Raw genomic sequence first — 45,868 nt, 5'->3', positions numbered from 1 at the left:
ATCGTGCATTGGGCGCCAGACTCTGGGGGATGTGGCGGCATAGTCGGGGGATGAGCAGTCTGGCGGAGCAGTTCCGGCGGCATTTCGACCATCGCGAGCATCTGTATGGCGTGCTGCTGGCCGAGCTGGCCGACGACCTGGAGGCTGGCGGGCCGACGGCGCAGATCTGTCGGGACGCGTTGGGTGCGACGCGCGCGGACGCCGTGCACCTGCGCCTCCTCGCGGGGATCTTCCGCATCGTGCTGCGCGGGGACGCACCTCAGCTGCGCCCCTTCTATCCCTGCCTCGGCGGGACCGAGCCGGCCGAAAAGTGTTGGCCCGTGCTGCGATCCGTGCTTCCGGAGTATGCCGAGGAGTTGCGCGAGTCCCTGACCCTCCCGCCGCAAACCAATGAGGTGGGTCGCTCGGCCGCGCTCGCGGTCGGGCTCTTCGAGGCGATCCGCCACCACGGCATACACCGGGTGCGCTTGCTGGAGCCTGGGGCTTCGGCGGGTCTGAATCTCAATGTGGCGCGCTATCGCTTCACCGGACCCGGCTGGGCTGCCGGTCCTGCGGACTCCCAGCTGGCTCTCGAGACGGAAGCCGTCGGCATTCGGCCGCAGCCGTTCGAGGTTGTGTCGCGCCGCGGCTGCGACCTCGCGCCAGTGGACATCGCCACCGTCGAGGGGCGCGATTACCTCACGTCCTTCGTCTGGCCCTGGCAAGTGGATCGTCACGCCCGACTGAGTGCAGCCTTCGGCATCGCCGCCGAGCACCCCGTGCCGGTCGACCGCGCGCCGGCGTCGAGGTGGATCGCCGATCAGCTCAGCAGACCCGCGGAAACCGATGTGCTGACTGTCGTCTGGGAATCGATCACTCGCCAGTACTGGCCGAGCGAGGAATCGACTGCGGTGGACGCAGCCATAGCGCAAGCACGCGAGCGAATCCCCTTGGCGCACATCACCTTAGAGGGGCTTCCTCCGACGCAGGGCACCGATGGGTATGCCGTCGTCACCCACGGCCCGCAGCTGCTGGTCGACGGTCGCCTCGTCGCCCGAACCCACCACCATGGGATCCCCATCGTGCCGCTGTGACGGCTGCGAGAGCGGGGGTCTAACTGTGAGGCGAGAGACAGGTGAAGGTTCGGCTTCAATACCCCAGCGGGTATAGCCTGAAGGCGTGACAAGACTGGTCATTCTCGGGGCCGGCACCGCTGGAACGATGCTCGCCAGCAAACTCGCGAAGGCTAACCTGCCGGACCTGACGATCACCGTCGTCGATCAGAATGATGACCACCACTACCAACCGGGCTACCTCTTCATCCCCTTCGGCACCTATCGACCGGAGCAGGTCGTGCGCTCGCGCGCGGCCCAGCTGAGCAAGCAGGTCACCTTCCTGCGGCAAACCATCGAGCGGGTCGATCCCGATGGCCGACAGGTGCACCTCGCAGGCGAAAGTGCGCTGGCATACGACTGGCTTGTCATCGCCAGCGGCACCGCCCCTCGGCCGGACCAGACCCCCGGTCTGATGGATGAAAGAGTCTGGCGGCGTAGCGCTTTCGACTTCTACACCCTGGACGGCGCTGAGGCCCTGCACGCCGCTCTGGCGAACTTCGAGGGCGGCCGGCTGCTCGTTCACATCAGCGAGATGCCGATCAAATGCCCAGTCGCGCCGTTGGAGTTCGCCTTTCTCGCCGACGATTACTTCCGCGGTCGGCGGATGCGTCACAAGGTCGATATCACCTATGTGACCCCGCTCGACGGAGCCTTCACGAAGCCGGTGGCCTCAGCCAGGCTGGGGAATCTCTTGGAGGAGAAGAGCATTCGGCTCGCATCGGACTTCGCCGTCGCCGGTGTCGACCCGCAGGCTAGCACCCTGAACTCGTATGACGGGCGCCACCTCCCCTTCGATCTGCTCGTCACGGTGCCGGTCAATATGGGAGCGCAATTCGTCATCGACTCGGGCTTGGGTGATGACCTGGGGTTCGTGCCGGTGGACAAACACACCCTCCAGTCCGTGGCGCACGAGCGAATCTTCGCCATCGGTGACGCGACGAATGTGCCCACGTCGAAGGCCGGGGCGGTCGCGCACTTCGAGGTCGACCACCTCGTGCGCAATCTGACGGCTGCCATGGCCGGGCAGCCCCTCCCGAGCAGCTATGACGGACATGCCAACTGCTTCGTTGAAGCGGGCCGCGGTAAGGCCCTGCTGCTGGACTTCAATTACGACACCGAGCCGCTCACGGGTCTCTTCCCGGCACCGGTCGTCGGGCCCATGAAGCTCCTCGGCGCTTCGCGCATCAACCACCTCGGCAAGCTGGCCTTCGAGAAGATCTATTGGAACTTGCTGCTGCCGGGGAAGCCGCTGCCGGTGCCGAACGAGATGTCGATGTCCGGCAAGGTGCCGGCCACAGCCAAGAAGTGAGAAGTCATGCCCATCAACACTATTGACGGCCACACCTTCACGGTCAACGACGAGGGCTTCCTCACCGATCGGGCCGAGTGGAGTGAAGATCTGGCGGCGAGTCTGGCGGATCTGATCGGTATCGATGACCTGACCGAACAGCACTGGGCACCCCTTCGCTTCATGCGCACCGATTCCGCGACGACCGGGGTGACCCCGACCCTGCGGCGCATGCAGACCGTCGGCGGGTTCGACATCAAGGAGCTGTTCCTCCTCTTTCCCGGCAAACCAGCCAAGAAGATGGCCTACCTCGCCGGCCTCCCCAAACCCGTCGGCTGCGTCTGACGGCGACCACTCGATCGAAGGTCAACAATGCGAGCAATCCCCGACGGTTTCCTCATCCCTGACTTCGGTGGTGCCAGCCAGGCACCCGCTGCGGCCGCGTCCACGGATGGCGCGCCCACGGCATACGCCGGCCCCCGCAAGATGGCCCTGATCTGTTCCAAAGGCAATCTCGATATGGCCTATCCCGGTCTCATCCTCGGCAATGCCGCGGCCGGTGAGGGTATCGAGACGCACATCTTCTTCACCTTCTGGGGCCTGGACATCATCAACAAGAAGACCAACGACAAGCTGAAGTTCACGATGCTCGGGAACACCGCCATGCACATGGCGGAGCTCGGCTATCTGCGCCCGGGCTTGGAGCATGTCTCGATGCCGCAAGCGATGGGCCAGCTCCCCGGCATGACCGCGATCGCCACGCGGATGATGAAGAAGCAGATGGCGGACCTCGACATCCCCGACGTCCCCGAGTTCCTCGACCTGCTCCAGGCTGCCGGAGTTCATATGTATGCCTGCCGCCTCTCCTTCGACATGATGAAGCTGCTGGAAGCCGACCTGCACCCGGGGGTCGAGGGTGTGATCAGCGCGGCAGACTTCATCGAAATCAGTGCGGGCGCGCAAACGATCTTCATCTAGGAGAGATCGCTGGCGGACCATTTGGAGGACGCACGCCGGCGCAGGGACACTGGTGCCCGTGGATATCACGGCACTGCGCCCACCGGCCGAGGATGGCCCCTGGCCGCCGATGACCCATCTTCCGCCGCTGACATCGGCAGGCTTGCGGGGTGCGACAACCTGGACCGGGCTGACCTATGCACAGGTCCCGGGTTTCCGACCCATGGTGCTGGATTTGCATGTCCCGCAACAGGATCAACCGGCACCTGTGGTCATGTGGGTGCACGGCGGCGGGTGGGCCGAGGGGGACCGGCGGCTGACTCCCTTGCAGTGGGGGCAGCAGCGGATGTTCCAGGCGCTCATCGACGCCGGCATTGCCGTGGCGACACCAGACCACCGGCTCGTCGGAGAGGTCGCCCCGGATGACATGGTGCGCGATCTGATCGCTGCCGTTCGCTATCTGCGGCACTATGCCGACGAGCTCGCCCTCGACCCGGACCGCCTCGCCGTCTGGGGTGACTCCGCCGGCGCCCACCTTGCCGCGCTCGCGGGCTTGGCCGGCAGTGCGGCCCGCCCGGATCCGCACTTCCTCGGCCGACTCGGCGTGGGCTCGGGGCGCACCGATGTCGCGGCGATTGTCTGGTGGTATGGCGCGTCCGACCTCAGCGCTCTGCCCGATCTGACCGAATCTCTGTGGCGCGGAGTCGATCCCGACGCGCGGGGCTGGCTGGCGATGGCCTACTCGCCGGTCACTCACGTCAGCGCAGACTCGCCACCGATGCTGATCATGCACGGTGATGCCGACTCCATGTCACCACTAGACCAAGCCAAACGTTTGCACGCGGCCGCCCAGGACGTGGGCGCGGAGAGTCGCCTGGTCATCGTCCCGGGAGCCGAACACGTCTTCCTCGGCGCCGACATCGAGCAGCAATGGCAGGTCGTCACCGACTTCCTGCGCGAGGTCTTCGCCCTTTAGCCGACAGCGGATGGCCGGCAACACACCCGGCGACAGCGCCCGCTTGGGGGCGTGCCTACGATGACGGCGTGACACCACGCACGATCGTCATCACGGGGGCCAGCGATGGCATCGGCAAAGCCGCCGCGCAGCAACTCGCCGCGCAGGGTCACCGGGTGGTGTTGGTTGGCCGGTCTCCAGACAAGACCCGTGCAGCGGTTGAGCAGATCCGTGCTGGACTGCCGACGGCGCAGGTTCGAGGACTCACGACAGATTTCGCCGATCTTGCCCAGGTGCGTGATCTGGCCGCGACTCTGCTCCGTGAGGAGCAGCGGATCGATGTTCTCGCCCTCAATGCTGGCTCGGTTTTCGGCAAACACCTGCTGACCACGGAGGGTCACGAAGCCACCCTGGCGACCAACCACCTTGGCGGCTTCTTGTTGGCGGAGTTACTGCGGGACCGACTGATCGCCTCCGCGCCCAGCCGGATCGTCATCACCTCCTCCGGCGCGCATTATCGAGGCACGCTCGATTTCGAGAACCTGGAACTCGCCAAGGGCTATCAGCTGATGCGCGGTTATGCCCGCTCCAAGCTGGCGAATGTCGTCTATGCCAACTACCTCGCGCGTGACCTCGAGGGCACTGGCGTGACGGCCAACTCCTTCCATCCCGGCGTCGTCGCGACGAACATCTGGCGCGGCGCACCCGCCTGGCTGCGACCGATTCTGGGCGTGGTCAAGAAGGTGCGGATGATCAGCCCGGACGAGGGCGGCGCGCGACTGGCATACCTCGCCACGAGCCCGGAGGTTGCCGGGACCACGGGCACCTATTTCGACGAGAACAAACCCAAGGACCCGCTCCCCGCCGCGCTCGATCACGCCGTGCAAGATCAGCTGTATGCCGTGAGCCGCCGCCTGGTCGGCCTCACCTAATCCCCAGCTTGATCACCATGACGTGCGCGAGCACGCGCTGGAGTCGGGTGGCTCGACTTGAATGGTCGCGTGCTCGATGCCAAAGCGCTCACGCATCAGTGCCCCCGCGTCGGTGAGGATGCGGTGAGCGTCTGCGGGTCCCGGTGTGGTGACCAAGTGCGCGGTCGCGACACTCATCCCGGATGTCAAGGTCCACAGGTGCAAGTCGTGCACCTCCGAGACATCGGCCACATCTTCCAGCGCTCCCGCAACCTCGTGCGGATCGACATCCTTGGGCGCATGTTGGCCGAGCACGGCCAGCACCTCGCGACCCAACCAGATCGCGCGCAGCGCCACGAAAACGGCAATCGCGAGGGCGACGATCGTGTCCCACCATCGATCTCCCGTGGCCCGGACGAGGACACCCGCGGCGATGACACCAACCGAACCGATGGTGTCGGCGACTACCTCGAGATAGGCGCCTTTGAGGGTGAGCGACTCTTCGGAACCGTTGCGCAACAAGCCAATACAGATCACGTTGATGAGCAAGCCGAGTGTGCCGACGAGCATCATGGTCCCGGACGCGACCTCGGGCGCACCGCCGAACCGACGGATTGCCTCAATGACGATATAGACCGAGACGCCGAGCATCAGCAGCACGGCGATCCCGGAGGCGAAGACCTCAGCGCGATAGCTGCCGTAGGTGCGTCGGCCCGTGGCGTCGGGGCGCGTCGCAATACGGGTCGCCACCAAAGCGGCGCCCAGCGCGACCACATCGGCCGCCATATGCCCGGCATCACTGATCAGCGCGAGCGAGCGTGCCAGCAGCCCTGACGCGAGTTCGACGGTGAAGAAGGCCGCGACCAATCCAAAGGCAATCTGCAATCGCCAGCGGTGGGCCGTCGCCGCAGACCCGTGCCCGTGATCGTGTCCCATAACGCACCTCCCGTCCACAACGACCCTATCCACGCTCTGGCTATCTCAGTGGCCCCCGGGCCTCTGCCTCGGCAAAGATGGAACCCGTGACGAGCAGCGATCTGTGGGACGCCGAGGCAGCGGGGAGGTATGACGAGGAGCTGGGAGAGATGGCCTCTTCCAAGGTCATTGGGGAGACCGTCGGCTTCCTCGCTGGCCTCGCTGGGGCCGGACCTGCGCTGGAGTTCGCGATCGGAACGGGCCGGGTAGCCGTTCCGCTGCTGCGTGCCGGGGTGCCGGTAACGGGTATCGAACTCTCGCGGCCGATGATCGACCAATTGCGTTCCAAAGTCTCGGCTGAGCAGCTGCCGGTCACGATCGGCGACATGGCGACAACGCAGGTGCGAGGCGATTTCAGTCTGGTCTATCTCGTCTTCAACACGCTCGGGAATCTTCGAACCCAGGCGGAGCAGGTCGCCTGTTTCCGCAATGCTGCAGGCCACCTCGCACCGGGCGGACGCTTCGTCATCGAGTTGTGGGTCCCCCAGCTTAGGCGTTTCCCACCCGGAGCCGGCGGGGCGCCGTTCGACGTGAGCGAACGGCATACCGGCATCGATACCTACGACCTGAGCACTCAGCAGGGCACATCGCATCACTACACCCGCGAGCGTGATGGGTCGATCCGATATTCCTGCAGCAACTTTCGCTATGCCTGGGCGCCGGAGTGCGATCTGATGGCGCAACTGGCGGGCCTGGAGTTCGAGGCGAGGTACGCGGATTGGGACCGCAGCCCGTTCACCTCGGACAGCCCGAGCCACGTCTCTGTGTGGCGTAAGCCCTTGTGACGCAGGGCTAGTCCGTCGCCGGTGGCGGGGGAGACGGCTCACGCTGGGCGCGGGGATCAAAGAAGACCTCAATGCGTTCGTAGCCTTTGGTGCGCATAGTGCGAGCCTGCGCGGCGTACTGGCGCTTGTCGGCTTCCGTGAGATCGACGTGATCGGTGAAGGGGGTGAGCAGCGCTCGCGGATAGAGCTTCTTGGCGGAGACCGAATTAATTTCGGCGCCGATGATGAGGATCAGCGCGGCCAGATCGATGAAGGCCAACAACCCGAGGACGAAGCCGAAGACGCTATTGGTCGCCGAGGCATCGCGCACGACCCGGCCGACATAGACCACGCCATAACTTTGCAGGATTTGCAGGAGGATGGCCGCAACCATCGAGCCCACGACGAGGTGCCGGCGCTGTGCCGCGCCGACGCCGATCCGATAGACGAGATAGAGGATTCCGGTATTGAGCAGGACGGTCGCGAGCAGGACTAGCCAGTTGTTGGCCGCGCCCAGATCGTAGGTCGCCCCGATGGTCGCGATGGCCGTCGTCGCGACGACGAGCAGAAGTCCGACAGGGACGATCAACAGGCTACGACCCCGCGAGAGAACAGGATTCGGGCGCGAATTGCGCGGGATCGACCAAATGGTGTTCATCGCGTACTGCAGCGCATTGCCGACCCCGAGGGCGCCATAGATCGACGCCGCGCTTCCGACGATCACGCCAACTGGCCCGCCGGACAACGATTTCGGATCGCCAAGTTGGTCACCCACGACAGGAACCTGCCGAACGGCGGATTCGATGATCCGCTGCTGCAGGTCGGGATTGTTCACCAGGACGACCGACAGGATCGTCGAGATGAGGATCAGCAGCGGGAAGAGCGAGATGAAGCCGTAATAGGTCAAGAGCGCCGCCAGGTAGCCGCCGGAATCGTCGAAGAACTTCCAGGCCACCGCGAGCGGGAAACCGAGCACCGGGTGCCGTCGCTGGAAGCGATCCACCCGATCCACAACGCTCACACGACAAATCATCCCGTATGCCGTGCCATCCGCGCGCTGCCCCGGTGCGACCGGTTGGTGCCGGGCTAGCCTGCGGCCATGGCCAAGACGCTCCTGTTGATCCGGCACGCGAAATCCGACTGGGACATCGCGGCGAGCGACCGAGATCGACCCCTGGCAGCGCGGGGTCGCCGGCAAGCACCGGCGACGGGACGGTGGATCGCCGACCGCGACCTGATTCCCGAGCAGGCGTTGGTGTCACCCGCCGCGCGGGCGCGGCAGACGTGGGATCTGGTTGCAGGGGCGTGGGCAGAGAGCGAGACGGACGTCATCTCGGCGGAGGCGGCATACACCTTCGACGGCGCGGAACTGCTCGAATTAGTCCGGGGGACAGGGGATTCCGTGAATCGGCTGGCGATTACCGGCCACAATCCGGCGATCTCGGAACTGGTCGAGATGTTGACCGGGCGATACGAGCCGATGCCCACCTCGGCCCTGGCGGTCATCGAGCTGAGCGAGTGGGCGACCGCGGGGGACGGCACGGCGAGTTTGCTGTATGCAGGCCGACCCGCCGACGATTCCCGCCCAAAGTGACGAACTCGGCCTGAGGTCGTCACATTCGGCCGAGTTCGTCAGGTCAACCTGACGATCTGGGCTGAACCTGACGACCTCACCGGCTCGGGGCTCGGCGTCAAGCAGTGACCTGGGCCGCGCTCGGGTGCTCGTGGCGCATGCCCTCGTCATCGCGGCGCGGACCGAACCACAACATCGCGACCCCCACCAGCGACCAGGCGGCGAGAACCAGCCAGCCGTGCGTCATCGACGCATTGGGGAAGTAGGACTCCAGCCGCAGGAGCGTCCCGGAGGCGCCAGGGACGAAGAACTGGCCGATCTCGCCCCAGTGCCAAGGCAGGAACTCCTTGGGCAGCGACATTCCCGAGAGCGGGTTGCCGAGGAAGAGGGTGATGACGGCACCGATAGCGATGCCGGGCTGCCCGATGAGGCCGTGCAGGCCGACGATGAGCGCCGCGGTCGCGAAGAGGGCCGAGCCGATGATGGCGGCGGCGCCGAGGTATGAGCCGGTCAGCACGTGCAGCCAGGGGCCGAGGACGGCGGCGAGGGCCAGGCCCCCGACCACGGCATATGCCGCGACGGCGCCGAGCCGGCGTTTGTGGCCGGTCACCAGGAGTGAGACGAGGACACCCCCGAGCATCCCGCCCATGGCGAGGGGGAGTCCAGCCACGGCGAGATTGCTGCCCCGGGGGTCCTTCTCGCCGAAGGGGACGATGTCAGTGGTCGTGACGGCGGGTGCGGCCTGACCACTCGCCTTGGCCTGCTCGGCTGCCTGGGCGGCCAGCTTCTGCGAAACGCCCGTAAGTGCCTGTGCCGCAACGGGGCTCGCGGCACTTGCGGTGAGCACTTCGATTCCGGTTCGGCCCGTCACGATGGCGCCATAGGCCTCCCGCTTCTCGATCGCCGTCACGGCGGCGGCACGGTCGGTTCCGGCCGTGATCTCGAAGGCGCCGGTCGCGCTGAGGGCCTGGGTTAGTTGCGCCGTTGCGGCAGTCGGTCCGGCAACGACGATCGGTAGATCCTTGACCTTGCTGGTGTAGCTCGGCCACAGAAAGGCCAAGAGCACGATAAGGACCGCGACCGAGGCGAGCACGGCGGTGCGGATGGTCGCATGCCATGGGGTCACGGCGGGGGTTGTGATGGCGTTGGACACGCGGTCTCCTTAAAGCGAATGTTCGTTCGTTATCCAGAATGCACGCGTCATGGACATTTGTAAAACGAACGTTCTGTTTGTCACAATGAGGAGGTGCCAAAGATCTCAGACGCCCAGCGCGCGGCCGTACGCGGCCGGATCATCGACGCAACGATTGATGTCGCATCACGCAAGGGTCTGGTGGATCTGGCGATGTCCGACATCATCCGGGAATCTGGCATGTCTGCTGGCGCGATCTATGGGCATTTCGACGGCAAGGACGCGCTCCTCATCGAGGTCGCCGAGCGGGTGATGATCGGGCGCAGCGCGGAACTCATGGCGCTCGCCCACACCACGCCGCTCCCCACGCCCGCCCAACTGCTTCGGCGACTGATCGACGCAATGCCCCCAGAAATCGTTGATGGCGGGCTCGTGCTCCAGATCTGGGGTGCGGTCGGTGCGGGCGGGTCGATGCGGCCGGTCGCTATGTCGGCCGTGGAGAAGCTGATGAAGGGCTTCGAGGTGTATCTCACCGAATGGTTTGTCGCGCGCGGTGCCACGCGGCGAAGCGCTGGCGCGCGGGCTCGCAAGCAGGTCGCGGCCTTCCTGGGTCTGGCCCAGGGGTATCTCGTGCACCGTGCGGTGCTCGGTCCGGAGGCATCGGATCGCTACCTCGCGGCTGTGGACTCCCTCCTGGCTGACGTCTAACGCGCCCTGACTCATTGCTCGAAGCCCAGGGCCTACTCCCTGGCGAGCCCGCGGGCGAAGAGGAAGGCGCGGTCGCGCCATACGACCAAAGCCGTGACCACGAGCAGCACCCCCGTGGCGATGAGCTCGGTGTCGGGGTCCGTGGCCAGCACCTGAGTGATGAGGTTCGCGGCGAGGTGAAAGAGCACGGCGAGAGTGATATTCCGGTTGCCGCGGTAGTAGATCCAGTTCATCAGCAGCACGAACGGGATCATGCTCAGCGGGAAGTTCAGTGCATAGATCCAGCCCTCGGCCGCGGTCTCACTTTGCGAGGAGCCGGCGACAAAGGCCAGCGGCAGGTGCCAGATCGCCCAGATCGGGATGAAAACCAGCGACGCCCCGACGATCGAAAACCGGGTCCGTAGGGCGTCGGTGCCATACGAGTGCCACGCGAGCTCTTCGACAATCGGCGCGAGAACCAGCACGATCCAACCGGGCAGGATGCCGGCGGAGAAAGTGACTCCGCCGCGCAGGGCGAACTGGTCGGCGGAGTGGCCGAAAGCGAGCGAGATCAACGTCGCCGCAACGATTGCCGCCGGCATCATGCCGACCGCGGCGAGTAACCAAGCTGGCCGGACCCCACGGAAATCCCAGAGCCGGCGCAGCATGTCGCTGCGCATCAGGGGGTCTTGGCGGGTCATCCAGAAGGCCACGGCGAGCGGTGCGCACAGGCCGAGTATGCCGAGGGTCGCGACCAGGCCGCCCCAGCCGGTGCCGTCGTGGCTGGCATACGCGGCGGGAATCCACAGGGCCCACGGAATCGCCGTGGCGAGGAAGAAGAACCGCCATGGATGGGCGTAGCGGCGACGGATGGAAAGGCTGTCCTGAGAGGAGATGTGGAGGGGCTGGGCGGACATACTTCGACGCTATTGCTGTGCTCGGGGCGCCGCTGTGAGGGTCACCACCGAGGGCCACCCGGTCTGACCGAGATGGCCTCAGGGTGGGAGTGGTTAGTCCTCGGGGAGGGCAGGCTCGGCAACGCAGAGGACAGCGAGATTCCCCTGAGAATCGGCAAGGACGGTCAGGCCAGGTGATTCGCTGTCATCAACGATGGTGCCGCCCGCGGCCAGAGCAGCGGCAAGCCGTGCTGCGGCGACGGAGCGCGGCACATAGACCTCGAGGTGGAAGCGTTGGCCGCTGGCTTCTGGAGCATCACCGAACCACAGATTTGGGCTGCGGCCGGTGGCATCGCGGATTTCGTCGCCTGGGGTTCCGCGTCCTCGGGCATCGGCGTCGCCCGTCAGCAGCGCGGCCCAGAAGGGCGCGATCTGCGAGGAATCCGCTGTGTCCAAACCAAGTTCGATGACGCTGACGGCGTCTGGCTCGGCGGTGAGGCCGAGGTCGCCGGCGCAGGCTGTGATCGCCGCGGCCGTGTCGACATCCCGTTGGGTGACCCACTCCACGATGTGCTCCACGCCGTCGTCATCGCGATAGATGGCGTCGGCCGTGGACAATTTCAGGTCGACATAGCCGGGCCCCATCGACACTCTCGGGTAGTGGCCGTGGGCGTCACCCACGCTCCCGATGGCGGCCACGAAACGCGCGCCACCGGCGAAGTCCGGCACGGCATACCGCGCGTGCAGCCCCTGGGCCAGCTTGCGCCATTCACGCAGCCCCGCGCCGGCGATGGCATCCCCGCTCAGCATGTCCATTCGGAAACGCTACCGAACGGGCGCCGGCCTATGGCTTGGAAGCTTCGGCGGGCCGCGAGGGCCATCCAGGCGCTATCAGCTCGAGACGAGGCGCACGGCGAGCGTCGCGCCGAGCACTGAGAGCGATGCGCAGGTGAAGCCGCCGAGCGCGAGGCGCCACAGCCGCCAGCGCACTCCGGCCGCCCGGCAACGCTGCAGCCAGAGCAGCGTTGCGAGGGAGGCCCATGGGGTGACGAGCGGGCCGGCGTTGGTGCCGATGAGAACGGCCATCAGACGCAGCCGATCGCCCGCCGCGGCGGGTTCGAGGGCGAGATAGGCGGGCAGGTTGTTGATGGCATTCGAGGTGAGGGCCGAGGTGCCTGCGGCCCTGAGGAGGTCAGGCGCCGTGGTGCCGGTTCCCGCCAGATTGAGCAGTGGGGTGAGGAGTCCGGCGTCGTGCGCGGCGGCGACCCCGATCGTGAGCGCGGCGAAGGCGAGAGCCATCAGCCACGGCAGGTTGAGGTGTTTCAGGTGCTGCGGGGCCCGCCACGCGGTCGCCGCGGCCAGGACCAGCGCGGCGGCGGCAGCGACGGCCCACGGCGGCAAGCCTGCGGCGAAGGCGGGGCCGATGACCAGGCATGCGAGGGCCGCGCAGCGAAGCAAGAACCGGTCATGCGGATCGGCCGGTGGGTCCACGGCATAGCGCGTGCCCAGGTCGCGCCAGTGCAGGGCCGCGATGACCGCGAGGGTGATCGCGATGCTCGCGATCGCGGGCGCGAGGGCGAGGCGGACGTATGCCGTGTGATCCACCCCCAACGTCTCAAGGCGTTGCAAAGCAAGCAGATTCGTCAGATTGGAGACGGGCAGGAGAAGCGAGCCGGTGTTGGCGATCCACAGCGTGGTCAGGGCGAAGGGTCGCGGCGGGACGCCGATCTGATTGGCGACGGCGAGGGCGACCGGGGTGAGGAGGACGGCGGTGGTGTCGAGACTGAGGAAGATCGTGCATGTCACCGCGAAGCCCGAAAAGAGCAGCCAGAGCAGCCACATCCGGTGTCGTCCGTGCCGAGCGATCCAATGCCCGATGACATCGAAGACTCCGGCGCGATCACTGAGTTCTGCGACCGCGGTGATCGCCAGCAGGAAGGCCACGATCGGCAGCGCGCGCCCGAGCCCCTCGGTGACCACGTCTAACGACACGAGTGGTCATCTTGTCACTGGTCGTCAAAGGCTGATCTAGGTGGTTGAGGAACGGGCTGCGGCCTGCAGTAGGGCCCGACCGGACGGGTCGGCCAGGGTGAGGTGGCCGATCTCGTCAGCGGTGAACCACGCCAGGCCGTGAGCCCGCCCGTCGCGCACGAGGACGGCCACGGCGATCGCGATGGGCATGACGACAAGTGTGCCGTCCGGGTGCGGCCGCCCTGGGGAACTTCACTGTCGCCAGGGGAGCAGCAAACTTCCCCACGCAGACCGTCAGCTGACCCGCATACTGCGGTGGTGCGTGAGGAGCTATTGCGGGCGATGGGAGCACAGCGACCTGTGGGTTCACCTTCGTCGGCGAGCGTAAGCATGGCGGCCGGCCCCACGCGTTCTACGAACTCCGCAGATAAACCCTGCGCGCTCATGCCGCCTGTCGCGCGCCGTCCTTCACTCACGCCCAAGAACAGGGATGTTGCCGGTGGACCGTGGTCGGGTCACGATGTGGGCCAGCCCGACTAGGGCGCAGCTCGCGGCAATGTCGAGGACGTAGTGGTTCCCCGTCGTCAGTACGACGGCTGCCATTGCGACCGGCAACAACCATGGCCACCACCGCGATCCCGCCAGGTGAAGGCCGTACGCGACCCACAGGCACCAGGCGACGTGCATGCTCGGGAACGCCGAGTTCAGATTCCCGCCGACCGACTTGCTCGGATGCGACCCGAGCAGGTCATGTGCGGCGACGATGTCGATCGTGCCCGGTGTCGAGAACCGCGGCGGGGCTACGGGGAAGCGCCAGTAGACCAGCAAAGCTAGGGCGGCCACGACGAACCAAGCTCGAGTGACCCGGACGAAGATCTCACGGTGCCGCAACCACAAGTACAGGGTCGTCACGGCGACGGGCAGGTAGTAGAGCCGGTACAGATACACCTCCGACGTGACGAGCACGGCACGCCTCGCGAGCCAACGGTTCATGCCGAGCTCGATGTCCACCCCGAGTGTTCGTTCGAGCCCGATGAGCTGCCGGGCGTTGGCCAGCGCCACGGCGTCGTCACCTCCAAGGCGGCTGTGCATCCATGTGAAGGCGACCACGGCCGCCACGAACGTGAGGAGCGCCACCATCCCACCCCGGCGACGATGCATGCGCCCATGAAACCACCGAGTGACGACGGCGCGACAGGTGGGCGCGGTGTATATCGGGCGAGGGCCGGCGGCGACCTGTCCGATGGAGCGGTGGACATCTCCTGGGATCCGACAGCCCACTTGTAGGTTCTCGGGCGACCTGTCGGGCGCGCAGCCCACTGACCTGCGCAGCGACATCTTGGTGAGACTCCGGCTGTCTCAACAACTTGTCGGAATCTCGGCCCTGATCTGCAGACCAGGCTGGCTGGGGGTCGGCAGCATCGGTTCGTGGGCGGCTAGCGGGGGGCGCTCCCCGCATCTTCCTCGATCACCATCCCGAGTCGATAGAGAGCGTTGCGGCTCGCGAGCAGTTGCCCGAGCCGGATGATGGGGGTCGTAGCAGCCGCTGCGACCTGCCCCAGACCACGCTGCCGAGGACGAGGTCCACCTGAGTCCCGCCAGCGATCGGGGTGACGGTGACGCGAAACCACCGTCCCGGTCCGGAACGGGACGAGCGCAAGACTTCCCGACAGACTGCTATTTCTCCTGCCACAACACGTGGCCCGCGGTCTCATCGGCGGTCGGCTCCAGCGCGCGGAACCGGCGCACGTAAATGCCCTGCAGCCTGCCCTCAGTGCGGTTGCCCTTGCGCATCGTGCCGATAGCCCGGGCCCTCGTCGGGCTGCAGATGTGGTGTCCGGAACGCCGGTGACCGGCGAGCCTGTCCAACTCGGCTCAGCGGCCAACTGGTGAAGCACCGGTCGCCTACAACTGGCCATTGACACCTACCGTGTGCTTGCAGGTTGCCGCTGTACCTGCGGTGCCCCGGTTCTGGTTGCCCCGCCGAGGCGTGGTTCATCCGTCGCCCGGGGCCGCGGAGTCGCGGGGACCGGGTCGTTGCAGTCTTCGGAGAGGTATCGCATGTCCCGTGCTGAGCCAGCCGAGTTCGTGGTGGACCGGCAGGTCTGGACCAGCTATCGACCCTTCCTGGACCTCGGGTCCGTGGGGGTCGTGCTGGGTGGGTTGCTCGCTGCCGTCACAGGGCCTCTGGCGCTGCCCATGGGGTCATGGGCAGCTGCCTACCTCGTGCTAGTGGTCGGGGTCGGCCAGATCGTCCTTGCTGGCGGTCAGGCGTTCGTGGGCGGGTCGGACCTGGCGTCGTGGCGAGTCTGGTCCGAGGTCATGGCGTGGAACCTCGGTAGCGGCATCGTTCTTGTCGGTGGTAGGCCCGGGATCCCCGTGGTGGTCGCCGTTGGGGGGCTGGTGCTGCTGGCGGCCCTCGTACTCTTCGCGACCGCGGTGCGTGGCGGGGGAGCAGCCGTGGGCCTGTATCGCTTCTTCACGCTCTTCCTCGCGGCGAGCGTGGCCGTCGGGGTCGGACTCTCTGCCGTACGCCACGGATAAGCCGCCCCTGGCGTGATGGCCCCCACCTTGGATCAGGCGCCTGTGTGGGCCCCGGGTGATCCACGGCGAGGCAGCCGTCGCCGTGGTTGCCAGAAGAGCCCAACGGCGACGACGAGGGCGGCGGCGGGTACGACCCAGGGGCCGGTGTGGACGGCGAGGGTCTGCTCGGTGCGCACCGGCAGCTGCCCCAGCAGGGTCGCCTGGGTGTACGGGTCGCTGCGTTGGTGAACGACTCCGTCCGGGGTGATGAGTCCGGAGACACCGACGTTGCTGACGTGCGCGACGGAGCGGCCGTACTCGACCGCCCGGACCCGGGAGATGGCCAGATGCTGCACGGACTGGTCTCCCTCGCCGAACCAGGCGTTGCTCGTGGGGACCACGAGCAGCTGCGCGCCGCCGGTGACGAGGTCGCGCACTGCCCGGTCCACGACGATCTCGAAGCAGATGGCCAGGCCCAGGTCCACGGGCCGGCCGTCGGCAAGCGGCACCGGCACCACGCCGGGGCGGTCGCCGGCGCTGAGGTCGACGATCCGGTCCACCCACGGGCTGAGGTGCCTCAGGAGCGGGCGCAGCGGCATGACCTCACCGAAGGGCGCCAGATAGATCTTGCTGTACGTCTGGTCGAGCCCTAGCCCGGGCAGGTAGCTGAACACCATGTTGGCGGGTGGCCCGGCACCGCCCTGTCGGGACAGGCCACCGAGCACCAGCGGGGCGCCGACGGCTTCCACTGCCGCCATGATCTGGTCGGTGGCCGCCTGGCCGACCCGCGGGTCCAGCGGGTCCAGGTCGGTGGCGCCCTCGGGCCACACGACCAGGTCCGGAGCCGCAGTCTGGCCGGCGTCGACACGGGCCGCTAGCTCGTGGGTGCGGTCGGCATACCGGTTGAGCATCGTCCCCGGCTCGGCGGTCAGGGTCCGGGTGTACCCCTCGGGGATGTCTCCCTGGAGCGCGGCCACGCGCACCGGCTCTCCCCCGGTCGGGCGGGGAACCAGCACCGGCCCGACCACCAGGACAGCGGCAGCAACCAGCGCTCCGGTGGCCCTGCCCAGGTGCGTGCGCCCAGGTGCGAGGAACCGCTGCACGGCCACGGCGAGCAGACCACCGGTCAAGGCGAGGAGGAAGCCGAATCCCGGGACTGCCAGGAGGCTGACGGCGCCGAGCATCGGTGAGTCCGCCTGGCTGAAGCCCAGCCGTGCCCAGGGAAAGCCGCCGAACGGGGTGACCGAGCGTGCCCACTCCATCAGTACCCACGCCGCGGCACCGACGACGGGGCGGACCGCGCCCGTGCGCTGCAGCAGCGTCAGCAGCACGCCGAGGGCGGCCGGGTAGAAGGCGGAGGCCACGCTCATGGCAAGCCAGGCCGGAGCGCCGGCGTAGGTGCCGGCCCAGGTGAACATCGGCGTGAACCAGGCCAGTCCCAACAGCAACCCGGACAGCGCACCGACCCACCAAGACGCCCCGGCCGTGGCCAGCGCGAGCGCAGCGCACCCGACGATCGCCAGCCACCACACGTCGTTCCCCGGGAACGCCAGCCACAGGGCGGCACCGCCCAGCAGACCGAGCAGCATGCGTGCCGCGAGCACCAGCAGGAAGTATCCATGGCCCGTCCGGACCGGACGGGCCAGCCTATGCATGGGCGGCGTGCTCGCGTTCGGCGTGGTGCGGGGGTTCGAGCTGGATGGTGGAGTGCTCGATGCTGACGGTGAAGTGGGCGGCGACGCAGTCCTGGAGCTGGGCGAGCATCTCGGCGGCGTGGCCGTCGGTGAAGCACTCCTCGTCGAGGACGACGTGGGCGGTCAGCACGGGCAGTCCGGTGGCGATGGTGGAGGCGTGCAGGTCGTGCACGTCCTGAACGTGCGGGACGGCGAGCAGGTGGGCACGGACGTCGTCCAGGTCCAGACCCTTGGGGGTCGACTCCAGCAGGATGTGGCCGGCCTCGCGCAGGATGGCGATCGCCCGGGGCACGATGAGGGCGGCGATGACCATGCCGGCGATCGCGTCGATGCGGACCCACCCGGTGGTCGCGATGACGATGGCGCTGATGATGACGGCCACGGACCCGAGGGCGTCGTTGACGACCTCGAGGAACGCGGCGCGCATGTTCAGGTTCGCGGCCCTACCGGTGCTGAGGACCAGCATCGAGGCGATGTTGCCGGCCAGGCCGACGATGCCGAAGAGGAGCAGGCCGGTGGAGCTGACCTCGTGCGGTTCGTAGAGCCGCCGTACGCCCTCGACGAAGGCGTAGATCCCGACCCCGAGGAGCACGGTCGCCTGGGCGCCGGCGGCGAGGACCTCTGCACGGCGGAACCCCCAGGTCCGGGCCGGGGTGGGTGGGCGCAGCGCCAGCGACGCGGCGACCAGTGCCATGGCCAGCCCGGCGGCGTCGGTGAGCATGTGCCCCGCGTCGACCAGCAACGCCAGGGAGCCGGTCCACACGGCACCGATCACCTCGGCGACCAGGATGGTCGCGGTGATCGCGAACGCGACCGCCAGCCGGCCCCTGTGGCTGGTCCCGACGCCGTGGTCGTGACCGGCGCTCATGCAGTCGCTCCTTCCAGACGGGCGGGATCCGCCGGGGAGGCGGTCAGGGTGGGCAGCTGCCGGGTGCGTCCGGCGCGGACGCCGTTGGCGATGACCAGGACCTCGGCCAGCTCGTGGACCAGCACCACGGCTGCCAGGCCAAGCACACCGAACAGGGCCAACGGGATGAGGACCGCGATCAGGACCAGGGACAGCACGACGTTCTGCAGCATGATCGTCCGGGTGCGGCGAGCGTGGTCGAACGCCAACGGCAGCAGCCGCAGGTCATCGCCCATCAGGGCCACGTCGGCGGTCTCGATCGCCACGTCGGTGCCCATGGCGCCCATCGCCACGCCGACGTCCGCGGTCGCCAGCGCTGGTGCGTCGTTGACGCCGTCGCCGACCATCGCGGTCGCGCCGTGGGCGCGCAGCCCGGTGACGACCTTCGACTTGTCCTCCGGGCGCAGGTCGGCGTGCACCTGCTCGATCCCGGCCTGGGCGGCCAGCGCTGCGGCGGTGGCGTGGTTGTCGCCGGTGAGCATGGCCACGGTGTAGCGGCGGTCGCGGAAGCGGGCGATGACCTCGGCGGCCTCGGACCGCAGCTCGTCCCGGACGGCGATCGCGCCGACCGGTTGACCGTTGACCTCGACCACGACCGCGGTCGCCCCCGCCCGCTGCATACTGATGACGTCCCCGGACAGGGTGCCCGGGTCGACCCAGTCGGGCTTGCCCAGCCGGACCCGGGCACCGTCCACGGTCCCGACCAGCCCGGCGCCGACCACCGCGTCGACGTCCTGCGCGGCAGGCGCCCGGTCGGCGGCGGCCAGGATCGCTGCGGCGAGCGGGTGCTCGCTGCGGGCCTCCAGCGCGGCCGCCCAGGCCAGCACCTGCTCCCGGTCGGTCCCGGCGCTGGTGGCGACGTCGACCACGGCCGGCCGGTTGCGGGTCAGGGTGCCGGTCTTGTCCAGGGCGACGGTGCGCACCCTGCCCAAGGTCTCCATGGCGGCGCCACCCTTGACCAGGATCCCGCGGCGGCTGGCGGCCCCGATCGAGGCGACGCTGGTGACCGGCACCGAGATCGCCAGCGCGCAGGGAGAGGCGGCGACGACCATCACCAGGGCCCGGTGCACCCACACCGACGGGTCGCCCAGGAGCGCGCCGAGAAGGGCCGTCAGGCCTGCGGCGACCAGGATGCCCGGCACCAGCGGGCGGGCGATCCGGTCGGCCAGTCGCTGGGTGGCGCCGCGGCGGGACTGCTCGGCCTCCACGACGTGCACGATCCGGGCCAGCGAGTTGTCCTGCGCGGTGGAGGTGACCTCCACCTCCAGGGCGCCGGTGCCGTTGATCGACCCGGCGAAGACGTCCTTGCCCGGCCCGGTCTCCACCGGCATGGATTCACCCGTGATGGCCGAGGTGTCCAGGGCGCTTCGACCGGTCCGCACGGTCCCGTCGGTCGCCAGCCGCTCCCCGGGCCGCACCACCATCACGTCGCCGATGACCAGCTGTGCCGGGTCCACCACGAGCTCCCGGCCGTCGCGGAGCACGCTCGCCTCCTTGGGCACCAGGTCCAACAGCGCCCGCAGGCCGTGCCGGGTGCGGGCCAGGGAGTACTCCTCCAGGCCCTCGCTCAGGGAGAACAGGAACGCCAGCGCAGCAGCCTCCTCGACCTGCCCCAGCAGGGTCGCCCCGACCGCGCCGATCGTCATCAGCAGACCCACGCCGAGCTTGCCGCGCGCCAGACGGCGCAGCGCACCCGGCACGAACGTGGAGCCACCCACGAGCAGCGCCGCCGCGGCGAGCACAAGCTCGACGGTCTCCCATCCCCCGAGCCCGGCGAGGAACCCGGCCAGCAGCAGCGCACCGGAGGCCAGACCCAGCTGCACCTCCCGCACCTGCCACAGCCGGGTCGCCGGCTCCTCGACCTCTCCTGCTCGAGCTGGTGGGGCGACGGGAGCCTCGCATCCGCACGCGTCCACCGCCACCTCCCGCTGCGGCGTCTGCGGCCCGCTCACGCCCCCGCCTCCTGCCCGGCGTGGGGGCGCAGCTGCTCGGGGGCCGGGTTCCCCGCGGTCCCCGCGCCGTAGTTCGGGCACAGCGCGACCGCATACCCCGACGTCGCGAGCAGGCGCTCCGCCGCGTCCAGCACGTCCAGCAGCTCCGGAGCACTGGTCAGCGAGAACATCGAGGCCCGGCCCTCCGGGCGCGAGACCACCAGGCCGCAGTCTCGCAGGCAGGCCAGGTGCGCACTGACCGTGGACTGCGCCAGCCCCAGGTGCTCCGTGAGGTCGCGCACCTTGTGCTCCCCCAGCGTCAGGTGCTGCAGGATCGCCAACCGTGACCGGTCTGACAGACCGTGGAACAGCGCGGCCGCCACGTCGAGCCCTTCAGCTCGGGTGCCGTCGCCTGGCGCGGGTGCGCTCTGTGATGTCATCGTCATGCGCCGATCATAGCCGGATGCCGGCCGTCCCGGCGCCTGAGCCGCGGCAAGCGTCCTAGGCGAGGGTGATCCAGTAGTCCCAGAACCGGACGGCGATCAGAGCCGCGACCACCAGGCACCATGTCGTGACGATCGTGACGGCGTAGTCTCCGACCCACCGTGGAAGCGCCCCGGCGCGGGACCACCGGGCCAGTACCGCGACGAACGCGGCCACGGTGACGACCCAGACCACCATGCAGTACGGGCACAGCGCACCGATGCGGTGGACGCTCTGGAAGATGAGCCAGTGCACGAACACCGTGCCCAGCGCCGTACCCGCGGTCAGGCCGATCCAGTACCAGGACGGCAGCCGGGCGCCGCTGATGATCGTGACGGCGACGGTGACCAGGGCGGCGAAGCCGGCCACGCCCAGGATCGGGTTGGGGAACCCGAACAGCTCCGCCTGGGGGGTGCTCATCACCGACCCGCAGCTCAGCAGCGGGCTGATGCTGCAGCTGGGCACGTAGCTCGGGTCGGCGACCAGCCGGATCTTCTCCACCAGCAGCACGAACGCCGCCGACAGACCGACCCAGCCGCACACGAGCAGGACCCACCCCACGACCCTCCCGACCGGCGCGCCGGGCTCCTGGGAAGGAGCGGTGAGCGCGGCGGGCTCAGCGGTTGACGGCTGCATCGATCTGGGCGCGGAAGTCGCCCTCGGAGGTGGGCTGCAGCAGCTCACCGTCCAGGAAGAAGGTCGGGGTTCCCTGGACACCCAGTGCCATGCCGTCCTGCCGGTCCTGCTCCACGCGCTGCTGGATGGCGGGGTCGGCGACGGCGGCGTCGTAGGCGGCCATGTCCAGCCCGAGGTCCTGGGCGAACTGCCGGAACAGCGGCGCCTTGGAGTCCTGCTGCTCGCCCCATTCGCTCTGCGTCTGGTACATCCGCGTGTACATGTCCTCGAACCGGCCCTGCTGGGCCGCCGCCTCGACCGCCACCGCCGCGTTCATCGCGTTGGCGTGGCTGGGGATCGGGAAGTACCGGACCACGAACGTCAGCTCCCCGGCGTACTCCTCGCGGATCTGCTCCACCAGCGGGTAGGCCGCCAGGCACGCCTCGCACTCGAAGTCCAGGAACTCCACCAGCACCGGCGCGCCCTCACCGGCGTCGGAGAGCACGTGGCTGTCCTCCCTCACGACCGGCACGGCCGAGCTCGTTCGCGCCGAGTCCGCGACACCGGTGCCGGACGGCGGGCGGGTCACGCCAACGGCGACGGCCACCACCGCAACGAAGACGGCGATCAGCAGGAGGGACAGGATCACGTTGCGCCGCACGGGCACTCCTTCATCAGGCGACACGGACGATCGGCCAGTCTGGCCGAGGATGCGGGAAGTCCCGACGCGGATCGTAGAGCCAGACCCTGAGAAGACTCTGGCCCGGTGCGACAAACGCCATTCGGACAGGGCAGGGACCGATGCGCCCCTACCTACAGGCCGAAGGCGCCACCTTCGACGAGGATCGCCACGCCGAGTCCGATCAGGACCAGAGGGAACAGGACGTGCTCCCAGCGTTCCAGGACCTCTGCGATGGGCCTACGGGTGGCGACGAACTTGGCGAGCAGGACAAGCACCATGACGAGGACGAGGAAGACGACGCAGTAGGCCACGACCGCGCCGGCGCCGACGGTGACGAAGACGGGGACGTAGACGCCGATGTTGTCACCGCCGTTGGCGAAGGTGACACCGGCGACCGTCAGGGCGCTGATCGTCTTGTCCGCGACCCGGTCGTCATCGTCTCCGTCGCCGCGCCAGACCTTCCATGCGGTCAGCAGGCCGAGCAGCAACGGGATGAGCCCGAAGTAGGCGATCGCCGACTCGGGCAGGAAGGTCACCGCGCCCAGGGAGACCAGTACCGAGGCGACGAGTATGCCGCCGAAGCCCAGGTACTGACCCACGACGATCTTCCTGGTCGTGCCGCGCAAGCCGGCGCCCCGGGCGAAGAAGAGTGACAGCACGATGATGTCGTCGATGTTGGTGGCCATGAACAGCCCGAAGGCCTGCAGGACTGAGGTGAGCACAGGGTGATGCCTTCGGTCGTGTGTGGTGGGTCAGGCGGGCGACGTGGCCACGCGGTCAGCCACTGGTGTCGGTCCCGGCCGGCTGCCGTGGTGAGCGCAGCTCGAGCAGCGCCAGCAAGACGACCCCGGTGACGATCGCGGTGTCAGCCAGGTTGAACGTGGGCCACCACCCGCTGTGCAGATAGTCGGTCACCACACCGTCAAGGGAGCGATCGATCCAGTTGCCGCACCCACCACCAAGAATCGCCGTCACTGCGGCGAGCCGCCAACAGTCCCACGTCGGAGCGGCCCGCCAGGCCACGACGGCGATCGCGACGATGACCAGGCCGGTGAGCGCGACGACCAGTGCGGCCGGCGCGTCAGCGCCGAGGGAGAACGCCACCCCCGGGTTGTGACTCAGCACGAGGTCGACCGGACCCAGGGCCAGCCCCGCCTCCAGCGCGCTCTCAGCCCACGCCTTGACCAACAGGTCCGTCACCGCCACCGCCGCGGCACCGGCCACCAGGACGGCGCGACGCGGTGCCAGTTTCGTCACGGACGCTGCTGTCCATCCCACACGACGCCCACCAGGGGTCGTTGACACCCGCTGGCGGGGATCGGCCGGGGCAGAACCGGACACGCCTGCTGCTCGAGGGCCACGCGCCGCAAGGCGGTTGGAGCGCCTCTGGTTGCCCCCAGCTCCTGGCGGGTCAGGCTGGGACCCACCGGGCGGGGTTAGAATCGACATGCGGCGATGGTAGCGAGTGACGCTGCTGTCAGCAAAGGGTAGAGTCGCACGGGCGGCCGTGTGGCCGGCTCGTCACCACCGTGGCGACCCTCAACCATCGCGTTCGGCAGGCAGAGTGGTAGCGGATGGAAGGTAAGCGGCATGGGCACCATAGGGCGACCCCGGGTGGAGCGAGGCGGTGGACGAGCAGGACGCCCCGACCCCCTCGAGCCGGCCAGCGGTCGACGGCCTCGCCGACAGACGATCTCGGTCGTGCGCTCGCGAGGCATGCTCGCAAACGGGGCACACGGCGACTTCGACGGGCTGCTCCGGTGACCCGCAGGCACCTCCTGGCCCTGCTCGCGGCCGTAGCAGTGGTCCTGGCCGGCTGCGGTGGCGAGGGCTCGACGATCAACGACCAGATGCGTCAGGGCGACCAGAAGGGATACGTCGCCGGTGACGGCACCATCCAGGTGCTGGCGCCGGAGGAGCGCGAGACCGTCATCACCCTGGAGGGGACGACCCTGGAAGACGAGGCGTGGTCCTCGCAGGACCACCTGGGCGAGGTCGTGGTGGTCAACGTGTGGGGGTCGTGGTGCGGGCCGTGCGTGGAGGAGGCGCCGGACCTGGAGGAGGTGGCCACCGAGTTCGCCGAGGCGGGTGAGCCGGTGCAGTTCATCGGGGTCAACAGCCGTGACTCGGTACCCAGCGCCCTGGCCTTCCAGCAGAAGTACGACGTGTCCTACCCCTCGCTCCAGGACGACGGCGGGCGCACCCGCGCCCAGCTGCAGGGGCTGGCCGTCGCGACGCCGACCACGATGGTCCTCGACGGACAGGGGCGCCTCGCCGCCCGGGTCAGCGGACCCGTGGAGGCGTCGGCGCTGCGCGGCCTGGTCGAGGACGTGCTGAAGAGTGAGTCCGCCCGGTGAGCGAGGTCGTTCTCAGCGGGCCGCTGCTGCTGGCCGCCGCGATCGCCGCGCTGGCAGGTCTCGTCTCGTTCGCCTCGCCGTGCGTGCTACCGCTGGTCCCCGGCTATGTCGGTTACCTCTCGGGAATGGCGCCGCCCATGTCGGGCGCTCACGCGCCGGGGCGGTGGCGCCCGACGGTCGGGGCGCTGCTGTTCGTTATGGGTTTCTCGGCCGTCTTCATGGCGATGAGCGTGGTCATCTCCTCCCTGGGCATGGCCCTGGCGCAGCACCAGGGGCTGCTGCTGCGCCTGTCCGGCGCGGTCGTCCTCGGCCTCGGCCTGGTCATGCTGCTGCAGCCGACAGCATCAGTTTCGGTGCGATGGCGACCGGCCGCCGGGATCGCCGGGGCTCCGCTGCTCGGGGTCGCCTTTGGCCTGGGATTCAGCGCCTGCACCGGACCGGCGCTCGCCGCGATCCAGACGCTCGGCACCTCGATCCTCCCGGGGGACGACCAGGTGGGCCGCGCCCTGGTGCTGGGCACCGCATACAGCCTGGGACTGGGGGTGCCGTTCGTGCTCGCCGCCGCCGGGCTGGGCTGGGCCAGCCGCGCCTCGCGCTGGCTGCGCGACCACTACCTGCTCGTGCAGCGCGTCGGCGGCGGGCTGCTCGTCCTCCTCGGCCTGCTCATGATCGCCGGCATCTGGGCCGAGGCCATGGCGTGGGTCCAGACCCGACTGACCAACAACTTCACCACGGTGATCTGACATGGCCAGCACGCGAACACCGGAACGGATCGAGCCGTCCTATCCCAAAGACCGCACCACCTTGGGCGGCCCCCGCCTCGGACCAGCCGGCTGGGCACGTTGGGCCTGGCGGCAACTCACCAGCATGCGCACCGCCATCTACCTGCTTCTGCTGCTGGCGGCCGCGGCCTTCCCCGGCTCAATATTCCCGCAGCGCTCCGTAGACCCGGTCCAAGTGCGCACCTTCTTCGAGAACAACCCCGACCTGGGGCCCTGGCTGGACCGGGTTCTCCTCTTCGACGTGTTCTCCTCCCCATGGTTCGCCTCGATCTATCTGCTGCTGATGATCAGCCTGGTCGGTTGCATCATCCCGCGGATGCGCCAACACTGGCGTTCGATCCGAGCCCAGCCGCCGCCGGCACCACAGCGTCTGACCCGACTGCCCGCCCGCGCCGACGGAACCGTCGCCACCGACGGCCGCGAGGCCCTGGCCGCAGCCCGGGAGGCGCTGAAGGCGAAGGGCTACCGGCTGCGCGACGCCGAGGACGGCGATCTCTGGGTCACCGGAGAGAAGGGGTACCTGAAGGAGACCGGAAACCTGCTCTTCCATCTGGCTCTGCTGGGCGTGATCGTCGCCTTCGCCGCCGGTAACCTGTTCGGCTGGCGCGGGGAGATCATCATCCAGGAGGGGCAGTCGTGGACGGCCACTGCCGGCACCTTCGACACGCTCAACTTCAGCCCGTTGGCCGATGAGGGAGACATTCCCACGTTCACCGTGGAACTCAACAAACTCGACGTAGCCTTCGAAAGCCAGGCCGACGGCGCCCAGTTCGGCCAACCCCGCAGGTTCGACGGGTTGGCCACCGTCGAGGTCCCCGGCCAGGAACCCGAGCAACAGGAGTTCGCAGTCAACCACCCGATCTCCGTGGCCGGAGACTCCATCTTCCTGCTCGGCAACGGCTACGCCCCCATCGTGACCATCCGCGACCCCGACGGAGAAGTCCTCTACTCCGACGCGGTCACCTTCCTCCCACAGGACAACAACTACGCCAGCGAGGGCGCCATCAAGGTCACCGCGCGAGACCCCGGCCTCGGCCTGGTCGGCGGCTTCCTACCGACCCTGCGCATTGATCCCGAGCTGGGGATGACGTCCTCCTTCCCCGGCCTGGTCGACCCCGTGCTGGCACTGACGGCATTCGAGGGAAACCTGTTCCCCGACGGGCGCCCGCAGTCGGTCTTCAATATCGACACCGACCAGATGACCCAGCTCACCGACGAGGAGGGCAACCCCGTCGCGATGCTGATCCGCCCGGGCGAGTACTTCGAGCTACCCGACGGCACCACCGTGGAGTTCGACGGCATAATCCGCTGGGCCGGGCTGCTGGCGCGGCACGACCCGGGCCGGATGCCCGCCCTTGGCTTCGCGATCGCCACCACCGTCGGCCTGGCCCTGATGCTCGGTATCAAGCGACGCCGGATCTACGTACGGATCGAGCCGACCACCCCGACCACAGGGTCGGTGCAAGCTGTCGTGAGGGTCGCTGGCCAACCCAAGGGCAGCGATCCAGGACTCCAGACCATCGTCGACGACGTCCTACTCCGGATCACCAGGATCACGGGTGACCGGACCACTACTCCTGAAACCCACCATCGAGACAAGGACACGGTATGACCGACCCACAGCTGGCCCTGGCCAGCGACATTGCCATCTGGGCCAGCCTGGCCGTGCTCGCGCTGGCCCTCATCTCCTTCTCGGCGCACCTGGCCGTCACCGGGGCCGCCAGGGAACGCCACGATAAAGTCAAGGCCCGCGAGAAGGTCCGCGTGGGTGTTGGCGCCGACGGTGAGCAACCAGCAGACACAGTCGATGACGACCGTGCCACTGGACTGACGGACTCGACCACGCCGACCACCGCCGCAGTCGAGCCACCAACCGTCAGTCATCCCGCCGAGGTCACCCGCCGCTGGGGCGTCATCGGGCTCCAACTCACCTGGCTGGCGACCTTCGGAGTCGTCGGCGGCACGATCTTGCGTGGCCTGTCGGTACAGCGCTGGCCGCTGGGCAACATGTACGAGTTCGCGATCGTCGCCGCATCCTTCGCCCTCATCGTCTTCTCCACGTGGAGCCTGAAACGCGACCGGCTGTGGCTCGGTCCCTTCGTCGTGCTGCCAGTCATGGCCGTCCTTGGCGCGGGCAAGATCTGGTACACCGAGGCCTCCCAGCTCATGCCCGCCCTGGACAACACGATGTGGCTGTCCATCCACGTCACGCTCGCGACGCTGTCCGTGGCGCTGTTCATCATCGGTGCCGCCCTCGGCGTCGCCTTCCTGCTCCGCGACTCAGCCGAGAAGAGAAGCCGCATCCGGGGTTGGCTGGCCGGCCTGCCCGAGGGAGACAAACTGGAGACGATGACCTACGGGGTCCACATCTTCGCCTTCCCGCTCTGGACGTTCACCCTCATCACCGGCGCGATCTGGGCCGAGGTGGCCTGGGGCCGCTACTGGGGCTGGGACCCCAAGGAAATCTGGACCTTCATCATCTGGGTCGTCTACGCCGCCTACCTGCACTCCCGCGCCACCAGCGGCTGGACCAAGCGACACGCCACCTACGTGGCACTCCTCGGCATGCTCTGCATCATCCTGAACTACACCGTCGTCAACCTGCTCATCACCGGCCTGCACAGCTACTCGGGGGTGAGCACGTGACGCCTTCCGCTACACCGTGAATGCGGCTGATGAACGCCAGCAACCCCAAGAACGTCGACTCCGACCACTACCAGCAAGATCATGGCCGTCAAGTGACCGACGCCCGTGGCCAAGACGGACCGACCTGAAACGCCATCCCGCAATCGCTGGCCTCCAGCGACGTCATGTCCCTGGGGCACTCCCAGGGCCTAAAGCGTGGCTACCTGGAACTCAAGAAGTCGGACGCAGGCGTCCAATCCCGGGGACGAACCGCCCCACGCGGGCGGCATAGTCGGCATAGGCCCGCCCGTGCGTGGCCAGCAGGTGCGGCTCCTCAGACGGCGCGGACCTGCATCTGGATGCCCGCATAGACCAGGACCAGGCCCGCCAAGGCAACAAGGTTCGGGAGGCCAACGCGAGCCCGGTGAAGGTGATAAGAGCGGTGGTGAAGATCGGGTTGCGGACGAACGCGAAAGGCCCGGAGGTGACCAGCTCGGTGCGTTCTGTCGGGTCGACACCGATGCGCCAGGCGGTGCCCATGGCCAGCTGCGCAGCGTAGGTGCAGAAGATGCCTGACGCGGCCACCACGGCCGCTGCAGTGCGCAGGGCCGGCGAGCTCAGCGGTGACACCACCGGGTCGAGCCCGAGTAGGTCCCGCCGGACGGCACTTGCTCGTTCATCCAACGCGGACTCCAACAGGACGCTGAAGACCGTCACCTCCCGCTCGAGGCTGGACCTCTTCTTGCTCGACAGACTTGCCCAGGCGACGTTGCGCGGGAGGGGCAGCCCGTCGGGGTCCTGTTGGTGCCCGGACTCGGCGGGACTTGCAGTGTCGATCAGCTCTGCCACGGTCACCGTGCGATACCGTCCGTCGCCGTCGTTCAGCCTCACCGTTGCCGCGTCGACCTCGCACACCGACCACGCCTCCCCGTCGAACCAGAGCCGGCTGCCGACGCGGACCTCAAGAACAGCGCTGTTTGTCATGGACCCCTCTAATCATCCGGATCTCGGTGCTCATATCGATCGGCTGATCGAGCGCGACCTGCCACGTCTGCTTCCAGAGCAGCGTGATGAGCGCCGCCCGCAGGGTGGCACTGGAGTGGGGTGACCGAGCTGCCTCGGCCAGGGCTGCACCGAGAGTGCGACCAGGGCGACCTGCACGGGCCAGCGTGGCCATCGCGTCGGAATCAACGAACCGGCTGCGACGTCCCTGGGCGAGAAAGCGGACGTTGGTCAGTTCGATCGGATCCGCGCCCGACCAGATCGAGTATCGCCAGCCGCGTTCGGCCAGCAATCGTCCAGTCCAGTTGAGAACCACCGCGACATCGGGCTTGTCCAACATGTCGGCAGGCTTGACGTCGACGACCTCCACCGTTCCGTTGCGATGAAGCAGCAGGTAGTCAGGTACGTGTCGACGTAGCGCGTCACCGTCACGACCGGAGATGCCGAACGGCTGGCTCAAGATGGCCACCACGTCACGGTCGAAGTCGGCAAGCATCAGCCGATCGCGCTCCAGCAGGCTCTCGTAGCCCACGTGGTCGCCGACCGTGGCTGACCACCACCAACCTGGATAGTGCCCCATCCCGGCATAGGAGGGGAAGGACCGAACCGGTAGTCCCCGGGCCACCTCCGCCGGCGGAGCCGAGCCCAGCGTCGTGGTCACGTCCTCGCCGGTGTGGGACGTGTACCGGAACTCGACCATCCGCTGGCGCGGCTTCGTGGCCACGGGACCAGCGTCCCCCCACGCGACAAGTTAGCGAGACAGCGACACGCCTGCGACAAGAAAGTGAGACAACGACAAGTAGATCGAGAACCTACATCTCAGATGGGATCCGACACTTGCCGAGCCGGGAATGATGACAGGGCGTCGAGAGTTGAGTGAATCAGACGCAAGTTTCCGGACTCCAAGTTGCGCAAGCGGCATACAGTCCCTAACTTGAGTGCAAGCAACTCAACCTCAACCAAGGAGCACCACCACATGGCCCGTGCAGTCGGTATCGACCTCGGAACCACCAACTCGGCCGTTGCTGTCCTCGAAGGCGGCGAGCCCACCATCATCGCGAACGCCGAAGGCGGTCGCACCACTCCGTCGGTCGTCGCGTTCGCCAAGAACGGCGAGGTCCTGGTCGGCGAGATCGCCAAGCGCCAGGCCGTCACCAACGCTGACCGCACCCTCCGCTCCGTCAAGCGCCACATGGGCACCGACTGGAAGTCCGAGGACATCGACGGCAAGAAGTACTCCGCCCAGGAGATCAGCGCCCGCACGCTGATGAAGCTCAAGCGCGACGCCGAGGCCTACCTCGGGGAGCCGGTCACCGACGCGGTGATCACCGTCCCGGCGTACTTCGACGATGCCGAGCGTCAGGCCACCAAGGAGGCCGGTGAGATCGCGGGCCTCAACGTCCTGCGCATCGTCAACGAGCCCACCGCGGCCGCCCTGGCATACGGCCTGGACAAAGGCAAGGAGGACGAGCTCATCCTCGTCTTCGACCTCGGCGGTGGCACCTTCGACGTCTCCCTCCTGGAGGTCGGCAAGGACCCCGAGGACGGCTTCGCGACGATCCAGGTCAAGGCCACCAGCGGCGACAACCGCCTCGGCGGCGACGACTGGGATGACCGCATCGTCCAGCACCTGCTCACCACCGTGAAGAACAACACCGGCGTCGACCTGTCCAAGGACAAGATCGCCATGCAGCGTCTGCGCGACGCCGCCGAGCAGGCCAAGAAGGAGCTCTCTTCCGCGACGAGCACCAACATCAGCCTGCAGTACCTCTCGATGAGCGAGAACGGCCCCATCCACCTCGATGAGACCCTCACCCGGGCGCAGTTCGAGCAGATGACCAAGGACCTTCTCGACCGCACCAAGCAGCCCTTCCAGAACGTCATCAAGGACGCGGGCATCAAGCTCGAGGACATCGATCACGTTGTCCTGGTTGGTGGTTCGACCCGTATGCCGGCCGTCTCGGCTCTCGTGAAGGAGCTCACCGGCAAGGAGCCCAACAAGGGTGTCAACCCCGATGAGGTCGTCGCCCTCGGTGCCAGCCTCCAGGCCGGTGTCCTCAAGGGTGAGCGCAAGGACGTCCTGCTCATCGACGTCACCCCGCTCAGCCTCGGCATCGAGACCAAGGGCGGCCTGTTCACCAAGCTCATCGAGCGCAACACCGCGATCCCGACCAAGCGGTCCGAGGTCTTCTCCACCGCCGAGGACAACCAGCCCTCCGTGCTGATCCAGGTCTTCCAGGGCGAACGCGAGATGGCACAGCTGAACAAGAATCTCGGCACCTTCGAGCTGTCCGGCATCGCGCCGGCGCCGCGCGGCGTGCCGCAGATCGAGGTCACCTTCGACATCGACGCCAATGGCATCGTGCACGTAACGGCCAAGGACCGCGGCACCGGCAAGGAGCAGAAGATCACCATCTCGGGCGGCAGCGCGCTGTCCAAGGAGGAGATCGAGCGCATGGTCAAGGACGCCGAGGCGCACGCCGCCGAGGACTCCAAGCGCCGCGAGGAGACCGAGGCCCGCAACACCGCGGAGAACCTCGTCTACTCCACCGAGAAGTTCCTCGCCGACAGCGGTGACAAGCTGACCGCTGACATGCGCGGCCCGGTCGACACCGCCCTCGCGGACCTCAAGGAGGCCATCAAGCCCGAGGCCAACACCTCGGTCGAGGACCTCAACGCCAAGGTCAACAAGCTCAACGAGGAGTCCCAGAAGATGGGTGCCGCGTTGTATGCCGCGTCGGCCGAGCAGGGCGAGTCGCCCAATATGGGTGGCAGCGAGTCCACCGACTCCGCCCAGGGCACGACCCCCAACGACGACTCCGATGTCGTCGACGCGGAGGTCGTCGAGGACGACGAGGACACCAAGTGACCGATTCCCATTTCACCCCGGACGGCGATCAGCCGGTCGAGGCGGACGTGGTGAATGACGCTGCTGCGCCTGCGGATTCGGCTCCGGCCGGGTCCGCGGGCGCCGCGGCGGGCGACGGTATGCCGTCCGCCCCCGAGGTCGACCCCGCGGCCGCCGTCGCCCCGGACGAGTTGCACCCGGACACGGTGCTCGCGGCCGAGCGACTGAACGACCTGCAGCGACTGAACGCCGAATATGTCAACTACAAGCGCCGCGTCGATCGCGACCGGCCGCTGATCCAAGAGCGCGCGATCGCCGATGTGCTGGAGGCACTGCTTCCGGTCATGGACGACATCTCGGGCGCTCGCGATCACGGCGATCTGACCGATGGGCCGTTCGCCGCCATCGCCGACAAGCTCGAAAACACCCTGGGCCGCTTCGGCTTCGAGCGCTATGGCGCCGTCGGCGAGGCCTTCGACCCGGAGTGGCACGAGGCGTTGATGCACCTGCCGTCGGCGGACCTGCCTGCCGATGCAACCACCACGACCATCGTCCAGGTGCTGCAACCGGGCTATCGTGCCGGCAGCAAGGTCCTTCGTCCGGCCCGCGTGGCCGTCGCCGACCCGAGCTGAGCGCGGCGATAACCGTATACAGCACAACAGAACTCACGAGAGGGGGACGCCAGGATGGCTAGTCAGGATTGGTTCGAGAAAGACTTCTATGCCGTCCTCGGCGTCCCCAGTGACGCCGACGACGCGGCGATCAAGAAGGCCTACCGCAAGCTGGCGCGCCAGCACCACCCGGACAAGAACGCCGGGGACGCGGCGGCCGAGCAGAAGTTCAAGGACATCACCGAGGCGCACTCGGTGCTCTCCGACCCCAAGCAGCGTCAGGAGTATGACGCGATCCGCCAGATGGCCCGAGGGGGCGCCCGGTTCACCGCCGGCGGCCCGGGCGGCGGGGCCGGCGCCGAGGGCTTCGAGGATGTCTTCTCACAGATGTTCGGCGGCCAGGGCGGCAACGTCCGCTTCAACACCGGCGGCGCAGGCGGCCAGCCGAACCTCGACGACATCCTTGGTGGCCTGTTCGGTCAGCAAGGGGGCTTCGGTCAGCAGGGTGGCTTCGGCCAGCCGGGCGGCCGGGGTGGTTTCGGCGGGTATGGCGCCCCGCGCGGCCCGCAGCGGGGTCCCGATATCGCCGCCCGCACCACGCTGAGCTTCCGCGATGCCGTCGCGGGCTCGACCGTCACCCTGAGCGGTCTCGACGGACAGCGCATCACCACGCGCATTCCTGCCGGAGTCAAGGACGGCCAGAAGATCAAGCTGCGCGGCAAGGGCGGCGAGGGCGATCCCGGCGCGCCCAAGGGCGATCTCATCCTCACCGTCTCGGTCGAACCGCACCCGGTCTTCGGTCGTGATGGCGACAATCTCACCGTCGACCTGCCGGTCACCTTCGCCGAAGCAGCCTTGGGCGCAACGGTTTCCGTGCCCACGCTGGACGGCAAGCCGGTCAAGGTCAAGATCGCGCCGGGAACTCCGTCCGGGCGTGTCCTGCGGGTCAAGGGCCGCGGCGTCGCCGGGAAGAATCACACCGGCGACCTCCTCGCGAAGGTGGCGATCCTGGTGCCGCAGCGCCTCACCGATGAGGCCAAGGCCGCCGTCGAGATCTTGCGTGATCAAGAGGCCGGCGGCGACCCGCGGGCCGATCTGTTCCGTGAAGCCGCGAAGGACTGACGCAGATGGCACTCAACGGTCTCGGCGCCGACGACGAGACCCCCGTCTTCGTCATCTCCGTCGCCGCACAGCTCGCGGGCATGCACGCCCAGACGCTGCGTCAGTATGACCGCCTCGGCCTCGTCACTCCCTCGCGCACCCAAGGCGGCGGACGACGGTATTCGGCGCGCGATGTCGCGCGCCTGCGCGAGGTCCAGCGCCTTTCGCAGGAGGAAGGCGTCAGCCTTGCCGGCATCCAGCGCATCCTGCAGCTGGAGAACCAGGTCGATGCGCTGCATGCCCGGATCGAGGACCTGACCCATGCTCTGCATCAAGCCGAACTCGCCAGCGGCCGAAGGGTTTTCGCTGTCGGGTCGGCGGGCGAAGCGGTCATGATCCGGCCAGGCCAACGGCCTCCGCATACGGGTTCTCAAGCTCTCGTCGTCTGGGAACCCTTCGCCCGGCGGTGAGCGATGGCCGCCCCCGCGGGTCAGGGTGTTTGGTCCACGAAGCGCACTGGCTGACCGGTGACCTGGGCGATCGTCAGGAAGTTGGGGTCCGCGCTCAGCACGGTCAGTTTGTGGGCCTCGGCCGTCGCGGCGATGAGGAGATCCACCGCCCCGGCGGAGCGATGCTGCCCGTGCTCGGTGAGCAATTGTTGAACGTGCTCCGATCGAGAGAAAGCGTTGTCGCTCATAGGGACCCAGGTGAAGAGGTCCATGTAGAGCCGCTGCTTCTCCAGGCGATCAGCCAGCGATCTTGCCGAGCAAAGGAACTCCAGTTCGACGGCTGGGCAGGTGGCGATGACGCCAGACGTCAAATGGTCGACCCATTGGTCGCGCAATGGCCGGGCAAGTATGCGGAAGATTCCCGAGGCGTCGATGAGGAATCGCGCCGCGCTCATGCCCGGTAGGTGGCCTTGTCCTGGAACTCCTCGAAGTCGCCACGGTCCGCCATTTTTCCGAGCTCATCGAGTGCCTTGATGCGGCGGAGGCGCGCGGAGACTTCGCGAAGGGCAGCATTGACCGTGTCCTTCTTGGTGCGGGTGCCGAGGGCCCGGCGGCGGCGGCCAGGACGTCGTCATCAATCTCGACGACGGTCTTCGTTGCGCTCAAAACTCCTCCTCGGATATCCAACATGGACGATTCGTATATCCAGTGTATCCATGGCAAGCGAGGGCATGACTCCGGGCATATCTCAGCGCAGGTTGGTCGAATCTGCACACCTTGCAAGGTGTGCAGATTCGACTAACGTCCGCTAGCAGAGGTTGCACGACCCAGCAGAGGTTGCACGTCCGCGTCGTTGGGCGTGTCCGCGTCGTCGGGCGCCTCGAGTGTCTGCGCTGACGTGTCATCGGTCGCCAGCTCGGGCGCTGGCTCGGTGACCAGGCTGGTGCCTTCGACGTCGACATTCGGGACCAGGCGGTCGAGCCAGGCCGGCAGGTGCCAGGCGCGCTCGCCGAGCAGGTGCATCAGGGCTGGCGTGAGCGTCATGCGCACCAGCCAGGCATCCACGAGGACGCCGACGGCCAGGCCCAGTCCGATGGGCCGGATCATCGTCATATGGGAGAACACGAAGCCGCCGAAGACCGAGGCCATGATGATGGCGGCGGCGGTGACGACCTTGGCGCCGTGGAGGAAGCCGGACCGCACCGCGCGCTGCGCTGACTCGCCATGCGCCCAGGCCTCGCGCATGCCGGTGACGAGGAACATCTGATAGTCCATCGCCAGCCCGAAGAGCACGCCGATGAGGATGATCGGCATGAAGGACAGAATCGGCCCGGGCGTGCTGACGCCGAAAAGGCTTGCCAGCCAACCCCATTGATAGACCGCGACGGTCACGCCGAAGGCGGCGGCAACCGAGAGCAGGAAGCCTGCGGTCGCGATGACCGGCACGATCCAGGAGCGGAAGACCAGGAGCAGGATGACGAGCGAGAGGCCGACAACGGTCAGTAGGTAGCCCGGCAGGGCGGCCGCGAGCTGCTCCGAGATCTCGATATTCGCGATCGTCTGGCCGGTGAAACCGATTGTCGTGCCGGTGGATTCGCCCAGCGATGCGGCGCGATCCTGCAAGGTGTGCACCGTCGTCAGGGTCGCGGCATCGGCCGGGCCGGTCTCGGGCACGATCTGCAAGGCGATGGTGCGGTGATCGGGTGAGGTGCCGGCCACGGCGACCGCCTCGACGCCGGTGGAGTCGGCCATGGCGATCGCGAGTCGTTGGGCGACGGCCGTGGACTGTTCCGCGGTCGGCGCCTGCGCGTCCAGCGTCGCCACCGCGAGCAATGGGCCGTTCATCCCCGGCCCGAAATGCTCCGCGACTTGGTTGTAGGTCGTGTATGCCGTGCTGCCGGCGGGCTCGCTGCTGCCGTCGGGCAGGCCGAGCCGCAGGGACAGGGTCGGGATGGCAAGGATCCCGACCGTGGCGACAACGGCGAGGATAGTGAGCCAGGGACGGCGGGTGACCAGCCGGACATACCAGCCGCCGTGCTCCTCGTCCTGCTCGGTTGCGGGCATGGTGCGGGTCGCGATGTCGGCGGGAGCGGCATACCCATTGGCCGTCCAGAGGCGCTTGGATGCCACCCGCGGGCCGATGAGCCGCAGCAGCGCCGGGGTCAAGGTGATCGCGACGAGGACGGCCACCGCGACCGTCGCGGCGGCAACCAGCCCCATCTGCGCCAGCAGCGGAATGCCCGAGAGCGTCAGGGCCGCGAGGGCGATGACGACCGTCATGCCGGCGAAGGTCACCGCGCTGCCGGCGGTGCCGACGGCGCGCGCGATGGATTCGCGCAAGGGGGTGCCATGGAGATACATCGACCGGTGCCGGTTGACGATGAAGAGCGCGTAGTCGATGCCCACAGCGAGTCCCAGCATGAGAGCCAGGGATGGCGTCATCTGGTGCATATCGAAGAAGGCCGACGCCGCAACGGCTCCCGCCAGCCCCACGCCGACGCCGAGCAGGGCGCCGAGGATCGGCAGGCCGGCGGCGACGAGGGTGCCGAGCATGGCGATCAGCACGATCAGGGCGATCGTCAGGCCGATGATCTCGCCGGGGCCGACGAGCGATTGGTCACGGACGATCTCGGCGGAGTAGTTGGTCGTTACGCCGGTGGCTGCCAGGTCGCTACCGAGCTCGGGGATCTGGGTGCGCACGTCATACGGGACCGAGTTGACGTCCTCGTCGAACTGGATTTGCGCGACGGCGAAACGCCCATCCGTCGTGACGAACCGCAGGTCACCCATCGCGTCGACCTGGGCCTTGCCGAGGTTGTAGTCGACCCAACCCTGTTCGAGATCCTTCTTGGCTAGCGCCCACTTCTCCTCCCCGGCGTCGAGGTCGGCACGGCCCGCGGCGACCTCCTGGCGAAGCGCCTTCAAGCTCGGGTCCTTGGGATTCTTCTTCGCGACGGCCGTGATCAATCCCTCGCCTTGCGCCACCTGGAATTGTGCGTTGTCGAGGGCGACGCGATTCGCCGACAGTTGCTCACCACCGTCGACGAGCTTGGTGCGCGCGGCCTCCAGGTCGGTGCGGGCCTTGTCGAGTTCGGTCTGGGTCGCGAACGGATCGGTGACCCCGGTGACATGATCGATGCCCTCCCAGGCGGAGCGCGCCGATGCGATGGCAGCCTTTTCTTGTGGGGTGAACGAGCCCGAACGGCTCTCGAAAACCACCGTCCCGAAGCCGCCACTCAGCTCTGGTATCTCCGTCCCGAGCTGGTCCAGCACGCGCTGAAAGTCGCTGCCGGGCAACGAGAATTTGCTCGTCATCGGGGTGCCGAAGCTGGCTGCAGCACCGCCGACGGCGATCAGCAGAGCCAGCCAGAGCGCCAGGACTCGGCCGGCGCGATCGGCGCACCAGCGCCCGAGGCGGTAGAGGAATTGGGCCATGGGGGTCGGCCTCCTAGCCGATCGGGGCGGCGTCAAAGCCGCGCCGGAAATAGGTGATGCTCGTCGCGAGCGTGGTGCGGAAGGCGGCGATGCCTGCCGGGGAAAGGTTGTTGTCGGTCGACTCCGACCAGCGGATGATCGCGGCCTGCGCGGCGGAGACGATCGCGGTGGCGAGGCTGACGGCATACAGATCATCGGTGCCCTGCGGGACGCGGGTGCGCACGAAGCCGATGAGCCATTCCGTCCAGTCGAGCATGGCCATATGCAGCACGCCCTTGGTCTGCGGGTTGGCCTTGCCGACGGTGCCGAGCACCGCGACACGACGCAGGAGGGCTTCCTCGGCGGGGGACGACGCCACGCGCAGGACGATGTCCAAGATCGCCTCGTCGGCGGGTGCCGCGACGAAGAACGCGCTGATCTGATCGAGCAGCTCACGCACTCCCCGGACCAGGACGGCCTCGGTCGTGGGGAAGTAGTTAAAGAACGTGCGCCGCGAGACGCCGGCGCGCTCGGCGATGCTCTCCGCCGTCATGGCTTCCAGGCCGCCCTCGGCGAGCAGGGCGTATGCCGCGTCCACGAGTTCCGATGTCCTCTGCGCCTTCTTGCGCTCTCGCAAGCCGCTATCGGCGAGAGAATCCGTCATGGCTCTAGCATGCGCCGAATCTGCACCAAGTGCAAGTTTGCACCTGGTGCATCGTGCCTCGGCCGGGTCGTGCAACCTCGGCCGGGGCGTGCAACCTCTGCTAGCCGACGTTAGGCGAATCTGCGGACCTTGCAAGGTCTGCAGATTCGACCAACCTGTGCTGAGTGATCCCGTCGTCCCGCGCTCAGCGGGTTACTGGGCTCCCGGCTCGTCGGCGTAGATAACGGTCACGGTCGGGAAGCCGAGCTGCCGGCCGAGGGCGGTGAGGAAGTTCCGGCCGTTGTCACGCGCGGTCTGTTGCAGGTCTGATTCCGCGGCAGCCTGCTGCAACGCCTGGACGGCGGCCTGGTCGAGCGCCTGACGCTGCTCCAGCGGAGCACTGGCAAAGAAGTCGTTGACGCGCGTGCCGATGCCGCGCTGCTGCGCCACGATCCGGGACTTGGCGAGGTCGATCTTGGGGCTGGTCAGCGTCGGCGGTGGCACCGTGATCGTCAGAGTTCCCGCCGCCTTGTCCGCCTTGATGTTCTTCTCCTCCAAGGCTTTTAGGTCGATGAGTGCGTCGACACTGCCCTGATAGATCGCCACGCCGGAATCCTTGTCAATGACATCGGGGACGATCTTGGACAGGATGCCCGTGTCCTTGTCATAGCCGTAGTAGACGGGCACGGAGAAGGTACCCGTCGCCGCGCGCAACTCGGCGGTGCGCCGGATCTCCAGCAGCGTCATGTCACCGGGCGCCGGTGTCGAGTCCTCACCGAAGAGTGCATCGCGGAAGCTGCTCAAGGCGCCCGCGAAGAGCACGGCCAGCGTCAGCACGCCGACGGCGACCACAACCAGGGGCACCCAGGTGCGCTGGCGGACGGAGGGGGTGCTCGTCATGCGCCCAACTCTGCCAGGCCAGTCGCGCGCCGGGTGAGGGCGCGAGTCCCTCCGTCGCGGGCCGCGGGCCGCTACCACCTGAGCTACCGCCTGGTTTTGGTCATGATCACGACCACAACCAGGCGGTAGGCCGGGCGCTAGGTGGATCGGATCCGAATCCGCACCTTACGAGGCGGTGACGTCTCAGGTGCGCGGCGGTGGCGGGCGGTGACATATCCCCTAGCGTGACTCCCGTGGTGCGCGTACTGCTGGTCGAGGACGATGCGACGGTCCGTCAAACGCTCGCGCGCCAGCTCACCCAAGCGGGGATGACGGTCCATAGCGCCGGCACCGGGCCCGAGGCCCTGGAGGCGTATGCCGAGCAGCCGGCGGATGTCGTCCTCCTGGACCTGATGCTTCCCGGCCTCAGCGGGCTGGAGGTATGCCGTCGCCTCCGCGGCATCCGTCCCGACCTGCCCGTGATCATGGTGACCGCGCGCGGCGAGGAGCACGAGCGGGTCCACGGTCTGCACGCCGGAGCCGACGACTATGTCGTCAAGCCGTTCAGCACGCGCGAGTTGGAGTTGCGCATCCGGGCGGTGCTGCGTCGCCGCGAGCCCGCCGCCGCCCCGATGGCCGCCGTCCTCGTCGACGGCGACCTGCGACTGGACATGGTCGCGCGGTCAGCGACTCGTGACGGCAGGCCACTCTCCCTGACGGCGCGAGAGTTCGATCTGCTCGCCCATTTCCTGCGCTACCCGGGAACGGTCTTCTCGCGAGAGGAGCTGCTGGAGCGCGTGTGGGGCTGGCATATCGGCGACGCGTCCACGGTCACGGTCCATGTGCGGCGGGTGCGCGAAAAGGTCGAAGCCGACCCCGGTCAGCCGACGGCCCTGGTGACGGTCTTCGGCAAGGGCTATCGCTGGGATGGGCTGGGCCGGTGAGCTCGCAGGCCGGTGCGGTCGCCGTCTCCTTCGGCGTCACAGGAGCGGTCGCCATCGCCGGCGCCCTCACGATCATTCGCGCAGCGGAGCGTCGCCCGTCGATCGCCGCGCTGGGTGCGCCGATTGTTGTTGTTGCCTCCCTCGCCGCCGGTGTGGCCGCCGCCACCCGGGCGATGCTCGTGGCCGAAGATGATTACCACACAGTGCTTTTCGTGCTCCTGGCCGGAGCGCCGATGGCGGTTCTCGTGGGCTTGCTGCTCGCGCGCCGGGTTCAGCGGTGGGAGCGACGGACGGCGCGGGAGAGCGCCGAGCGACATCGGGTCGCCGCGGTCGAAGCCTCCCGCCGCGACACGATCGGCTGGCTGTCGCACGATCTGCGCACCCCGATCACCGGCATCCGGCTGCTGGCCGAGGGGCTGGCCGATCGGTATACGGATGATCCGGAAACCAGCACGGAGCTGAGCCGGCTGGTGCGCGAAGTCGATCGGGTCGACGCGCTCGTGGGCGATATTGCCGAGCTGAGCCGATTGCAGGGTCCGGGACCCCGGGTGCGGTCGGCCGTCGACCTCGGCGATGTGCTCTCCGATGCCGTCGCGGCCGTCAGCGCGCAGGCCGAGGCGGCGCAGGTCGAGATCGTGGCCGGCACGGTGGCCGGTGCGACGGTGACGGGCGATGTGCGGGCGCTGACACGCGCGGCGACCAATCTCGTACGCAATGCCGTGCAACACACCCCCGCCGGGGAGCAGGTGCTGGTCGCCGTCGACGACACGTGCCTCAGCGTCGAGGACCGGTGCGGCGGCATACCGCCCGCCGATCTCGCGCACCTGACGGAGGCGGGCTGGCGTGGAGACGCCGCCCGATCACGAGCCGGCGCCGGCTTCGGCCTGGCCATCGCCGCGGCCGTCGCGGCCGAGCACGCAGGCGAGTTGTCCGTGACGAATCTGCCCAGCGGGCAAGGATGTCGGGCCCAGTTGCGGGTCGCAGACCTTACGGACCGCTGACGGTCCGGCGCCGAGCCTGGTCGCCAACCCACCGCGCCGGATGGACTGTCAGGGCACACCTCACCGACCGGAAGGACACCCTCGATGTCTCCCCTGACCTCCCGCCGCCGCGGCGCCGCCGCGCTCGCCATCGGCCTCGCTCTCAGCCTGTCGGCCTGCTCCGGCGATCAGAAGATGGCGGACTCCGGCACGACGTCCATGACCTCCTCGATGTCCCACAGCAGTTCGTCCGCGGCAAGCACCACCTCGGCGAAAACGATGACCGACAGCATGGCCAAGGGCGCCTATCTGAGCCTCGCGGACTACGAGAAGCAGATGGCCGACCGGGCCGGAAGCACCGTCGTCTACTTCTTCCACGCCTCGTGGTGCCCCGACTGCAAGGCCACAGACGCCGCGCTGATGGCTGATGGCGTCCCGGACGGGCTGACGGTGGTCAAGGTGGACTACGACACGGCCACCGACCTAAAGAAGAAGTATGGCGTGACCACCCAACACACCTTCGTCGCCGTCGACCCCGAGGGCATGGCAACCAAGAAGTGGACGGGTTCCGCGAACGGGGCTGCCATCAAGGCGATGGTCGACAGCGCGTGATCGCGACCGCGACCGCCCTGCTCGGGGCCGTGGTGGCCGGCGCGCTGACCACCATGGCGCCGTGTTCGCTGACCCTGCTGCCGGTCATCGTCGGGGGGTCGGTCAGTGGTGCGATGCCCAGTGGGCGCCCGTGGCTTCGGCCTCTGGCCGTCGCTGGGTCGCTCGGGGGATCGGTTATCGCTTTCACCCTGTTGTTGCGGGCGTCGACGGCGCTCATCGGGATCCCCGCCGAGGTCTGGCGCTGGCTCAGCGGCGGCTTGCTGGTCGCCCTAGGCGTGCTCGCGCTCTTTCCCGACCTGTGGGACCGGGTATCCGTCACGAGCGGCCTCAATGCGCGGTCCGCCGGAGCCTTGGCGCGCTCCCGAGCCCGAAGTGGCCTGGGCGGGGCCATCCTCACCGGCCTTGCCCTTGGGCCGGTCTTCACCTCGTGCAGCCCGCTCTATGGCTATGTCGTGGTCACCGTCTTGCCCGCTGACCTCGGCCGGGGCCTGGCCCTGCTGCTGGCGTATGCCGTGGGTTTGGTCGGCGTCCTCCTCGCCGTCGCCCTGCTGGGCAGCTCACTGGTGCAGCGGTTGCGGTGGGCGAGCGATCCGCATACGCCCTGGCGACGGGCGATCGGCGCGCTCTTCGTCGTCCTCGGGCTCCTGATCGCCACCGGCGCGATGCAGGACCTCGAGACCTGGCTCGTCGACAACAGCCCGGTGCGACCGTGGGAGTGGGGGCCGGCCTAGGCGTCAGTCCGGGCGGCGGACGGTGACCCGGTCGCCGGGGCGGATCTCGCCCGGCTGCACGACGCGGGCATTGAGGCCGCGCAGCCGACGTGGCCGACCGGTGCGACCGTTCACGAAGCGCATCGCCTCCTCGCCGAAGCGCTCGATGAACTTCGCGCACCCGGTGTGCGGCTGATCGGTGACCTGGATGACGGCGGTCGGGGCGTCCGGATCGCCGAAGCTCAAGTAGGTCCACTCCGGCAAATTCGCCTCGGAGAGATCGAGATCCAGATAGAGCTGGTCGCCGGCGAGGGGCTCGAGCGTGGGGTCGTCGGCGAGGAAGGCGACCATCCGATGGCTCATGACATTGAGCTGCATGTCGGGATGGGAGGAGCCGTCAGGGGTCCGCTTGGAACCGCGGCTGATCCAGCTATCGCCGTGCAGGCCGTATGCCGGGTCCAACCGTCCGACGTCGAGCACCTCGCGCTCGCCGACGGTGGGCCGGCGCACGACGAGCTTCAGCGTTCCGGTGTCCTTGGGCGCGGCATCGAGGATCGCGACGAAGTCGAGCAGTTCATCGGTGGTGCGGTAGCGAGCGCAGCGCGTGGGGGCCATGACGGGAGAATGCCAAAACCCGCCGGCTCGTGCGCGGCCGTTTCACCGGGCGGCGCGGTCCGGGCGGACGAAGGGGAAGGTCAGGACGGAGCGAATCGCCGTGTTGGTCAACAACATTGCCAGCCGGTCCACGCCCATACCGAGACCGCCGGTGGGTGGCATCCCGAGCTCTAAGGCGTGCAGGAAGTCCTCGTCGATCTCCATCGCCTCGACATCGCCGGCCGCGGCCTTCAGCGACTGCGCCGTCAGCCGCGCCCGCTGCTCCAGGGGGTCGGTGAGTTCGGTGTATGCCGTGGCCAACTCCATGCCAGCGATCACCAGATCCCACCGCTCCGCGAGCCCCGGAAGCGATCGGTGCGGACGGGTCAGCGGCGAGGTTTCGACGGGGAAGTCGACATAGAACGTGGGGACCGTGGTCGCGGACTCGACCAGCTCGGCATACAACTCCTCGATGATCGCCCCTGGCCCCATTTGGGGGCGGACCGTGATGCCATGCTCGCGGGCCAGGGCGAGCAGGACATCGGGATCGGTGTCCAGCGTGATCGGCTGATGCACCGCCGAACTGACGGCATCGAGGACCGATACAACCGGCCAATCGCCGCTGATGTCAACCAGATCCACGCCAGCCAAGCCCGTGCGCACCTGTTCCGGGCCCGGCATGGGCAGGACCTCGCGTCCGTGGACGGCCACAGCGGCCGCCTTGATCAGGCGTTCGGTGAGGTGGCGCATCGAGGTGTAATCACCGCCGGGGACATACGCCTCCAGCGACGTGAACTCCGGATTGTGCGTCGCGTCCGCGCCCTCATTGCGGAAGTTGCGGCCGAGTTCATAGATCGGGCCGCTGCCGGCGACGACGAGCCGCTTGAGATAGAGCTCGGGGGCGATGCGCAGGGTGAGGTCCACGCCATAGGCGTTGATGAAGGTGTGGAAGGGGCGCGCTGTGGCGCCGCCGTGGATGGTGTTGAGCATCGGCGTTTCGACCTCCATCACGGCATCCGCGGCGAGGGTCGCGCGCAAGGCCGAGAGGATGGCCGCGCGGTGTCGCAGCGGGGTGAAGTCGTCGGGGTGGACGATCAGATCGGTCGAGCGTTGGCGCAGCCGGGAGTCGCCATCGGTGAACGAACGCCAGGGGATCGGATGCAGGCTCGCGGCGAGCAGTTCCCAGGAATCCATGAGGAGGCTTGGGGTTCCCGTGCGAGAGGTGCCCAGGCGGCCGGTGACGCGGATCAAATCCCCCGTCGCGGTCTGTTCGGCGAACTGCCGCAAGGCATTTCGGCCCATCGTCGCAGCATTCAGCAGCACCTGCAGGTGGGCCCCCTGCTCGTCGAGGACGACGAATTGCACGCCCCCGAGATCGCGGACCTGACGGACCCGCCCGGCCGCGCTGACCTGACGACCGGGGGAAAAATCGAGGGTGAGGGCGGGGAGGGGAGTGTCGGCATATCCGTGGCTCGGGGGGTAGGGGTCGCCTCCGGCGGCCCGGACGGCAGTCAAGCGGTCGAGCCGGCGCGCGGTCTGGTCCGAGCGCCGCACCGGCGCGGCCAGCGCCGAGGGCGCCTCCTCGAGGGCACGCGCCTGACGCACCTGCTCGGGGTTGAGTTGCCGGGTCGTGCGCGGCATCCGCCAGGGCACGAAGCCCTCGGCGGCACCCGCGCCGACGGCGATCTGTGGCAGCGCCAGGGCGTCTTCGTAGCAGAGGAAGCGCGGCACCCACTCGGGCTCATACTTCTCGTTGGATCGATAGAGCCGCTCCAACTGCCAGAACCGGTCGAGCACCCCAAGCACCGAATAGCTGACTCGTGCAACGGAACCCGCTCCGATGCGCTCGGCGTCGGAATAGGTCTGGCGGAACATGACGAAGTTCAGCGAGACCCGTCGAACCCCCACTTCGGGAGCCCTCGTGAGCAATTCGCTGACCATGAATTCGGTGACGCCATTGGGCGCCTGGGGGCTGCGGCGCATGACATCGAGGGAGACGCCGCGCTGCCCCCATGGAGCGAAGGACAGCACGCCGGCCAGTTCGCCCGAGGCGTCGTGCGCCGTGACGTGCAGGATGCGGCCGTCTGCGGGATCGCCCGCCCGGTTCAGCGCCATCGAGAAGCCGCGGTCCGGCTCCTCGCCCCGCCACGCTTCGGCGGCCGCCGCGATGGTTGCGAGTTCCTCAGGGGAGATCTCGGACTGCCGACGCAGCCGCACCGTCAGCCCCGCCCGCTGGGCCCGCCGCGCGGCATGGCGCACCGGCGTCATCGAGGCGCGCCGCAGATCGAAGCGCTCCGGATCGAGGATCGCCTCGTCCCCGATAGCCAGCACGCGCAAGCCGTGCCCGGCGTATGCCGTGGCTCCCGCCTCGCTCGCCGACAAAGCCGCTGGCACCCAGCCATACTCGCGCGCCTCGGCCTTCCAGGCCTCGATGGCCGCGCCCCAGGACTCGGGTCGGCCGATGGGGTCACCGGAGGCGAGGCTGACGCCGGCGATGACGCGATAGGTCACGACGGCCCGGCCGTCCGGGGCGAAGATCGAGGCCTTGTCGCGGCGAGTGGCGAAATAGCCGAGCGAGTCGTCGCCATAGTCGGCGAGCAGGCGGCGGATGTCGAGTTCGTGCTCGCCGGTCCATTCGCTCGGGCCACGTGACGAACTGAGAAAGGCGATGACGGCGAGCAAGATCGTCAGACCGAGCAGCGTCGCCGCCACATCGGCCGCCCACGATTCGTGCGCCTCATCCGCGGTGCCCGTCAGCGCGCGCACGGCCGTGCTGAGCAGGCTGCGCAGCCCCGGCGTTTCGGATCGGGTGGCGGCGAGCAAGACCCAGGTCGCGGCGCCCGTGATGGTCGTGCCCGCCGCCAGGGTGAGGCCCGCCAGCCACCAGGAGCCGCGACGCAACCGACCCGAAAAGATGGGCCGCACCCGCCACAGAACCGCGAGGATCACCCCGGACATCGCGATCGAGAGCAGATCCAGGCCGCGTCCGAGATCGCCGCGCGTTTCCCACACGCCACTCAAGGGCAGCCGCAAGGTCGACAGTTCCACGAGGCCGAGATAGGTGCCGAGCAGTTGGAAAGCCGCGACGAACCACAGGCCGATCCGCTTGCGGAAGACCAGAGCGCCGGTGACCAGGGCCAGGACCACGATCGAGAGGAAGGTCGGCGCCGCCGGCACATTGATCAAGCCGAAGGCGACCTCCGCAGTGGAGTGCTATGCGTCTGACTTAGATCGGCATCTGGCTGGGAAATCAGCCCACAGGTTGGCGGCGTGCCTGAG

General features: G+C 68.1%; 46 protein-coding genes. 22 read left to right on the top strand and 24 right to left on the bottom strand.

Features of this window, described 5'->3' with window-relative positions:
* The first annotated feature begins 50 nt into the window (after nt 1-50).
* The 6 genes from ABD225_RS08415 (at nt 51) to ABD225_RS08390 (ending at nt 5,226) form a co-directional block, all read left to right on the top strand.
* Nucleotides 51-1,073, top strand: a complete 1,023-nt coding sequence (locus ABD225_RS08415; protein ID WP_344083465.1) for a DUF2332 domain-containing protein — start codon at nt 51-53, stop codon at nt 1,071-1,073.
* A gap of 85 nt (nt 1,074-1,158) precedes the next feature.
* Nucleotides 1,159-2,403, top strand: coding sequence for a type III sulfide quinone reductase, selenoprotein subtype (gene sqr / locus ABD225_RS08410; RefSeq protein WP_344083462.1), 1,245 nt, complete (start codon nt 1,159-1,161; stop codon nt 2,401-2,403).
* 6 nt (nt 2,404-2,409) lie between these two features.
* The gene (locus tag ABD225_RS08405) at nt 2,410-2,727 is read left to right on the top strand and encodes a TusE/DsrC/DsvC family sulfur relay protein (protein WP_344083460.1); all 318 of its coding nucleotides are present in this window, start codon (nt 2,410-2,412) and stop codon (nt 2,725-2,727) included.
* A gap of 27 nt (nt 2,728-2,754) precedes the next feature.
* Nucleotides 2,755-3,360: a DsrE/DsrF/DrsH-like family protein gene (locus tag ABD225_RS08400; RefSeq protein WP_344083457.1), complete on the top strand. Its 606-nt coding sequence runs from the start codon at nt 2,755-2,757 to the stop codon at nt 3,358-3,360.
* Between the two features lie 58 nt (nt 3,361-3,418).
* A complete protein-coding gene (locus ABD225_RS08395) occupies nt 3,419-4,315 on the top strand; it encodes an alpha/beta hydrolase fold domain-containing protein (RefSeq protein WP_344083454.1) in 897 nt (298 codons plus the stop codon).
* Nucleotides 4,316-4,383: 68 nt separating this feature from the next.
* Entirely contained in the window at nt 4,384-5,226 is an 843-nt protein-coding gene (locus ABD225_RS08390; protein ID WP_344083451.1) for an SDR family NAD(P)-dependent oxidoreductase, read from the top strand.
* A 12-nt stretch (nt 5,227-5,238) separates the two neighbouring features.
* Here ABD225_RS08390 and ABD225_RS08385 read toward each other — a convergent pair whose 3' ends face one another.
* Nucleotides 5,239-6,141 carry a cation diffusion facilitator family transporter gene (locus ABD225_RS08385; RefSeq protein WP_344083448.1) on the bottom strand — a complete coding sequence of 301 codons (903 nt, stop codon included), beginning with the start codon at nt 6,139-6,141 and terminating at the stop codon, nt 5,239-5,241.
* Between the two features lie 77 nt (nt 6,142-6,218).
* On the opposite strand from ABD225_RS08385, the gene ABD225_RS08380 reads away from it, so the two are divergent.
* The gene (locus ABD225_RS08380; RefSeq protein WP_344083445.1) at nt 6,219-6,965 is read left to right on the top strand and encodes a class I SAM-dependent DNA methyltransferase; all 747 of its coding nucleotides are present in this window, start codon (nt 6,219-6,221) and stop codon (nt 6,963-6,965) included.
* 7 nt (nt 6,966-6,972) lie between these two features.
* On the opposite strand, the gene ABD225_RS08375 is transcribed toward ABD225_RS08380, so the two are convergent.
* Entirely contained in the window at nt 6,973-7,965 is a 993-nt protein-coding gene (locus tag ABD225_RS08375) for a YihY/virulence factor BrkB family protein (RefSeq protein WP_344083442.1), read from the bottom strand.
* 78 nt (nt 7,966-8,043) lie between these two features.
* Here ABD225_RS08375 and ABD225_RS08370 point away from each other — a divergent pair, with 78 nt between their 5' ends.
* Entirely contained in the window at nt 8,044-8,538 is a 495-nt protein-coding gene (locus tag ABD225_RS08370; protein ID WP_344083439.1) for a SixA phosphatase family protein, read from the top strand.
* Between the two features lie 97 nt (nt 8,539-8,635).
* On the opposite strand, the gene ABD225_RS08365 is transcribed toward ABD225_RS08370, so the two are convergent.
* Nucleotides 8,636-9,670, bottom strand: coding sequence for an ABC transporter permease (locus tag ABD225_RS08365; RefSeq protein WP_344083436.1), 1,035 nt, complete (start codon nt 9,668-9,670; stop codon nt 8,636-8,638).
* A 93-nt stretch (nt 9,671-9,763) separates the two neighbouring features.
* Here ABD225_RS08365 and ABD225_RS08360 point away from each other — a divergent pair, with 93 nt between their 5' ends.
* Nucleotides 9,764-10,357, top strand: a complete 594-nt coding sequence (locus tag ABD225_RS08360; protein ID WP_344083433.1) for a TetR/AcrR family transcriptional regulator — start codon at nt 9,764-9,766, stop codon at nt 10,355-10,357.
* Between the two features lie 32 nt (nt 10,358-10,389).
* Here the strand turns inward: ABD225_RS08360 and ABD225_RS08355 are convergent, their stop codons facing one another.
* From ABD225_RS08355 to ABD225_RS08335, 5 genes are all read right to left on the bottom strand, one after another.
* Entirely contained in the window at nt 10,390-11,253 is an 864-nt protein-coding gene (locus tag ABD225_RS08355) for a CPBP family intramembrane glutamic endopeptidase (RefSeq protein WP_344083430.1), read from the bottom strand.
* A 93-nt stretch (nt 11,254-11,346) separates the two neighbouring features.
* Nucleotides 11,347-12,048, bottom strand: coding sequence for a VOC family protein (locus tag ABD225_RS08350; protein ID WP_344083427.1), 702 nt, complete (start codon nt 12,046-12,048; stop codon nt 11,347-11,349).
* A 75-nt stretch (nt 12,049-12,123) separates the two neighbouring features.
* Nucleotides 12,124-13,224, bottom strand: a complete 1,101-nt coding sequence (locus tag ABD225_RS08345; protein WP_344083424.1) for an SLC13 family permease — start codon at nt 13,222-13,224, stop codon at nt 12,124-12,126.
* Between the two features lie 36 nt (nt 13,225-13,260).
* Nucleotides 13,261-13,413 carry a hypothetical protein gene (locus tag ABD225_RS08340; protein ID WP_344083421.1) on the bottom strand — a complete coding sequence of 51 codons (153 nt, stop codon included), beginning with the start codon at nt 13,411-13,413 and terminating at the stop codon, nt 13,261-13,263.
* A gap of 258 nt (nt 13,414-13,671) precedes the next feature.
* Nucleotides 13,672-14,364: a phosphatase PAP2 family protein gene (locus ABD225_RS08335; RefSeq protein WP_344083418.1), complete on the bottom strand. Its 693-nt coding sequence runs from the start codon at nt 14,362-14,364 to the stop codon at nt 13,672-13,674.
* 900 nt (nt 14,365-15,264) lie between these two features.
* Here ABD225_RS08335 and ABD225_RS08330 point away from each other — a divergent pair.
* Complete coding sequence (locus ABD225_RS08330; protein ID WP_344083415.1) at nt 15,265-15,747, top strand: hypothetical protein; 483 nt, start codon at nt 15,265-15,267, stop codon at nt 15,745-15,747.
* A 32-nt stretch (nt 15,748-15,779) separates the two neighbouring features.
* Here the strand turns inward: ABD225_RS08330 and lnt are convergent, their stop codons facing one another.
* From lnt to ABD225_RS08290, 8 genes are all read right to left on the bottom strand, one after another.
* The gene (lnt, locus tag ABD225_RS08325) at nt 15,780-17,381 is read right to left on the bottom strand and encodes an apolipoprotein N-acyltransferase (RefSeq protein WP_144856757.1); all 1,602 of its coding nucleotides are present in this window, start codon (nt 17,379-17,381) and stop codon (nt 15,780-15,782) included.
* Nucleotides 17,374-18,288 (bottom strand): cation diffusion facilitator family transporter, encoded by a 915-nt coding sequence (locus tag ABD225_RS08320; protein WP_006593157.1) that lies wholly within the window; start codon nt 18,286-18,288, stop codon nt 17,374-17,376. The genes lnt and ABD225_RS08320 overlap by 8 nt, the downstream gene beginning before the upstream one ends.
* The gene (locus ABD225_RS08315) at nt 18,285-20,279 is read right to left on the bottom strand and encodes a heavy metal translocating P-type ATPase (RefSeq protein ID WP_006593158.1); all 1,995 of its coding nucleotides are present in this window, start codon (nt 20,277-20,279) and stop codon (nt 18,285-18,287) included. Before ABD225_RS08315 ends, ABD225_RS08320 begins: the two co-directional genes overlap by 4 nt.
* Nucleotides 20,276-20,704 carry an ArsR/SmtB family transcription factor gene (locus tag ABD225_RS08310; protein ID WP_010148050.1) on the bottom strand — a complete coding sequence of 143 codons (429 nt, stop codon included), beginning with the start codon at nt 20,702-20,704 and terminating at the stop codon, nt 20,276-20,278. The genes ABD225_RS08315 and ABD225_RS08310 overlap by 4 nt, the downstream gene beginning before the upstream one ends.
* 55 nt (nt 20,705-20,759) lie before the next feature.
* A complete protein-coding gene (locus ABD225_RS08305; RefSeq protein WP_425564366.1) occupies nt 20,760-21,377 on the bottom strand; it encodes a vitamin K epoxide reductase family protein in 618 nt (205 codons plus the stop codon).
* A complete protein-coding gene (locus ABD225_RS08300; protein WP_144856755.1) occupies nt 21,358-22,017 on the bottom strand; it encodes a DsbA family protein in 660 nt (219 codons plus the stop codon). Before ABD225_RS08300 ends, ABD225_RS08305 begins: the two co-directional genes overlap by 20 nt.
* A 152-nt stretch (nt 22,018-22,169) precedes the next feature.
* Nucleotides 22,170-22,724 (bottom strand): cadmium resistance transporter, encoded by a 555-nt coding sequence (locus tag ABD225_RS08295; protein ID WP_075818543.1) that lies wholly within the window; start codon nt 22,722-22,724, stop codon nt 22,170-22,172.
* Nucleotides 22,725-22,815: 91 nt separating this feature from the next.
* Nucleotides 22,816-23,295 carry a signal peptidase II gene (locus tag ABD225_RS08290; protein WP_006593163.1) on the bottom strand — a complete coding sequence of 160 codons (480 nt, stop codon included), beginning with the start codon at nt 23,293-23,295 and terminating at the stop codon, nt 22,816-22,818.
* Between the two features lie 503 nt (nt 23,296-23,798).
* Between ABD225_RS08290 and ABD225_RS08285 the strand changes: the two genes are divergently transcribed.
* Genes ABD225_RS08285 through ccsB form a run of 4 tightly spaced genes read left to right on the top strand, consistent with a single transcriptional unit; the run spans nt 23,799 to nt 27,823 of the window.
* Nucleotides 23,799-24,395: a TlpA family protein disulfide reductase gene (locus tag ABD225_RS08285; RefSeq protein WP_344083393.1), complete on the top strand. Its 597-nt coding sequence runs from the start codon at nt 23,799-23,801 to the stop codon at nt 24,393-24,395.
* Nucleotides 24,392-25,138: a cytochrome c biogenesis CcdA family protein gene (locus ABD225_RS08280; protein ID WP_344083390.1), complete on the top strand. Its 747-nt coding sequence runs from the start codon at nt 24,392-24,394 to the stop codon at nt 25,136-25,138. Before ABD225_RS08285 ends, ABD225_RS08280 begins: the two co-directional genes overlap by 4 nt.
* A gap of 1 nt (nt 25,139) precedes the next feature.
* Nucleotides 25,140-26,789, top strand: a complete 1,650-nt coding sequence (gene resB / locus ABD225_RS08275) for a cytochrome c biogenesis protein ResB (protein WP_344083387.1) — start codon at nt 25,140-25,142, stop codon at nt 26,787-26,789.
* Nucleotides 26,786-27,823, top strand: coding sequence for a c-type cytochrome biogenesis protein CcsB (ccsB, locus tag ABD225_RS08270; RefSeq protein WP_344083384.1), 1,038 nt, complete (start codon nt 26,786-26,788; stop codon nt 27,821-27,823). Before resB ends, ccsB begins: the two co-directional genes overlap by 4 nt.
* Nucleotides 27,824-28,033: 210 nt before the next feature.
* Here ccsB and ABD225_RS08265 read toward each other — a convergent pair whose 3' ends face one another.
* Nucleotides 28,034-28,786 (bottom strand): methyltransferase family protein, encoded by a 753-nt coding sequence (locus ABD225_RS08265; protein WP_344083381.1) that lies wholly within the window; start codon nt 28,784-28,786, stop codon nt 28,034-28,036.
* Nucleotides 28,764-29,528, bottom strand: a complete 765-nt coding sequence (locus tag ABD225_RS08260; RefSeq protein ID WP_344083378.1) for a TnsA-like heteromeric transposase endonuclease subunit — start codon at nt 29,526-29,528, stop codon at nt 28,764-28,766. Before ABD225_RS08260 ends, ABD225_RS08265 begins: the two co-directional genes overlap by 23 nt.
* A 252-nt stretch (nt 29,529-29,780) precedes the next feature.
* Here ABD225_RS08260 and dnaK point away from each other — a divergent pair, with 252 nt between their 5' ends.
* The 4 genes from dnaK to ABD225_RS08240 are packed head-to-tail and all read left to right on the top strand — an operon-like array spanning nt 29,781 to nt 33,834.
* Nucleotides 29,781-31,673, top strand: a complete 1,893-nt coding sequence (dnaK, locus tag ABD225_RS08255) for a molecular chaperone DnaK (protein ID WP_344083375.1) — start codon at nt 29,781-29,783, stop codon at nt 31,671-31,673.
* Nucleotides 31,670-32,284: a nucleotide exchange factor GrpE gene (locus ABD225_RS08250; RefSeq protein WP_344083372.1), complete on the top strand. Its 615-nt coding sequence runs from the start codon at nt 31,670-31,672 to the stop codon at nt 32,282-32,284. The genes dnaK and ABD225_RS08250 overlap by 4 nt, the downstream gene beginning before the upstream one ends.
* A 54-nt stretch (nt 32,285-32,338) precedes the next feature.
* Nucleotides 32,339-33,385: a DnaJ C-terminal domain-containing protein gene (locus ABD225_RS08245; RefSeq protein ID WP_344083369.1), complete on the top strand. Its 1,047-nt coding sequence runs from the start codon at nt 32,339-32,341 to the stop codon at nt 33,383-33,385.
* A gap of 5 nt (nt 33,386-33,390) precedes the next feature.
* Nucleotides 33,391-33,834, top strand: a complete 444-nt coding sequence (locus ABD225_RS08240) for a heat shock protein transcriptional repressor HspR (protein ID WP_344083366.1) — start codon at nt 33,391-33,393, stop codon at nt 33,832-33,834.
* Nucleotides 33,835-33,854: 20 nt separating this feature from the next.
* Here ABD225_RS08240 and ABD225_RS08235 read toward each other — a convergent pair whose 3' ends face one another.
* The 4 genes from ABD225_RS08235 to ABD225_RS08220 form a co-directional block, all read right to left on the bottom strand.
* Nucleotides 33,855-34,268: a PIN domain nuclease gene (locus ABD225_RS08235; protein ID WP_344083364.1), complete on the bottom strand. Its 414-nt coding sequence runs from the start codon at nt 34,266-34,268 to the stop codon at nt 33,855-33,857.
* A gap of 343 nt (nt 34,269-34,611) precedes the next feature.
* Entirely contained in the window at nt 34,612-37,248 is a 2,637-nt protein-coding gene (locus ABD225_RS08230; RefSeq protein ID WP_344083361.1) for an MMPL family transporter, read from the bottom strand.
* 13 nt (nt 37,249-37,261) lie between these two features.
* Nucleotides 37,262-37,891, bottom strand: a complete 630-nt coding sequence (locus tag ABD225_RS08225; RefSeq protein ID WP_344083359.1) for a TetR family transcriptional regulator — start codon at nt 37,889-37,891, stop codon at nt 37,262-37,264.
* Nucleotides 37,892-38,083: 192 nt separating this feature from the next.
* A complete protein-coding gene (locus ABD225_RS08220; RefSeq protein ID WP_344083357.1) occupies nt 38,084-38,770 on the bottom strand; it encodes a DUF4230 domain-containing protein in 687 nt (228 codons plus the stop codon).
* 233 nt (nt 38,771-39,003) lie between these two features.
* Here ABD225_RS08220 and ABD225_RS08215 point away from each other — a divergent pair, with 233 nt between their 5' ends.
* From ABD225_RS08215 to ABD225_RS08200, 4 genes are all read left to right on the top strand, one after another.
* Nucleotides 39,004-39,693, top strand: a complete 690-nt coding sequence (locus ABD225_RS08215; RefSeq protein WP_344083355.1) for a response regulator transcription factor — start codon at nt 39,004-39,006, stop codon at nt 39,691-39,693.
* Complete coding sequence (locus tag ABD225_RS08210) at nt 39,690-40,694, top strand: sensor histidine kinase (RefSeq protein ID WP_344083353.1); 1,005 nt, start codon at nt 39,690-39,692, stop codon at nt 40,692-40,694. Before ABD225_RS08215 ends, ABD225_RS08210 begins: the two co-directional genes overlap by 4 nt.
* A gap of 84 nt (nt 40,695-40,778) precedes the next feature.
* A complete protein-coding gene (locus tag ABD225_RS08205; protein ID WP_344083351.1) occupies nt 40,779-41,285 on the top strand; it encodes a thioredoxin family protein in 507 nt (168 codons plus the stop codon).
* Nucleotides 41,282-42,016, top strand: coding sequence for an urease accessory protein UreH domain-containing protein (locus ABD225_RS08200; RefSeq protein WP_344083349.1), 735 nt, complete (start codon nt 41,282-41,284; stop codon nt 42,014-42,016). The genes ABD225_RS08205 and ABD225_RS08200 overlap by 4 nt, the downstream gene beginning before the upstream one ends.
* 3 nt (nt 42,017-42,019) lie before the next feature.
* Here the strand turns inward: ABD225_RS08200 and ABD225_RS08195 are convergent, their stop codons facing one another.
* Together ABD225_RS08195 and lysX are read right to left on the bottom strand one after the other, a co-directional pair.
* Entirely contained in the window at nt 42,020-42,610 is a 591-nt protein-coding gene (locus tag ABD225_RS08195; protein WP_344083347.1) for an MOSC domain-containing protein, read from the bottom strand.
* Nucleotides 42,611-42,652: 42 nt separating this feature from the next.
* The gene (gene lysX, locus ABD225_RS08190) at nt 42,653-45,766 is read right to left on the bottom strand and encodes a bifunctional lysylphosphatidylglycerol synthetase/lysine--tRNA ligase LysX (RefSeq protein WP_344083885.1); all 3,114 of its coding nucleotides are present in this window, start codon (nt 45,764-45,766) and stop codon (nt 42,653-42,655) included.
* Nucleotides 45,767-45,868 lie beyond the last annotated feature (102 nt).

Origin of the sequence: Nostocoides veronense (genome assembly GCF_039531185.1) — a bacterium.
Classification (GTDB): domain Bacteria; phylum Actinomycetota; class Actinomycetes; order Actinomycetales; family Dermatophilaceae; genus Nostocoides_A; species Nostocoides_A veronense.
The sequence above is the reverse complement of the archived record's forward strand: the minus strand, read 5'-3'. Positions and strand labels throughout refer to the sequence as shown.

Coding starts and splice junctions, on each gene's coding strand:
- ABD225_RS08320 (WP_006593157.1), bottom strand. CDS start 18,288: ATGAGCGCCGGTCACGACCACGGCGTCGGGACCAGCCACAGGGGCCGG.
- ABD225_RS08305 (WP_425564366.1), bottom strand. CDS start 21,377: ATGCAGCCGTCAACCGCTGAGCCCGCCGCGCTCACCGCTCCTTCCCAG.
- ABD225_RS08380 (WP_344083445.1), top strand. CDS start 6,219: ATGGAACCCGTGACGAGCAGCGATCTGTGGGACGCCGAGGCAGCGGGG.
- ABD225_RS08335 (WP_344083418.1), bottom strand. CDS start 14,364: ATGCATCGTCGCCGGGGTGGGATGGTGGCGCTCCTCACGTTCGTGGCG.
- ABD225_RS08330 (WP_344083415.1), top strand. CDS start 15,265: ATGTCCCGTGCTGAGCCAGCCGAGTTCGTGGTGGACCGGCAGGTCTGG.
- ABD225_RS08355 (WP_344083430.1), bottom strand. CDS start 11,253: ATGTCCGCCCAGCCCCTCCACATCTCCTCTCAGGACAGCCTTTCCATC.
- ABD225_RS08195 (WP_344083347.1), bottom strand. CDS start 42,610: ATGGCCCCCACGCGCTGCGCTCGCTACCGCACCACCGATGAACTGCTC.
- ABD225_RS08370 (WP_344083439.1), top strand. CDS start 8,044: ATGGCCAAGACGCTCCTGTTGATCCGGCACGCGAAATCCGACTGGGAC.
- ABD225_RS08385 (WP_344083448.1), bottom strand. CDS start 6,141: ATGGGACACGATCACGGGCACGGGTCTGCGGCGACGGCCCACCGCTGG.
- ABD225_RS08220 (WP_344083357.1), bottom strand. CDS start 38,770: ATGACGAGCACCCCCTCCGTCCGCCAGCGCACCTGGGTGCCCCTGGTT.
- ABD225_RS08245 (WP_344083369.1), top strand. CDS start 32,339: ATGGCTAGTCAGGATTGGTTCGAGAAAGACTTCTATGCCGTCCTCGGC.
- ABD225_RS08225 (WP_344083359.1), bottom strand. CDS start 37,891: ATGACGGATTCTCTCGCCGATAGCGGCTTGCGAGAGCGCAAGAAGGCG.
- ABD225_RS08310 (WP_010148050.1), bottom strand. CDS start 20,704: ATGACGATGACATCACAGAGCGCACCCGCGCCAGGCGACGGCACCCGA.
- ABD225_RS08240 (WP_344083366.1), top strand. CDS start 33,391: ATGGCACTCAACGGTCTCGGCGCCGACGACGAGACCCCCGTCTTCGTC.
- ABD225_RS08415 (WP_344083465.1), top strand. CDS start 51: ATGAGCAGTCTGGCGGAGCAGTTCCGGCGGCATTTCGACCATCGCGAG.
- resB (WP_344083387.1), top strand. CDS start 25,140: ATGGCCAGCACGCGAACACCGGAACGGATCGAGCCGTCCTATCCCAAA.
- ABD225_RS08265 (WP_344083381.1), bottom strand. CDS start 28,786: ATGACAAACAGCGCTGTTCTTGAGGTCCGCGTCGGCAGCCGGCTCTGG.
- lnt (WP_144856757.1), bottom strand. CDS start 17,381: ATGCATAGGCTGGCCCGTCCGGTCCGGACGGGCCATGGATACTTCCTG.
- ABD225_RS08340 (WP_344083421.1), bottom strand. CDS start 13,413: ATGCCCATCGCGATCGCCGTGGCCGTCCTCGTGCGCGACGGGCGGGCT.
- ABD225_RS08350 (WP_344083427.1), bottom strand. CDS start 12,048: ATGGACATGCTGAGCGGGGATGCCATCGCCGGCGCGGGGCTGCGTGAA.
- ABD225_RS08205 (WP_344083351.1), top strand. CDS start 40,779: ATGTCTCCCCTGACCTCCCGCCGCCGCGGCGCCGCCGCGCTCGCCATC.
- ABD225_RS08230 (WP_344083361.1), bottom strand. CDS start 37,248: ATGGCCCAATTCCTCTACCGCCTCGGGCGCTGGTGCGCCGATCGCGCC.
- ABD225_RS08400 (WP_344083457.1), top strand. CDS start 2,755: ATGCGAGCAATCCCCGACGGTTTCCTCATCCCTGACTTCGGTGGTGCC.
- ABD225_RS08405 (WP_344083460.1), top strand. CDS start 2,410: ATGCCCATCAACACTATTGACGGCCACACCTTCACGGTCAACGACGAG.
- dnaK (WP_344083375.1), top strand. CDS start 29,781: ATGGCCCGTGCAGTCGGTATCGACCTCGGAACCACCAACTCGGCCGTT.
- ABD225_RS08295 (WP_075818543.1), bottom strand. CDS start 22,724: ATGGCCACCAACATCGACGACATCATCGTGCTGTCACTCTTCTTCGCC.
- ABD225_RS08235 (WP_344083364.1), bottom strand. CDS start 34,268: ATGAGCGCGGCGCGATTCCTCATCGACGCCTCGGGAATCTTCCGCATA.
- ccsB (WP_344083384.1), top strand. CDS start 26,786: ATGACCGACCCACAGCTGGCCCTGGCCAGCGACATTGCCATCTGGGCC.